Annotated in this window: 44 protein-coding genes (1 of these 44 cut by a window edge); 22 read left to right on the top strand and 22 right to left on the bottom strand. The window is 58.3% G+C overall.

What is annotated here, in order from left to right:
• The 5 genes from aceE to L1A08_RS22210 all read left to right on the top strand — a co-directional run.
• Positions 1-1,427, top strand: partial view of a pyruvate dehydrogenase (acetyl-transferring), homodimeric type gene (gene aceE / locus L1A08_RS22190; protein WP_238758781.1) — the 3' portion only. Its footprint begins 1,258 nt before the window's first position; 1,427 of the gene's 2,685 nt are visible here — the last part of the coding sequence; the start codon falls outside the window, past its left edge; the stop codon is at positions 1,425-1,427.
• Between the two features lie 375 nt (positions 1,428-1,802).
• Positions 1,803-3,134, top strand: a complete 1,332-nt coding sequence (locus L1A08_RS22195) for a 2-oxo acid dehydrogenase subunit E2 (RefSeq protein ID WP_238758782.1) — start codon at positions 1,803-1,805, stop codon at positions 3,132-3,134.
• Positions 3,135-3,316: 182 nt separating this feature from the next.
• Entirely contained in the window at positions 3,317-4,741 is a 1,425-nt protein-coding gene (gene lpdA / locus L1A08_RS22200; protein ID WP_238758783.1) for a dihydrolipoyl dehydrogenase, read from the top strand.
• Positions 4,741-5,607 carry a dihydroorotate dehydrogenase electron transfer subunit gene (locus L1A08_RS22205; protein ID WP_238758784.1) on the top strand — a complete coding sequence of 289 codons (867 nt, stop codon included), beginning with the start codon at positions 4,741-4,743 and terminating at the stop codon, positions 5,605-5,607. The genes lpdA and L1A08_RS22205 overlap by 1 nt, the downstream gene beginning before the upstream one ends.
• 57 nt (positions 5,608-5,664) lie before the next feature.
• A complete protein-coding gene (locus tag L1A08_RS22210) occupies positions 5,665-6,066 on the top strand; it encodes a flotillin-like FloA family protein (RefSeq protein ID WP_238758785.1) in 402 nt (133 codons plus the stop codon).
• A gap of 437 nt (positions 6,067-6,503) precedes the next feature.
• Here L1A08_RS22210 and L1A08_RS22215 read toward each other — a convergent pair whose 3' ends face one another.
• Both L1A08_RS22215 and L1A08_RS22220 read right to left on the bottom strand, forming a co-directional pair.
• Entirely contained in the window at positions 6,504-7,088 is a 585-nt protein-coding gene (locus L1A08_RS22215) for a hypothetical protein (protein WP_238758786.1), read from the bottom strand.
• A gap of 871 nt (positions 7,089-7,959) precedes the next feature.
• A complete protein-coding gene (locus tag L1A08_RS22220) occupies positions 7,960-9,165 on the bottom strand; it encodes a BON domain-containing protein (RefSeq protein WP_238758787.1) in 1,206 nt (401 codons plus the stop codon).
• A 738-nt stretch (positions 9,166-9,903) separates the two neighbouring features.
• Here L1A08_RS22220 and L1A08_RS22225 point away from each other — a divergent pair.
• From L1A08_RS22225 to truA, 8 genes are all read left to right on the top strand, one after another.
• On the top strand, positions 9,904-10,392 hold the full coding sequence (locus tag L1A08_RS22225; RefSeq protein WP_238758788.1) for a hypothetical protein: 489 nt from the start codon (positions 9,904-9,906) through the stop codon (positions 10,390-10,392).
• A gap of 87 nt (positions 10,393-10,479) precedes the next feature.
• Positions 10,480-12,120 (top strand): phosphoglycerate dehydrogenase, encoded by a 1,641-nt coding sequence (gene serA / locus L1A08_RS22230; protein ID WP_238758789.1) that lies wholly within the window; start codon positions 10,480-10,482, stop codon positions 12,118-12,120.
• A 416-nt stretch (positions 12,121-12,536) separates the two neighbouring features.
• A complete protein-coding gene (gene purE, locus L1A08_RS22235) occupies positions 12,537-13,058 on the top strand; it encodes a 5-(carboxyamino)imidazole ribonucleotide mutase (RefSeq protein WP_238758790.1) in 522 nt (173 codons plus the stop codon).
• A 14-nt stretch (positions 13,059-13,072) separates the two neighbouring features.
• Positions 13,073-14,239, top strand: a complete 1,167-nt coding sequence (locus L1A08_RS22240) for a 5-(carboxyamino)imidazole ribonucleotide synthase (protein ID WP_238758791.1) — start codon at positions 13,073-13,075, stop codon at positions 14,237-14,239.
• Positions 14,240-14,241: 2 nt separating this feature from the next.
• Complete coding sequence (locus tag L1A08_RS22245) at positions 14,242-14,664, top strand: VOC family protein (protein ID WP_238758792.1); 423 nt, start codon at positions 14,242-14,244, stop codon at positions 14,662-14,664.
• Positions 14,665-14,666: 2 nt separating this feature from the next.
• Positions 14,667-14,801 (top strand): hypothetical protein, encoded by a 135-nt coding sequence (locus L1A08_RS22800; protein ID WP_261363015.1) that lies wholly within the window; start codon positions 14,667-14,669, stop codon positions 14,799-14,801.
• A gap of 36 nt (positions 14,802-14,837) precedes the next feature.
• Positions 14,838-16,223, top strand: coding sequence for an argininosuccinate lyase (argH, locus tag L1A08_RS22250; RefSeq protein WP_238758793.1), 1,386 nt, complete (start codon positions 14,838-14,840; stop codon positions 16,221-16,223).
• A gap of 109 nt (positions 16,224-16,332) precedes the next feature.
• A complete protein-coding gene (truA, locus tag L1A08_RS22255; protein ID WP_238758794.1) occupies positions 16,333-17,169 on the top strand; it encodes a tRNA pseudouridine(38-40) synthase TruA in 837 nt (278 codons plus the stop codon).
• Positions 17,170-17,322: 153 nt separating this feature from the next.
• Here the strand turns inward: truA and L1A08_RS22260 are convergent, their stop codons facing one another.
• Both L1A08_RS22260 and L1A08_RS22265 read right to left on the bottom strand, forming a co-directional pair.
• Entirely contained in the window at positions 17,323-18,360 is a 1,038-nt protein-coding gene (locus L1A08_RS22260; protein ID WP_238758795.1) for a galactitol-1-phosphate 5-dehydrogenase, read from the bottom strand.
• Between the two features lie 186 nt (positions 18,361-18,546).
• On the bottom strand, positions 18,547-21,984 hold the full coding sequence (locus tag L1A08_RS22265) for an FHA domain-containing protein (protein ID WP_238758796.1): 3,438 nt from the start codon (positions 21,982-21,984) through the stop codon (positions 18,547-18,549).
• Positions 21,985-22,356: 372 nt separating this feature from the next.
• Between L1A08_RS22265 and L1A08_RS22270 the strand changes: the two genes are divergently transcribed.
• Positions 22,357-23,451: a peptidylprolyl isomerase gene (locus tag L1A08_RS22270; protein WP_238758797.1), complete on the top strand. Its 1,095-nt coding sequence runs from the start codon at positions 22,357-22,359 to the stop codon at positions 23,449-23,451.
• 236 nt (positions 23,452-23,687) lie between these two features.
• Here the strand turns inward: L1A08_RS22270 and der are convergent, their stop codons facing one another.
• Positions 23,688-25,040: a ribosome biogenesis GTPase Der gene (gene der / locus L1A08_RS22275; protein WP_238758798.1), complete on the bottom strand. Its 1,353-nt coding sequence runs from the start codon at positions 25,038-25,040 to the stop codon at positions 23,688-23,690.
• 412 nt (positions 25,041-25,452) lie between these two features.
• Entirely contained in the window at positions 25,453-26,535 is a 1,083-nt protein-coding gene (serC, locus tag L1A08_RS22280) for a 3-phosphoserine/phosphohydroxythreonine transaminase (RefSeq protein ID WP_238758799.1), read from the bottom strand.
• A gap of 315 nt (positions 26,536-26,850) precedes the next feature.
• On the opposite strand from serC, the gene L1A08_RS22285 reads away from it, so the two are divergent.
• The 4 genes from L1A08_RS22285 (at position 26,851) to L1A08_RS22300 (ending at position 30,534) form a co-directional block, all read left to right on the top strand.
• Positions 26,851-28,236, top strand: coding sequence for a nucleoside permease (locus L1A08_RS22285; RefSeq protein WP_238758800.1), 1,386 nt, complete (start codon positions 26,851-26,853; stop codon positions 28,234-28,236).
• Positions 28,237-28,543: 307 nt separating this feature from the next.
• Positions 28,544-28,735, top strand: coding sequence for a carbon storage regulator (locus tag L1A08_RS22290; RefSeq protein WP_238758801.1), 192 nt, complete (start codon positions 28,544-28,546; stop codon positions 28,733-28,735).
• Positions 28,736-28,756: 21 nt separating this feature from the next.
• Positions 28,757-29,539, top strand: coding sequence for an isoprenyl transferase (locus tag L1A08_RS22295; protein ID WP_238758802.1), 783 nt, complete (start codon positions 28,757-28,759; stop codon positions 29,537-29,539).
• 59 nt (positions 29,540-29,598) lie between these two features.
• Complete coding sequence (locus L1A08_RS22300; protein WP_238758803.1) at positions 29,599-30,534, top strand: phosphatidate cytidylyltransferase; 936 nt, start codon at positions 29,599-29,601, stop codon at positions 30,532-30,534.
• A gap of 158 nt (positions 30,535-30,692) precedes the next feature.
• Here L1A08_RS22300 and L1A08_RS22305 read toward each other — a convergent pair whose 3' ends face one another.
• The 4 genes from L1A08_RS22305 to L1A08_RS22320 form a co-directional block, all read right to left on the bottom strand.
• Entirely contained in the window at positions 30,693-30,884 is a 192-nt protein-coding gene (locus tag L1A08_RS22305; RefSeq protein ID WP_238758804.1) for a hypothetical protein, read from the bottom strand.
• A 283-nt stretch (positions 30,885-31,167) separates the two neighbouring features.
• Entirely contained in the window at positions 31,168-33,000 is a 1,833-nt protein-coding gene (locus L1A08_RS22310; protein ID WP_238758805.1) for a UbiD family decarboxylase, read from the bottom strand.
• A gap of 203 nt (positions 33,001-33,203) precedes the next feature.
• Positions 33,204-33,881: a hypothetical protein gene (locus L1A08_RS22315; protein ID WP_238758806.1), complete on the bottom strand. Its 678-nt coding sequence runs from the start codon at positions 33,879-33,881 to the stop codon at positions 33,204-33,206.
• A gap of 196 nt (positions 33,882-34,077) precedes the next feature.
• On the bottom strand, positions 34,078-36,171 hold the full coding sequence (locus L1A08_RS22320; protein ID WP_238758807.1) for a type II and III secretion system protein family protein: 2,094 nt from the start codon (positions 36,169-36,171) through the stop codon (positions 34,078-34,080).
• A 423-nt stretch (positions 36,172-36,594) separates the two neighbouring features.
• On the opposite strand from L1A08_RS22320, the gene L1A08_RS22325 reads away from it, so the two are divergent.
• Positions 36,595-38,499 carry a hypothetical protein gene (locus L1A08_RS22325; RefSeq protein ID WP_238758808.1) on the top strand — a complete coding sequence of 635 codons (1,905 nt, stop codon included), beginning with the start codon at positions 36,595-36,597 and terminating at the stop codon, positions 38,497-38,499.
• A gap of 84 nt (positions 38,500-38,583) precedes the next feature.
• Here L1A08_RS22325 and L1A08_RS22330 read toward each other — a convergent pair whose 3' ends face one another.
• The 5 genes from L1A08_RS22330 to ispF form a co-directional block, all read right to left on the bottom strand.
• Positions 38,584-40,248, bottom strand: a complete 1,665-nt coding sequence (locus L1A08_RS22330; RefSeq protein WP_238758809.1) for a hypothetical protein — start codon at positions 40,246-40,248, stop codon at positions 38,584-38,586.
• 120 nt (positions 40,249-40,368) lie between these two features.
• On the bottom strand, positions 40,369-41,364 hold the full coding sequence (locus L1A08_RS22335) for a Gfo/Idh/MocA family protein (RefSeq protein ID WP_238758810.1): 996 nt from the start codon (positions 41,362-41,364) through the stop codon (positions 40,369-40,371).
• A 55-nt stretch (positions 41,365-41,419) separates the two neighbouring features.
• The gene (gene ruvA, locus L1A08_RS22340; protein ID WP_238758811.1) at positions 41,420-42,046 is read right to left on the bottom strand and encodes a Holliday junction branch migration protein RuvA; all 627 of its coding nucleotides are present in this window, start codon (positions 42,044-42,046) and stop codon (positions 41,420-41,422) included.
• Between the two features lie 25 nt (positions 42,047-42,071).
• Positions 42,072-42,566 carry a crossover junction endodeoxyribonuclease RuvC gene (ruvC, locus tag L1A08_RS22345; protein ID WP_238758812.1) on the bottom strand — a complete coding sequence of 165 codons (495 nt, stop codon included), beginning with the start codon at positions 42,564-42,566 and terminating at the stop codon, positions 42,072-42,074.
• 65 nt (positions 42,567-42,631) lie between these two features.
• Positions 42,632-43,150 carry a 2-C-methyl-D-erythritol 2,4-cyclodiphosphate synthase gene (gene ispF, locus L1A08_RS22350; RefSeq protein WP_238758813.1) on the bottom strand — a complete coding sequence of 173 codons (519 nt, stop codon included), beginning with the start codon at positions 43,148-43,150 and terminating at the stop codon, positions 42,632-42,634.
• A 343-nt stretch (positions 43,151-43,493) separates the two neighbouring features.
• Between ispF and L1A08_RS22355 the strand changes: the two genes are divergently transcribed.
• On the top strand, positions 43,494-46,115 hold the full coding sequence (locus L1A08_RS22355) for a protein-disulfide reductase DsbD family protein (RefSeq protein ID WP_238758814.1): 2,622 nt from the start codon (positions 43,494-43,496) through the stop codon (positions 46,113-46,115).
• 182 nt (positions 46,116-46,297) lie between these two features.
• Complete coding sequence (locus L1A08_RS22360) at positions 46,298-46,714, top strand: FHA domain-containing protein (RefSeq protein ID WP_238758815.1); 417 nt, start codon at positions 46,298-46,300, stop codon at positions 46,712-46,714.
• A gap of 127 nt (positions 46,715-46,841) precedes the next feature.
• On the opposite strand, the gene L1A08_RS22365 is transcribed toward L1A08_RS22360, so the two are convergent.
• From L1A08_RS22365 to L1A08_RS22805, 7 genes are all read right to left on the bottom strand, one after another.
• The gene (locus L1A08_RS22365; protein ID WP_238758816.1) at positions 46,842-47,546 is read right to left on the bottom strand and encodes a metallopeptidase; all 705 of its coding nucleotides are present in this window, start codon (positions 47,544-47,546) and stop codon (positions 46,842-46,844) included.
• 84 nt (positions 47,547-47,630) lie between these two features.
• The gene (locus tag L1A08_RS22370; protein ID WP_238758817.1) at positions 47,631-48,545 is read right to left on the bottom strand and encodes an LpxI family protein; all 915 of its coding nucleotides are present in this window, start codon (positions 48,543-48,545) and stop codon (positions 47,631-47,633) included.
• Between the two features lie 56 nt (positions 48,546-48,601).
• Positions 48,602-49,693, bottom strand: a complete 1,092-nt coding sequence (gene lpxD, locus L1A08_RS22375; protein ID WP_238758818.1) for a UDP-3-O-(3-hydroxymyristoyl)glucosamine N-acyltransferase — start codon at positions 49,691-49,693, stop codon at positions 48,602-48,604.
• A 232-nt stretch (positions 49,694-49,925) separates the two neighbouring features.
• A complete protein-coding gene (locus L1A08_RS22380; RefSeq protein ID WP_238758819.1) occupies positions 49,926-52,457 on the bottom strand; it encodes a DUF1559 domain-containing protein in 2,532 nt (843 codons plus the stop codon).
• 369 nt (positions 52,458-52,826) lie between these two features.
• Positions 52,827-53,957: an aminofutalosine synthase MqnE gene (mqnE, locus tag L1A08_RS22385; RefSeq protein ID WP_238758820.1), complete on the bottom strand. Its 1,131-nt coding sequence runs from the start codon at positions 53,955-53,957 to the stop codon at positions 52,827-52,829.
• A 147-nt stretch (positions 53,958-54,104) separates the two neighbouring features.
• Positions 54,105-54,995 (bottom strand): UbiA-like polyprenyltransferase, encoded by an 891-nt coding sequence (locus L1A08_RS22390; RefSeq protein ID WP_238758821.1) that lies wholly within the window; start codon positions 54,993-54,995, stop codon positions 54,105-54,107.
• A gap of 137 nt (positions 54,996-55,132) precedes the next feature.
• Positions 55,133-55,264 carry a hypothetical protein gene (locus L1A08_RS22805; protein ID WP_261363016.1) on the bottom strand — a complete coding sequence of 44 codons (132 nt, stop codon included), beginning with the start codon at positions 55,262-55,264 and terminating at the stop codon, positions 55,133-55,135.
• 163 nt (positions 55,265-55,427) lie between these two features.
• Between L1A08_RS22805 and glmS the strand changes: the two genes are divergently transcribed.
• On the top strand, positions 55,428-57,290 hold the full coding sequence (gene glmS, locus L1A08_RS22395) for a glutamine--fructose-6-phosphate transaminase (isomerizing) (RefSeq protein WP_238758822.1): 1,863 nt from the start codon (positions 55,428-55,430) through the stop codon (positions 57,288-57,290).
• The last annotated feature ends 381 nt before the right edge of the window (positions 57,291-57,671 follow it).

Consider the following 57,671-nt stretch of genomic DNA (forward strand, 5'->3'; position numbering starts at 1 on the left):
AGGAACTTCTCAACTTCCGCACCCGCTTCGGCATCCCGCTGAGCGACGAGGAAGTGAAGAAGACTCCGTTCTTCCGCTTCGAAGAAGACAGTGCCGAGTACAAGTATCTGCAGGAACGTCGCGAGAATCTCGGCTCTTACGTGCCAGCTCGCAAGCCAACTGAAGACGCCCTCGAAGTTCCGTCGGTGGATACTTTCTCGAGGTTCTTCGAAGGAAGCGGCGACAAGGAAGCGTCGAGCACGATGGTCTTCGGACAGATCATCAGCCAGTTGCTCAAAGACAAGAAGATCGGCGAGCGAATTGTCCCCATCATTCCGGACGAAGCCCGGACCTTCGGGATGGAAGGCCTGTTCCGTCAGTGCGGGATCTACTCGAGCAAAGGTCAGCTCTACGAGCCGGTCGATGCCGCTCAGGTCATGTACTACAAGGAAGCGACCGACGGACAGCTGCTCGAAGAAGGGATTAACGAAGCCGGAGCGATGTCGTCCTTCGTGGCGGCGGGAACCTCTTACGCCAATCTCGGCTACACGATGATTCCGTTCTACATCTACTACAGCATGTTCGGCTTCCAGCGAGTCGGCGATCTGATCTGGCTGGCCGGCGATTCCCGCACCAAGGGCTTCCTGGTCGGGGGAACTTCGGGCCGCACCACGCTCAACGGCGAAGGTCTGCAGCACGAAGATGGTCACTCGCAGCTGATCGCAACGACCGTGCCGAATCTGGTCTCCTACGATCCGGCCTACTCGTATGAACTGGCCATGATCGTCCAGGACGGTCTGCGTCGGATGTACGCTGACAACGAAGACATCTTCTATTACATCAGTGTCTACAACGGCAATTACGTGATGCCGAAGATGCCGGCAGACTGCCGCGAAGGCATCCTGAAGGGGATGTACAAGTTCAAGTCTTCGGACGCCGAGGCCAAGGTCGACGTGCGACCGCAGCTGTTCGGTTCCGGCCCCATCATGCAGTGTGTGCTCGAAGCCCAGGAACTTCTGGCTGACAAGTACGGCATCGCCACCGATGTCTGGTCCGTCACCAGTTACAGCGAACTGTGCCGCGATGCCCGAGCCGCTCAGCGATGGAATCGTCTGCATCCGGACCAGGAACAGAAGAAGTCGTATCTGGAAACGATCCTCGGCGACGTGAAGGGTCCGTTCATCGCCTCCAGCGATAACATCCGCCTCGTGCACGATCAGATCCGCGACTGGATTCCGGGGACCTATGTCACCCTGGGCACCGACGGGTTCGGCCGCAGTGATACCCGCGAAGCCCTGCGACATCACTTCGAAGTCGACGCCAGCTTCGTGACCTACGCCACGCTGTATGCCCTGGTGGAAGACGGACATCTTGAAGCGTCTGTGCTGCCTCAGGCTCTGAAAGATCTGAACATCGATCCGGACAAGATCGATCCTCAGTACGCGTAACGCACGCCGTAAGAATCAACAGCCGCCGATGGATTTCGGCGGCTGTTTTCATTTGAGGGAGGGCGAAATCGGCAATCCGGCATCCGATTCGGCCACGTTCGCTCAAGATTCCCTTCTCGCGAAGAGTCGGGGCAGGTTGTTCGGCCGTCGCGAAACCGGTAGAGTTTTCCGAATCCGACGTTTGGAGGAAATTCTGTCGGCGGAATCCTGCGGTGCCGATAACGACTCAGCCGGTCCTCTCCTGAACCGGGAGGAGTTGATTCTCCTGGCTCCCGGCGCTTTGATGCCCCTTCGGAGCACGCTTTTCGTCGCAGATCTTGCGGCTATACTTCACATATTGGAACGACGAACCACTCCCGGAAGAAAGCCACCCGGATGCCTATTGAATTCAAATTGCCACCCGTCTCTGAAGGTGTCGAGTCGGCCGATATCGCCGAGATCCACGTTTCAGAAGGCGATACGATCGAAGCCGGACAAGTCGTCGCGGAAGTTGAAACCGAAAAGGCACTCGCTGAAATTGAGTGTCCGCACGCCGGAACGATCACGAAAGTTCATGTTTCGGCCGGTGACTCCGTGCCCATCGGTTCGGTGCTGCTGACCATCGACGAATCGGGCTCGAGCGCAGGCGATTCCGAAAAGAAGGAAGAGGCTCCGAAGAAGGAAGAGCCCAAGGCTGAGGAAAAGAAAGAAGAGCCGAAGCAGGAACAGCCTAAGAAGCAGGAGTCGAAACCCGCTTCCGCCCCGGCTCAGGCGCCAGCCGCCAAAGCAGGCGATTCGGCATCGTCCAATGGCGATCGCCCTCCCGCTCCAGCTGGTCCGGCGACCCGTCGCCTCGCTCGTGACCTCGGCGTCGACCTGTATCAGGTCCAGGGGAGTGGTCCCGGTGGACGCATCTCGCAGGAAGATGTTCAGAACTACGTGAAGGCTCGCCTCTCCCAGCCGGCAGGTTCCGGCGGCGGTGGCGGCCCCGCGACGGCTCCGCCTCTGCCCGACTTTGGCGAATTCGGCAGCACCCGCCGCGAAGCGCTCAACAAGATCGGCAAGACGGCTGCCCAGCATCTGACGATGTCGTGGAACGTGATTCCTCACGTCACTCAGCACGATCTGGCCGACATTACCGATATCGAAATGGCTCGCAAGCAGTTCCTGCAGGGAACCGGCAAGAACGGCCCGAAGGTGACGATGACCGCCATCGCGGTGAAGGCTGTCGTCACAGCTCTGAAGACCTTCCCGAAGTTCAACTCGAGTCTCGATCCCGAAACCAACGAGATCGTCTACAAGGAGTACTACAACATTGGAATCGCCGTCGACACCGAGAATGGTCTCGTTGTCCCGGTTGTTCGCGACGCCGATAAGAAGTCGCTCCTGCAGATCGCTCTGGAAGTGACCGACCTGGCCATCAAGGCCCGCGATCGCAAACTTTCGATGACCGACATGAAGGGCGGGACGTTCACCATCACCAACCTGGGGGGCATTGGCGGCACGGCATTCACGCCGATCGTCAGCTATCCGGAAGTGGCGATTCTGGGCATGTCCCGCGGACAGAAGGAACTCAAGCTGATCGACGGTGAACTGGAAGAGCGGCTCATCCTGCCTTTGTCCATGTCCTACGATCACCGGGTCATCAACGGAGCAGACGCCGCTCGCTTCATCGTGAAGCTGTCGGCTCTGTTGTCCGATCCGTTCACGCTGCTGTCGGAATGCTGATCGGCGTTTCGCGCACCTGAAGTTACATTACCAGTCCGTCCAACGATCTGTCAGTCGACGTGGTTGTCGTTGCCTGCTGGGCAAGCCTGCAACGGCAACCCTTCGGCTGATTGAAAATGCGGACGCGAGTACAACCGTGTCGATGAGACCGCCGGCTTCGGCTGCTGCGGAGAGGAACCACGATGTCAAAATCTGATTTGCACGCCGAAGTTGTTGTCCTCGGAGCCGGCCCCGGAGGTTATCCCGCGGCCTTCGAAGCCGCCGACAAAGGCAAGAAAGTCATCCTCGTCAACGATGACGTCGCTCCCGGCGGCGTCTGTCTGAATCGTGGCTGCATCCCGTCCAAGGCACTCCTGCACGTCGCCAAACTGCTGAACGAATCGAAAGAAGCCAGCGAGTGGGGCATCACGTTCGGCCAGCCGGAGATTGACCTTGATCGACTTCGCACCTTCAAGAACGGCGTCGTCAAAGGGCTGACGGGCGGGATCGGTTCGCTCTGCAAAGCACGTGGCGTCGAACTCGTCGAAGCACGCGGCTCCTTTCTCGATTCCAGCACGATGGAGCTGAAGTACAAAGATGGCTCCACCGGCAAGCTGACCTTCGATACGGCGATCGTCGCGACCGGGTCCGTGCCGGCGATGCCGCCGATTTTCGATATCGGTGATGACCGCGTGATGGACTCGACGGGTGCACTGGAGCTGAAAGACGTTCCGCCGAAACTGCTCGTCATCGGTGGCGGTTATATCGGCCTTGAGATGGGCTCCGTTTACGCGGCTCTCGGTTCGGAAGTGACTGTGGTCGAAATGACGGACGGCCTGCTGCCAGGAGCCGACCGCGATCTGGTCAAGCCTCTGCAGAAACGACTCGAAGCTCAGCTGCACGCGATTTATCTGTCGACCAAAGTCAACGGCCTCAAAGCGACCTCGAACGGCATTGTCGCCGATCTCGAAGGCGACGGGGCTCCCGCGGAAGCGACCTTTGATCGCGTTTTGATCTCCGTTGGTCGCCGTCCGAATGCCCGCAACATCGGGCTCGAACACACCAAGGTCAAAGTGACCGAACGGGGCTTCATTGAAGTCAACCGTCGTATGCAGACGGCTGATCCGAAAATCTACGCGATTGGCGATGTGGCCGGCGAGCCGATGCTGGCTCACAAGGCGACCCGCGAAGCCAAGGTGGCTGTCGATGTCATTCTGAACGAGCCAGCCGAGTTCGATTCGATCGCCATCCCGGCTGTCGTCTTCACTGATCCGGAACTGGCCTGGTGCGGCCTGACGGAAACCGAAGCCAAGCAGGACAAGCGAGACATCGCCGTCATCCGCTTCCCCTGGGCGGCCTCTGGTCGCGCCCAGACACTGGGACGCACCGAAGGTTTGACGAAGCTGATCTTCGACAAGAAGACCGAGCGGATTCTCGGCATGGGCATCGTCGGTCCCGGTGCAGGGGAGATGATTGCCGAAGGCGTGCTGGCTGTGGAAACGGCAGCCGTCGCTCGTGATCTGGCTGAGAGTATTCACGCTCACCCGACGCTGTCGGAAACGATTATGGAATCGGCTGAAGGACTCTTCGGCCAGGCGACCCACTACTTCCGTCCGAAAAAGTCGTAATGCCCACCTGCGAGAACAACGCCTGCCAGTCGCTCGCGCGAGTGGTTTCTCTCGATTCGCTGTCGGATGAGAATTACCGCGTGCGGCTGGAGTGTCCCGAGATCGCAGCCGCGATTCTGCCGGGGCAGTTCTTCATGCTGCGTTGTCCCGACCGAACCGATCCGCTCCTGGGACGCCCCTTCGCGCTGTACGACACCTACGAAGCCGACGGAAAGCTGGCTGGGATTGATGTCGGGTTCCACGTCGTCGGCAAGATGACCGGCCTGATGGAAGATCTGCAGCCGGGACAGGAGATCGAGATCTGGGGACCGCTGGGAAATGGCTTTCCAGAAGTTGAAACGGGGCATCTGATTCAAGTCGCCGGCGGGATTGGTTATACGCCGTTCGTGGCCGTTTCCCGGGAAGCGTTGCTCGGCAAACAGTACGGCTCGGAATCTCGGCAGGGAATCAAAGCGGACAAGGCGTCGTTGATCTATGGCGTCCGCACGAGCCGCTTTCGGGCCAACATGGACGACTTGTCGGATCTGAAGGATCTCGACATTCAGATCTGCACCGAAGACGGCAGCGAGGGGCATCATGGCCTCGTGACCGATCTGCTCAAGCCGATGCTGGAGAATGGGCCGAAGGAGCGGATCACCGTCCTGACCTGCGGTCCGCTGCGAATGATGCAGGCGGTTTCCGCTCTTTGCGAACAACTGGGCGTCGCCTGCTGGGCCTCGCTGGAAACGCCGATGGCGTGCGGTTTCGGAGCCTGCTTCAGCTGTGTAGTGCCTGTGAAAACCGAAGACGGCTGGGATTACCGCCGCTCGTGCATGGAAGGCCCGGTTTTTCCGGCGGGCGATATTCTCTGGCAGAGCATTTCCTGAGCGAGTTTTGCCTGATAGAGTAATGAGGCCTTTCCCGTCGTTCGAACGGAGCGTCTCATGGATCCCAAGGTCGTCCTCATCCTTGTCTTCGTCATCCTTCTGCTGACGGTGGTCCTGGCAGTACTTACGATCTTCGCATCGCTCTTCCAGCTCTGGCTGCAGGCGTTCCTCTCCGGAGCCCGGGTGAGTCTCATCCAGATCGTTGGTATGAGACTGCGACGTTCTCCCGCGAAGGACATCATCCGCTGGACGTGCATGTCGACGCAGTGCGGTGTGCCTGTCTCTGCGGCCCACATCGAATCGGCCCACATTCAGGGCGTGAATGTGGAAAGAGCAATTCTGACGCTGAAGAAGGCTCGCGAAGAGGGCATCGACGTGAAGTGGGACGAGATCGTCCAGGCTGACTTTGAAGAACGAACGACCGGCGTCTTCGAAATCCCGGGCATTCACCGGAGTTGAGTCGCTCACGCCCCATGAACGTAAGCTGGGATCGCCGCAGGCGTAGCCCGGACGCGCGAAGTTAAGCCATACACAGGTAAAGACATCGTCGTGAAGGGTGGCCGTCCGCCTCGGCGGGCGGGTCGCGAAAGCGACAAGAGGCAGCGCCACCCGCGTTTTGAACTGAAATCGTTGTTAAGTTCATGTCGCCTCAGGAGTATCTCAACGAAACGCGTCGTGCATGCCATCTACACGGGCCTCTTTCAGACTCGCGGATGCCGCTTGAAGCAGGACGAATCCATAACGGCGCAACGTCCGTTTGCTGGGATACGCTGCGGTGTCCCAGCAAAGAACCTACAAACAACGCGAAGCTTTTGACACTGCGCAAACGAAAACAGGCGGACGTCCTGGGACGCCCGCCTGTTTCGAGATGCGACAATGATCGTGTTCAGAGTTGCTTAGTCTGTGAGTGGTCCGGCACAACGGATCAGGTGATCGTGGTCGACGTAGACGACTTCTTCAACCGCTTCGGTGTGAGAGAAGGGGATCGGCCAGGTGCTGATCAGGGTCTCATCGAAGAACACCGTGCATTTGTAGTGGCAGTGGTGGAGTCGAGCCGGTCCAACCATTGGGAAGTAGCGGCACTCGTCCAGGCGGTCCACGATCGGCTCGATCGTGATTCGCACGTTATTGCGGTGCGTTTCCGACAGGAACCAGACGCCGCCGGCGGTATTGTCCGGCAGGGCCCGCATCACTTCGTCCGGAGACGGAGGATCGAGGCAGAAGATCGGGGCGTTCTCGCCTTCGACCGGATCGAGAATCGGCACTTTGTCGTACCGTTCTTCTTCCCAGTATTTGTCTTCAATTTTCTGACTCCAGTACGGGTTGACCGGAATCAGTGGAGTGGTTTCCCAGAAACGGGCGAGGTGAAACGCCGTTCCCATGAAGCCACCGAAAAGAGTACATCCGCTGTTCGAGACAGCCAGCCCGGCCAGCATGATACACATGGCCGACCGCCTGAGGATGTTTCGCCAGTTGATCATGTTCGCATCTCCGAATCCCTGGGGCGATCGACTTACTGAATAGAAATCGACCGACGCGTGTGGTGACGACCAGTCCCTGGTCCAACGAGGTGAAGGGAGGGGGGTTTTTATTTGAAGTCATCCGACCCGTGGCAAATTGCATCACGAGTCTGTGTTAGATATCGAACGTGCAGGACGGCATTCTTGTGAAAATATTCGGATTTTGACGCTGATACCGGAAATTCCCGCTTCTCCGGTTCTGAGGCGCAACGGCAGCTCGGCCACCCCGGCGTCCACACCGCCTAAACTCCAGCCCCGTGAGAGCTTGAGCTCTCCCCGGCGACAGTCTATGCCCCCGCGGCCAGGGGCCCTTTGATCCTGCCGAACCGGTGTTATTCCGACAGGCTCAGCCAGGTTCGACCGTTCACAGCCGCCGCCGTCAAATTCAGCTGATGACACAGACATTTCCTGGTCGTTGCCGATTTCGCCGACGTGCTCGTCTCTCGCCGGCAGGGGTGGCCCCGAAAGATTCTTTCGGGGCGGCGCAGCCGTGGGAGTACGGGATTGCCCGTCCAACCAACAGACGGCGTCGGCACCAGAAGGAGAAATGGAAGGCTGCAACTTAAGGCACGCGGCCGCTGCGTCCTCCCACGGCTTCGCCGCCCTGATAGCACAGCTATCAGGGCCACCCTTGGGATCGTCGTCCCGCAGAATTGCTGAAATTGGCAACGCCCGAGAAACGTCTGTGTCATCTAGAGGAAGTTCGAGCTGCCTGGGCCGTTGGTCCCTCTGCGCACGAAAAAACACTTCCGACCCGAGAGTCGGAAGTGCCGCATCATTCAATTCGGCTGCGTAGAGCCGACACCTGCCTTGGAGTTCTGAAACTGGAGGACTAGTCCCAGTTCTTCGGATTCATGAACCACCACCAGCGGTCGGTCTGTGGGCTGAACTTCAGCTGCCACTCGCCATCGTCCCATTCCAGGGTCGAACTACGCCATCCCATCGGAACCTGCGGGTAAGGGTAGAACGGTCCGATGTAAGGGAAGGCACTCGCGGAGTACTGCTTCGGATAGGTCACTGCACCGTAGTTCGGATAAGCAGCGTAAGTCGGCCAGGCGTGATCCGGCAGGTAAGGCTGGTTGTAGACCGGATTCACGGGTCCCGGACCTGGATGTCCCATCATCGGGGGCGGCTGCACTGGAGCCGGACCGCCAGGTCCCGGAGGTACCATTCCGGGATAACCGGGGTGACCAGGATGACCGGCACCGGGATAACCCGGACCGGGGTAGCCCGGAGGATAGGCGCCGTTGGCCGGAGCTTCATTTGGCCCCGCTTCGCTCGGAACCAGAGACGGCTGGTAGGCTGCGGTCTGCATAACCGGCTGATTCACCTGCAGCTGATTGTCGACGTTCTGGACACCCGGAACGCTCGAAACGACCGAGCCGACATATTCACGCTGTTCGGGAGTTCCGACAACACCAGCCAGTGCGGCAACACCGTTCTTGTAGCTGATTTCGATGTCGTAACCGGAAACACCGCTGTCTCGCAGAGCGTAAGCGATCTGATTCGCGGTGGCCTGATTGCGAGCCTTGTCGTCCTGAGACGGTTTGGCTTTCGGAGCCGTTCCGGCAACCTGCTGGATCGGCGAAACCTGCGGAGCCGACTGCGGAGCTTCGAAAGCAGCCTGATCAACGACCGGACGCTGCGTCGGAGCCTGATGGGCAACCTGCTGAATCGGGCTGGCCGACTCTGCGGTGATCAGTCCCATGCGGTTGTCGACCTTGGAGACGAGAGCCACCGACTTGGCGACTTCCGTGGCCTTTTGTTTCTGCTGGGCATCCTGAATCATGCCCGAGAGTGTTGCCACGCCGTTCTGGTATTCGATATTGATATCGTAACCGGTGAGGCGGGCCTGCGTGAGAGCTGCAGCGATCTGATTGGCGACTTCCTGGTTGTTAGGAGCCGCGGATTTCGTCTGAGTCTCAGGCTGAGCCGGGGATTTGAAGGGGTTTGGCAAGCCGAACGGCCCTCCCTTCGCCATCGTCGGAGACAAGGCGAGGATCCCCAACGTCAGGATCCATTTGCTGTTGATAGGCATTAGGGTGTACCTCCGTGTCCAATTGCTGTTCTCCCGGAGCGGGAGAGGCCAGGCCCCACATCGGTGTGGGATCGGTGAATGAATGATGCTGATTGTTCGGCTCTTGCCGGAAAGGAACCGCCGCCGGGGAAATCGTCCTGATGCCCGACGACGAAACACTCAAACTTCCTGTCTGAGGAGGACTGAGGCGAGTCGGAGATCATGTGGAATGCATGGACCCCAGCCGCGCAGCAGTTCTGTTCTATTGATCGGACGATCTGTACCGTTTAGACAAATTATTCTGATTATTTCGGCGGAAAATCCGGCAACTACTCTGGCGCCGCGGCCATAGCGGACCGAAGCGGCGGGGCGCAGGCCTCTTCCTGTTTGCCCGAACTGCCCGATTTGACCGGGGATTGCCCTAAAGCCTGTTCATTCCGCGACCATTCGGTGGAATATCCTCCGCGAAACAGCTATTCTTCTCAGCGCGTGGCCTCGTGAACGGGGTGATGCGGTCGCGAAAACCGCCATCCGCGGAGCAGGAAATCCGAGGCGAACTCAGCCAGATCGGACCCAGATTCCCTGAATTCGCGCGGGTTCGCCAGCATCTCAGGCCCGGAACGCCAACCAGCAGCCAGTGCTTTCCAACTCACTGCCGGTTCTGGCGGTGTGCGTTCAGGCCGGAATCGGCCCTGTAGTGTATTGATGTGAAGACCGGAACGGCCGCACGGTACCGCGGCCTCGATAGGAACAAAGAAGATGCCTCGCAAGACAGCCAGTCGCCTGGAGCTGAGAAGACAGGCTGAGGCGGCAGAAAAGGTCGCCCCAAAAGAAGCCAAGAAGGCCAAAAAGAAGAAAAAGGCAGCTGCCAAACGGACCAGCCGGCGGACCAAAGACGCCGTTCCGGAACGGAAACGCCTCGTCTGGGTCATTTATACGGCCACTCTGCGCGAAGAAGCCCGCTTCCCGTACGATCAGAGAGCGGAAGCCGAAGAACGCCTGGAGCAGTTGAAGTCCAAAGGCAAGCGGACCTACTTCATGCAGCCGGTGAAAGAACTCCTCTCCGGTTCCACCCCGATCCCCACCGACGCAGCCGCAGCCGATGAGGAAGTCGAAGAGGATCTGGTCGACGAAGAAACCAACGAAGCCGAAAGCGATGAGGCTGAGTTCGACGATTCCGAAGATTCTGACGACGAAGACCTCGGCGACGATGACAGCGGAGATATCGGCGGCGACGATGACGACTAATCGCTCGCTCGCCGTCCCTCGGGACGTGCCGATCCGCGACGATTCACCCTCAGCTTTTGATAGTCCTACCTTTAGGGAGCTTATCCAGTGTTACACCGTGTCCTGGTGACCGATTCTCTGTCCGCTGCCGGTCTGGCTGTTCTCCAGGAGAACCCGGAAATTGAGTTGGTCAACAAAACCGATCCCAAACTGACCGTCGAGCAGCTCCGCGAAGAGCTGCAGGAAGCAGACGGGATCGTGATTCGCAGTGGAACGCGGCTGACCGCTGAAGTCCTTGAAGGACAGCGTCGCCTCAAGGCGATCGTCCGGGCTGGTGTGGGGGTCGATAACATCGACATTCCGTCCGCCACCCGTCAGGGCATCGTGGTCATGAACACGCCGGGCGGCAATACGATCAGCACCGCTGAGCACACCATTGCCATGATGATGGCCCTGTCCCGCAACATCGCTCCCGCCGCCGCCAGCATGAAGGAAGGCAAGTGGGAACGGAAGCTGTTCACGGGAACTCAGCTGGCTGGCAAGACGATCGGCATCATCGGCCTGGGACGCGTCGGACTCGCTGTAGCTCAACGCTGCCGCGGACTCGACATGAAAGTGCTCGGCTACGATCCGTTCATTTCGGCGGAACGCGCCGGGGAATTCGGTGTCGAACTCCATCGTGAAATCGATGCCCTGATCCCTCACTGCGAGTTCCTTACGGTACACACACCGCTGACCGAAGAAACCCGCAACGTCATCAACGCCGAGCGTATCGCCAAGATGCCCAAGGGCGTCCGCATCATCAATTGTGCCCGCGGTGGCATCATCGATGAAGACGCACTGGCCGACGCCGTCGAATCGGGACACGTGGCTGGAGCAGCCATCGACGTCTTCACTGAAGAACCTCCCAAGAACACCCGACTCACCGGCCTGCCCGGCGTGCTGACCACGCCTCACCTGGGCGCTTCGACTGACGAAGCTCAGGAACTGGTCGCTGTTGAAGCCAGTGACATCATTGCCGGTTTCCTGACCCGCAACGAAGTCCGTCACGCCGTAAACATGGCCCCCGTTTCGGCTTCCGAGATGGAAGGCATGAAGCGGTACATCGACCTGGCGTACCGTCTGGGCCTGCTGCTCGCTCAGCAGACTCAGGGCGAAGGCATTCGCAGTGCCGAGATTCATTACCGCGGCGACGCCGCCGGCAAGCACACCCGCCTGCTGACCTCGTCGTTCTCTTCGGGACTCCTCTCGGCTGCTCTGGGCGATCGCATCAACATTGTGAACGCCAACATGCTGACTGAAGAGCGGGGCATCCCCGTCAGCGAAGAAACGTCCAAGAAGGCCGGCGACTTCTCGACCATGATTGTCGCTGAAGTTTCGACCGATCAGGGAACCCTGCGGGCAGCCGGCACGATGTTCGGACACGAATATCTGCGGCTCGTGCTGCTGGATGACTTCCAGCTCGATGCCTACCTCGACGGAACCCTGCTGATTTACCGCCACAAGGACGTCCCAGGCCTGATCGGGCTGATCGGGACCGTTCTCGGCAAGCACAACGTGAACATCGCCCATATGGCCCTGGGTCGCGAGAACACGCAGCCCGGCGGCGATTCGGTCGCTGTGATCAACCTCGATTCGAAGCCCGAACAGGCTGTGATCGACGAGATCCTGCAGCATCCGGACGTCACCGCTGTCGAGATCGTGCAGCTGCCGCCTGGTGGAGCTCCGCTCCCATGGCTGGGCCTGTAGGCAACTCTGGACCACTGTGGACCGACATCACAAAAGCCGTCGTCATCCTGCGGGATGGCGCGGCTTTTCTGATGAACGGCCCGCCGAGACCGTTTCGCACGCTTCCGGTCTGGTGTAGGATGCGGGGATTCCATCGGGGATTTCGCAATGCAGTTGCCTGTCCAAAGTGAATGGGCGGCCTCGAGAGTTTCTTTCGGGGCGGCGCAGCCGTGGGCGAAATGGAATTTGACGTCTCATCAAGTGAAGATGTAGGCGTCTGAAGCCAGTCGAAGGCTGCAAGTTGAGGGATGCGACCGGGGCCATACTCTTACGGCTTCGCCGCCCTGAGAGCACAGCTTTCCGGGCACTCCTAAAGGTCTCAACAACCCGGAATTACGCGACGGAAAGTGGCATCGAGTTACTGAAACGACATCATCATGAGCGACGACAATTCGGCACCATTGGTTGGCATCATCATGGGCAGCACGTCGGACTGGCCCACGATGGAGCATGCCTCGAAACTGCTCGGTCAACTCGGTGTCGCCCATGAATGCCGTGTGGTTTCCGCTCACCGCACACCCGACGCCATGTTCGAGTACGCCAAGACAGCCCGTTCCCGGGGAATTCAGGTGATTATCGCCGGAGCGGGCGGAGCGGCTCACCTGCCGGGGATGGTGGCTTCCCAAACCACGTTGCCGGTGCTCGGCGTCCCGGTGAAAAGCAGGGCACTCTCCGGGCTCGACTCGCTTCTGTCGATCGTCCAAATGCCTGGCGGAATTCCTGTCGGCACGCTGGCCATTGGCGATTCGGGAGCGAAGAATGCGGCTCTGCTGGCCTGCCGAATTCTGAGCCTGAACGACGTCGGTCTTTCGAAGCGGCTCGACGAGTTCCAGCAGTCCCAGACCGAGACCGTTGCCGCCAACTCCCATCTCGACAACGCTCAGCCCGACCAGACCTGAATTAAGTACTGCTCATGATACGTCAGTCACGCACAATCGATCCGGGGGCGACCCTCGGAGTTCTCGGCGGAGGGCAACTCGGCCGGATGTTCGCGCAGTCGGCTCACCGGCTCGGCTATCACGTCCACACCTTTTCCGACGAAGAAAACTCTCCCTGTGGCCAGGTGGCCGATCGCGAGTTTGTCGGCGCCTACGATGACATCGATGCCATCGAACAATTCGCCAAGGGTGTTGATGTCATTACCTTTGAGTTCGAGAACATCAGCTCCGAAGCCGCCCAGGCCATCGAACGGATTGTTCCGGTCCGCCCCGGGGGCGAAGTCCTGCACATCTCCCAGAATCGTATCCGGGAAAAGTCAACGCTCGCCGAAGCCGGATTGCCGGTCACGCCTTTCCGGCCGATCCGCACCGAGGACGAGCTTCAGAACGCCCTCAACGAGCTTGGCACTCCTTCGATTTTGAAGACCGCATTTGGCGGTTACGACGGCAAGGGACAGATCGCTCTGTCGAAGCCCGAAGAGGCTCTACCTGCCTGGAAGGAACTGGGACAGGTCGAAGCCGTTCTCGAAAAGAAGATCGACTTTCGCTGTGAAGTTTCCGTGGTCGGCGTTCGCGATCAATGGGGGAACTTCACCGGCTGCGGTCCGATTCTGAATGAGCATCGGAATCATATTCTTGATCTCTCGGTCTTTCCCGAGCCGAGTGTTAGCGATCTCGAAGCCGACGCCGTCGCCATTTGTCGGGGCGTGCTTGAGAAGTTAAACGTCGTTGGTGTGATGTGTGTCGAGATGTTCGTCACGACTGACAACCGAATCCTTATCAACGAAGTGGCACCCCGGCCTCATAATTCGGGTCACCTCACAATCAATGCCTGCCTCAGCAGTCAGTTCGAACAGCAGGTGCGAGCGATCTGCGGCTTGCCGCTTGGCGACATGATACCGCTGAAGCCCTCGGCGATGATCAATCTCCTGGGCGACGTCTGGACGGGTGGCGTTCCGAACTGGGCAGAAGCCTTGAAGCATCCGGAAGCGACGCTGCATCTCTATGGCAAACGAGAGCCGCGAGTCGGACGCAAGATGGGACATCTCACCGTTCTCAGCGACACGGCTGAGGAGGCGATTGATATCGCCCGCCAGGCACGGGCGGCCCTGCAGAATCATTCGAACGAACCGAGGTCGTAATCATGTCGGTCGTCCAGGTGGAAGCCATTGATCATGTGACGCTCGTCTCCTCAAGCCTGGAAGCGAGCCGCCGGTTCTATGTTGAATTGCTGGGAATGGAAGAAGTTCCGCGCCCAAACTTCAACTTCAAAGGGGCCTGGTATCGGGCAGGCAACACGCTCGTCCATCTGATTCTGGCTCATGATCAGTCGGGTCCGGCCGGCATGTTCTCGCCGGAACAGAAGCGATCGACGCGAACGCATCACCTGGCCTTTCGCGTTCCTGATGCCAACGCCGCGTGGGAGGCGATTCAGTCGAGCGATATTCCTTACGAAGTCGTCTCGCCGCCAAAGTTTCGACCGGATGGAGCCGTGCAGGTCTTTCTGGCCGATCCGGATGGACACGTGATCGAATTGGCCTCCGAACCGAAACAACAGGGAACCTGATCATGTGGCAACAGGCGCTTTACGTATTGGCCTGCATCAGCCTTCCCATTCTTTGGGGCGTCTTCGTCAACTGGCTGTTCGATCGGCTCGAAGGTCGCGGCCGCCGCGAGTCGTCGGTCAATGACTATCAGATCTAATCAGAATCCATCGCTCAATAGACAGAAAGTCAAGTTGTGGCAGATAAAGCTTGGGGTGGACGCTTCTCGGAAGCGACCGACAAACGCGTGGAACGCTTTACGGAATCGATCAGCTTCGATGCCCGATTGGCTCCCTTTGACATTCAGGGATCGAAAGCTCATGCGACGATGTTGTCTGAAGTCGGTCTCCTGACCGAAGAAGAGCGAAAGACAATCTGCAGCACACTGGATGACATCGGCAAGTCGATCGCTGCCGGCGAGTTCGAGTATCACATCGAACTCGAAGATATCCATATGCACATTGAACGGGAGTTGACCAACCGCACCGGCGACATCGGTCGCAAGTTGCACACGGGTCGCAGCCGGAACGATCAGGTCTCGACCGACGTCAAACTCTTCATCCGCCACGCCATCGACCACCTTGTTGATCTCATCGAAGATCTTCAGGAGGCTTTTGTCGGCCGTTGCGATCGTGATCAGGACGTGATCCTTCCGGCCTATACGCACCTGCAGCGGGCACAACCGGTCATGGCTCCGCACTACTGGCTGGCCTGGTGCGAAAAGCTGGAACGGGATCGCAACCGACTGTTTGATGCCCGCCGTCGGACGAATGTCTCGCCACTCGGCGCCGCCGCCGTGGCCGGAACGTCGCTGCCGATCAACCGTAACCGCACCGCCGAACTGCTCGGGTTCGATACGATCGCGACGAACAGCCTCGACATTTCCAGCGACCGCGATTTCCTCATCGAGTTCGTGTCCGACCTCGCCATCATCTCGGTCCACTTGAGTAGCTGGGCTGAAGAGTGGATTCTGTGGTGCACGACGGAATTCAATTTCCTTTCACTCCGCGATGCCTTCACGACCGGCTCCTCGATCATGCCGCAGAAGCGGAACCCGGATGTGCTCGAACTGATCCGCGGCAAGTCGGCTCGTGTCATCGCGGCCAATCAACATCTGCTCGGTCTCACGAAGAACCTGCCACTGGCCTACAATCGCGATCTGCAGGAAGACAAGATCCCCGTCTTCGACGCCTACGACACCGTTACTGCCTGTCTGGAACTGGCTGCGGCAATCGTCGAAACAGCCGAACTGAACCGTGAGCGGATCGAAGCTCGACTCGAAGAAGGCTTCCTCGACGCAACCACGCTAATGGAATACCTCATCAAGAAGGGCGTCCCGATGCGGACCGGTCACGAAACCGTCGGCACTCTGGTCTCCACCTGCGAGAAGCAGAAGAAGCGACTGGCCGAACTGTCTCTGGAAGAATTTCAGCAGGCCTGTCCGCAGATCGAGAACGATGTCTACGACATCCTGGGTGTCAAGAACGCCATTCAGGCGTTCGTCAGTGAAGGCTCAGGAGGTCCCAAACCTGTCGCCCAGCAACTCAAAGCATGGAAGGAACGCATCGAAGCCCGCAGCTGAGATTCAGGCAGTTCGCGTGTCGCCCCCGTTGATTTGATCGGGGCTTCCCTTCTGCTGGATGAAGAATTCCGACAGAACTTCCTGCCCCCAGATCAACTCCTGCTGACTCATGACTGACCGGAACCTGAGACTGCTGATCGCCTATGACGGGCAACCGTTTTCGGGCTGGCAGATTCAGCCCGACAAGCCGACCGTCCAGGAGCATATCGAGGATGCCATCTTCGCGATTACGCGAGAGCGATCGCGCCTGGCCGGAGCAGGACGCACTGACACCGGAGTTCATGCCTTCGGTCAGGTCGCCAGCTTTCGCACCTCGACCCGCATTCCCTGCGAACGGATGAGACCGGCTCTGCAGTCGAAGCTGCCGGAGTCGATCACGATTCGCGATGTCGATGAAGTCCCCTACGACTTCCACGCCGGCCATCACGCGAAGTGGAAGCACTACCGCTATCTGATTCTCAACAGCCGCGTCGGCTGGCCGCATTTGCGACACTACACCACACGCGTGCAGGATCAGCTCGATGTCGAAGCGATGGACGCAGCCGCTCATTCGCTGATCGGCCGCCATGACTTCCGATCGTTCGAGTCGAACTACCCGAACAAAGCGACGAGCGTTCGCACGGTTCTTCACTGCCGCGTTTCCGCGGGAACAGTCCGGCCCCTCTGGTCCACTCCCGCAACTTCAGAGAGCGCGCCACCATTCCTCTACCTCGACATCGTCGCCGACGGCTTCCTCTACAACATGGTTCGGGCCATCATGGGAACGCTGCTGAAAGTCGGCGATGGCTCCTGGCCCATCGAACAGGCGGCCGTAGCCAGAGATGCCCTCGACCGTCGGGTCGCCGGTCCGACGGCTCCGCCGCAGGGTCTGTATCTGATGCATGTGGAATACGACCGGGATTTTGATCCGGCGCTAATCAACAGAAATCATTCTTCGGAAGGGTAGCCCCGGTGGATTCCGGAACTTCAAAGCACGGCGGCATGAGCAAGTCGTGCGGCTTGAGAAGCGATCTTCGATGATGGTGCAGCCTTGTCGCTGGCGCGACCCGGCCGTTTAGCGGTCGGGCCACCCGTCGAAAAGGAGTTCTGCAGGCTGGGATTATGCGTTGGGCTGGAGGATGACCTTCATCAGCCCCGAGTCGCCGGCGTAGAGTTTCTGGAACAGGCTGGGGCCTTCATTCAGCGGAGCCTTCAGGGAGATCAGCGGTTCGACCTGAATGAGTCCGCGGTTCATCAGATCGATGCACTCGGGGTACTCGCCGCGCGAGGCGCAGGAGCCGTGCAGAGTCAACTCGCGAGACACGACCGCCTGCAGCGGGATCTCGACTTTCGGCGAGATATTGCCCACGAGAGTGACATGTCCCCCCTTGCGGACGGAATCGATGGCGGTCTGAATCGTCGGTGTGGCCCCCACGACTTCGACAGCCACGCTGGCGCCTCGACCGCCGGTCAGCGCCTTCACTTCTTCCGGCACGTTGACTTTGTCGGCTTTCAGGGAATGAGTCGCACCGAGTTCGCGGGCCAGTTCCAGTTTCGACTCATCAAGATCAACGGCAATGATCGTGCCGCAACCAGCCACGCGGAGTGCCTGCACAACAAGCAGACCGATCATCCCGGAACCGACGACGACGGCCGAATCGCCCAGGCTGAGCGGGGTCCGATTGGCGGCGTGCACTGCAATGGAAACCGCTTCGATCATCGCAGCATGCTCAAAGGGAAACGTTTCCGGCAGTTCGTAGCAGATGTTTTCCGGGACCACCACAAACTGCGCGAACGCGCCGTGCTGGCGATACTCGCCGCAGGAGACGCCGAGGACGCGGCGATTGTCGCAAAGGTTAATTTCGCCGCGACGGCAGAAAAAGCAGTCGCCACAGGACACAGTCGAATCGAATGTGAGCCGATCGCCGACTTTGTATTGCGTCACGCCGGAGCCGACTTCTTCGACGATGCCGGAGGCTTCGTGTCCCATCACCAGAGGTGGAATGCGGCGGCCCGTCGAGCCGTCGTAGCCGTGAATATCGCTGCCGCAGATGCCGCAGGCCTGCACGGAGATGAGGACATCCTTCGGTCCGATATCGGGCCGCGGCATGTCGACGATTTCGAGGTTCTTGTATTCCGAGAGCAGCATGGCCTTCATGACGAGTCTCCTGCAGCAGGGCTGGATGCGGTTATCGAGCAGCTTTCCGCAGCTGGAACATCATCAGGCAGCGGCAGCATTGATTTTCGAAGCCCCGATTGTACTGCTGAGTCCGTCAACGCGAAAGACCCCGCCGGGTGAAGCCGACGGGGTCCTGGGTGTCGTTCGCGTCTCAGTCAGGTTGCACTACTCTTCTGTCGAATCACCGTCGACAAGAGTCTCAGAATTTTCGATTTCCGCAGACTTCCGCGACTTCGGCTGCTGTCCGGACGATGCGGGCTGCCTCATCCGAACCAGGGTGACGTAGTGATTGAACAGCGAGAATCCTGAGAACAGTCCCAGAACTGCCATGGTCGCAGCGTAGATCAGGAATTGCTCCCCGTACCATAACGGTGCAGTGAATAGAACGACGGCACCGACCAGTGCAATGGTAGTGAGTGCGATATTCATCAGCACGCCAACCCGCAGTTGCTTCCACTTGTGGGCAATGAGTGATTCGCGGGCATTCTGATTGGCCACGTCCCGCAACGAGGCGATTTCTTTCATGACCAGCTCACGATCAACCCGGCCGAGAGGACCGCGTTCCGGCGGAGTCTCCTGAGGTTCGTCGAGGTCCTCACTCTCCGCCTGTTCCTGAGTCGCCAGGGACGTGGCTGCTTTCAAAACCGGTTGAGGAGCCGAGACCCGTTCTGGAGCTCGAGGTGCTTTTCGAACCCCGGGTGCCGGCGCGGGTTCGGAAGTCTGGCGATTATTCGTGCGGGCAAAAAGTCGCTCCATGTATGCGGCAACCGAATCGGCATCTTCGATGTCGTCGACAATCACTTCGCCATTCGGTCCTCGGGTGGGAGCCTCCTCGGTCGAACTCTCTTCGACAACTTCCTCGTCCTGTTCCGATACCACCTCGATGTCGTCTCCGGCAGAATCGCCGTCGAACTCATCATAAGACGACTGGTCCTCTTCCGAATTCGGATCACTGTCTTCTGCAGCTTCGGAATGTGTCTCTTCGTCGTCGATCCCAAACATCTCCGCCAGACGGCGACGGATGTCCTGTGACTCTCCAGACTTCTGTATCGGCTCGACGTGATCTTCGTCCTCGTTGACTTCCTCTGTTTCTTCATCATTGTCCCGCGTATTCAACGCCGCCCGCAGTCCCTGGAGATCCAGCCCGAAATCCTCGTCGTCCTCGACAGGTTGGTCTGTTTCAAAAACTTCGTCAGCGGAATCCGCAAGAACAGGATCCTCGTCCGCTTCTTCGGAGGTCGCGTCTCTCCAGAGCAGCGAGTCCATCAGCGAACCAGCTTCTGCCGTCTCGGCTGGGGCTGTGGATTCCTCTTCAAAGGTCTCCACAACGGTGGACTCCTCCTCAGATTCCGACGCCGGAGCGGATTGTCCCGCAGATTGCTGAAGCTCGTTCCGCAGTTGTTTGACTTCTTCGAGCTTCTGGTCGTATTCGGTCTGCTGCTGAGCGACCTCCTGCTGCATTTGCTGCAGATCGAGTCGAACCTGATGAAATGCGTCCCGCTCTTCTTCAACAGCCTGACGGAGTTCCAACAGACGATCGCGTTCGTCAGAGATTCGTTCCCATTCGGAATCGAGCTCCGTCCGATCCATGTCAGTCGGATCAGAGTAGGCTGCGTCACTCGCCGAGCCAGACTCAAGCGTCGCGACGAGTTCCCGCAGTGATTCAATCTCTTCGAGCAGTCCCTCTTCAAATGCCGTGGACTTCTCTTCGACTTCGGCCGGTTCAGCAGGGACGGACAACTGGCTCTGCAGGGCATCCCGCTCGTCCGAGATTTCCTGCAACGTTTTGCGGCTCTCGATCAGTTCGGACTGGAGCTGCTCGTTCTCGGCTGCCAGTGACTCATAGGCCTCTTTGAGCTCATGCAGTGCCTCCTGCAGACTCTGCATCTCTGACTGCAACTGTTCCTGATCGACGGCATCGTCGTCCGCAACGTTCGACTGCTTAGCGACTTCTTCGAGTCGTTGAGCCAGAGAATCGCGTTCGCTAGTAAGCTGCTGGTAGTCGTTCTGCAGCCGTTCATGATCCGCAGCGACCTGCTCCCGTTCCTGAAGGAGTTCGTCCCGTTCGTTCAGGAGCTGTTTATGGTTCTGTTCGGCGGCTTCGAACTCGGCAAGTTGCGATTCGAGGTTCTGCAGTCGCTCAGTCGATTCGACGAGGGCGGATTGCTGCTCCTGAAGTGCCTCGCGAGCCGCTTCCAACTCAGCCGCATTCGATTTCGCCTCTGCCTCAGCGTTGGAGGCGCGTTCCTGGAGTTCGCTCAGTTCTTCCTGATGCCGTCCGAGAGCCTCGTCGTAAGCCTCCTGCAGTTTCTCACGGTCTGTCTGGACATCGTCCAGCTGAGCTTCAAGAGCAGACAGGGCGTCCAGCTGTTGGATCTGCTCTTCATATTCTGCCTTCAGCTGCTTCAATGTTTCATTCAGATCGGCCTGCTGCTCCGAGTACTGCGAACAGCGGATCTCCGCTTCACTCAGTTGATGCTCCGCGAAGGTGCACCGATCCCGTTCAACGCTCAGCACCGACTCCAGCTCAGCTCGAGCTGAGACTTCCCGGTACAGTTCGGTGCGAAGCTGATCGTTCTCCTGTCGGTTTGTTTCGAGATCCCGCGAGGTCTCGTCGAGTCGCTGTTCGAGTGTCTGACGCTCGTCCTGCTCTCTGTCCAGCCGGGCGACGAGCTCCTGAATCTCTTCGCGTGTCGACTGAAGTTGACCCTCAAGTTCCTCGAGTTGAGCCTTCTGCATCTCCTGCCGGGCCGTTGCCGAACCTTCCAGCGATTCTTCCCGGGCCATGAGCTCTTCAAGTCGCTGAGCGAGCGTCTGCTGAGCCGATTCAATCTGCTGGCGCTGTAGTTCGATCGACCGGACATGCAGGTTCTTACGCTGCAACAGACGATTCTTCAATCGGTGGATCTGTTCGGTCTTCTCGCGAAGCCGTTTCTCCCAGTCTGGGGCCGCAGGCGTTTCTTCACTCTTCGACCGAGTCTGGCTTCCAGTCAATTCCGACATCGGAGTGTGGAGCGGACTGTGAACAGGCTCCGGCTGCTCACGCATGGCAGCCTTGTGCGCATCGAGCTGCTGTTGAGTTCGAGCGAGCGACTTTCGCAGTTCTTCGAGTTCCTGCTCAGCCGACGATGGTGCAGATTCCGCATCTGTTCTCGGAATCATTTCCTTTGCAGAAGCCGAGAGGCGGTGCTTTCGAATGGCCTGCGCAATGCCGGCCGCCAGCTGCACCGGTTCTTCGTCCGGTTCGCTTTCGGAATCGACCTGCCGGCGATCGATGCGAACAATAAAGTTCGCCGGACCAATCGAGAGCCGGTCGCCGGAACGGACGTTCGCCTTCCGGATGGGGCCGTCGTTCAGCCACGTGCGGGTGTCCTCAGCCTGAAGCACCATCCGCTCACGCTCACAGGTGAGGCGGCAATGCCGTGGAGCGATGCCCGGGACATCGACCCGAATGTCGGCGTCGTTCCCTGAACCGATGATATAGACTCCGTCATTCATCTCGATCGTGTCGAGACCGGTTCCGGACCGTGCCGGTTCGAGGCAGTAGCAGACTTCCGTCTGCGATCGATGACGAGATTTCAGTTGATCTTGCAGCGAACTCATTCTCTGCTCCATTTTGAGGCTTCCCGGCATCTCGCTGTGCAGATGTCCGGCGCAATCCTGGCGCAATCTCAATGTTGTTACTCAGGAGTAGGTCGGAAACTGCATCCGGTCAAAACGTGACCCCTCGGAATCGTCGCCAATTCGAAACGGAGAACCGGTATCGGCTGCCGGATGGGAAAAACCGACAAAATCGCTGTTGACCTTAATTTTGATTCAAGCGTATAACCCCGACCTCATGCAGCCGGGGGGCCGCTGTTGGACAGAAAAAATCCGCTGTAACTCTCCGCGACCAAACCGTCATCAAGGACGCAGACGGACCGCCGATTCGATCGGCCACTATGAACGGCTTTCCAACGAAGGAGAACGATAGCCATGAGTGAAGGGACTCACTCCGAAACGCCACAGAAGAAAAGTTTTCCCTGGGCCACAATTCTCGGGGGAACCGTTGTCGCAATCGCAGCTGCTGTGATTGTCTTTCAGATTTTCAACGCCGAACCAGCCGCCGCACCGACTGAACAAGCCGGGAAGGCTTCGCTCAACGCCGCCAACTCACCTGCGCTGGCTCGCGTCAACACCGAAGTCATTCCTTACGATATGGTCGCTCGCGAGTGTTTCGACCGCGTCGGCAAGGAAGTGCTCGAAAATCTGATCAACCGCACGATCATCTATCAGGAAGTGCAGCGTCGCGGACTCGCGGTGACCGATGCCGAGATCGATGCGGAAATCGAAACGATTGCCAAACGCTTCAACCTGCCCATGGATACCTGGTATCAGATGCTGCAGACCGAACGTGGCCTCACGCCGCAGCAGTATCGCCGCGATGTGATCTGGCCGATGATTGCTCTCCGCAAGCTGGCCGGCGAAGAGATCCAGATCAGCGAAGCTGACATGCAGCGGGCCTTCCAGCGTGACTACGGCCCGCGGGTTCGCTGCCGCATGATCATGATGGAGAACGTTCGCCGGGCCAACGAAGTCTGGGAGAAAGCGAACCGGACTCCGGAAGAATTCGACAAGCTGGCTCGCGAGCATTCGGTGGAACCAGGCTCTCGCGCTCTGGGGGGCTCGATTCCGCCAATCGCCCGTTACTCGGGAAACGAAGCACTCGAAGAAGCGGCTTTCCGCCTGCAGAAGGACGAAATCTCCGGTCTGATTCAGGTCGGCAGCAAGTACGTCATTCTCAAGTGTGAGGGGCACACCGATCAGGTTGTGACCGACATCAAGGATGTCTGGAACGAACTGTATCAGCAGTTGCAGGAAGAAAAGACCCAGGAACGGGTCGCCAAAGTCTTCGAACAGCTCAAGAAGGAAACCCGTGTCGACAACTACCTGACGAACATCAGCTCAGGTGGCGGCAACGGAACAGCTCAGGCTGGTAACTACACCAACGAAATTCAGCAGACCGGAACGACTGTTCCGACTCAGTCCGCCAATACGGTTCAGCCGGCTGGCGGCACGCTGACGAAATAATTCCGGCTCCGACCGGAACGGCCCTGTTCATTCAGGGTCCGCTGCGTCTCTCGTCTCCTTTCGAAAAAGAACCTGTCCCTCGTCGGGGCAGGTTCTTTTTTGTTGGGCAGATCGAAAAGCCGATCAAGGATTGGCGAGAGCGAATCGCTCTACCGTACGTCCGCATAGAATCGAGTCTTGCCTGAAACGACGGCAACTTATGCGGACGGAACGGCTACACCAGTCAACGAACTGCTCTAGCCAGCATCTTCTTCGTCATGGCGCGGACGGAAGTAGAGCTTCATGGGCACTTCGTTGAAGGGGAGCTCTTCGCGAAGGAAGCCGAGGAAGTAGCGTTTCCAGGCCGGGTCGAACAGAATCGGCTGATTGCATTTCACCACGATCGTTGGCGGCTCGGTCGCAACCTGGGTCGCGTAATAGATCTTCGGCCGTTTGTTACGCCGCATCGGCGGCGGGTTGCGGTCGATCGCCTGCTCGACGACGCGGTTGAGCAGCCCGGTCGAAACCCGTTCGCGGGACTGCTTGAAAATCGACTGAGCCAGGTTGATCAGCTTGCGGATATTCTTGCTGTCTTTGGCCGTGATGAAAGCGATCGGCACGTGCCGCATCGAGGCGAAGGTCTTGATCAGATACTCGGCCCATTTCTCCGAAGTCATCTTCTCTTCGAGACCGCGATCCCATTTATTAACGACAAAGATGCAGGGCTTGTAGCTCTTTTCAATCTCTTCGACCAGCTGCTTGTCGACCTTGGAGATCGTCTTGGTCGCATCAAAGAACATCAGCGAAACATCAGCGCGGCGAATGCTCTTCTGAGCGCGAACGAGCCCGTAGAACTCGACATCGTTGGCCAGCGACTTCTTCTTCCGAACCCCCGGCGTATCGATCGCGATAAACGCCTTGTCATCGAGTTCGAAACGGACGTCGACACTGTCGCGCGTCGTTCCGGCAATCTCGCTGACGATCATCCGCTCCGTCTCGGCCAGAGCGTTGATGAAGGTGCTCTTGCCGACGTTCCGCCGTCCGACGATGGCGAGCTTCATTTCCGGCTCAGCCGAAAGCTCCGTTCCTTCCTCGTATTCGAACTCGCTGGCGGGTGGCAGCAGATTGACGATCGATTCCAGCAGTTCGTTTCGGTTTCTGTTCGCCTTCACGCTGGTCTGCAGCACTTCGGCATCCGCCAGTCCGAAGTAATTCGGCAACTCCAGATCGGTCCGGGTCGACTCGCACTTATTGACGACCAGCAGTTTCGGGCGATCGATTTTGCGAAGCTGTTCGCTCACTTCCTGATCGAGCGGCGTGACTCCCATCTGACCATCGGCGACGAAGACAATCGCATCGGCTTCGCGGAGGGCGATGGCGATCTGATTCTCGACGTCATCGGAAAGATCATCGCTGTCGACGATTCCGATTCCGCCCGTGTCGATCAGCTCGAAGTACCGGTCCTCATGGAACAGCAACTGCGTAACGCGATCGCGGGTGACACCAGCGGTCGGATCGACGACCGAAATCATCTTCCCCGAGAGCCAGTTGAAAATGGAACTCTTGCCGACATTCGGTCGGCCCACAATTGCTACTTTGGGAACTGCCATGATCTGAAACTACCGTTGACTCATGCCACGCTCAGTTCCCAGTCCAAAGGATCCTGTCGACGGTGCAGCGGTTGAAGAGAAATAAATCGAGATTACTGATCCATTACAGACTGGGATCGGCGACGCCATCTGCCAGAACGATCCGTTCGATCTGGCCTGAATATGTTCTGTTTTACCACAGAGAGACGGAGAACACAGAGGTTTCCCGTGAGAGATCGAAGATTGAAATGCTCGTCAAACTCTTCCTCCCGAAAAGACTTAATCCCTGCGAAGGTCATCGACGTCGGAAGAATCCGTGACTCAACGCTCCTTGACTCTCTGTGACCTCTGCGTCTCTTCGGTGCAAAAAAGCCATCGGGCCGGGACACGTCTGAAGGCGATCCCAGCCTGCGGACTCTGCAGTCGAAGAGCATCAGCCCTGTTTGGACTCGAAGTCTTTCATGAAGGCGACGAGGTCCACGACGCCCTGCTTCGGAAACGCGTTGTAAATACTGGCTCGCATGCCACCGACGCTGCGGTGTCCCTTCAGACCGTCGAAGCCTTCGGCTTTGGCGGCGGCGATGAACTTCGCGTCGGTCTCTTCGTTGCCGGTCACGAAGCAGACATTCATCTTCGAGCGACTGTCCTTATCGGCGGTCGGCTTAAACAGCGAGCTTCCGTCGAGGTAATCGTACAGAATCTGTGCCTTCTCGGCGTTCTTTTCAGCAATGCCGGAGAGTCCACCGTTCTTTTCGATCCACTTGAAGACAAGGCCCATCGCGAAGATACCGAACGTGGGCGGCGTGTTGTACATCGAGTCGTTCGCGGCGTGAATTCGATACTGCATCATTGAAGGCAGGCTTTCAGGCCCCTTCTCGACCAGATCCTTCCGGACGATGACGAGCGTCAGGCCACTCGGTCCGAGGTTCTTCTGAGCCCCGGCGTAGATCATGCCGTATTTGTTGAGATCGAGCGGTCGGGAGAAGATGTCGCTGCTGGCATCGCAGATCAGCGGAGCACCGGCCGGCCCTTCCGGTTCTGTGGCGAACTGGGTTCCGAAGATGGTGTTGTTCGATGTGAAGTGCACGTATGCAGGATTGTCGCTGTACTTCGCTTCTTTGGGGATGTAGCAGAAGTTGCGATCTTCGCTGCTGCAGACAACGTTGGTCTTACCGAACAGCCTGGCTTCCTTCAGAGCTTTCTTCGACCAGGAACCGGTCACCAGATAGTCGGCAGTCTGGTCCTTGCCGAGAAAGTTCATCGGCACCTGAAAGAACTGCGTCGAAGCTCCGCCCTGCAGGAACAGCACGTGAAAATCGTCAGAAATTCCGGCCAGTTTGCGACAGTTGGCTTCGGCTTCTTCAGCCACGGCCACGAACGGCTTGCCGCGATGGGAATGTTCCATGACGCCGATGCCGGTCTCACCCAGAGACAGCATATTGGCTTTGGCTTCTTCGAGAACTTCAACCGGCATCACAGCCGGGCCGGCGGAAAAGTTATAGATACGTTGAGTCATGTCCAGTGCCTTAAAGTCCGTACTGCGAGAGTCGGGAAGAGTTGTCTCTCGGACCGTGCCAGCGTCTCAAGCGTTCGCGGCGACCGGTCGGTTTCGCAGAAGATACTCGATTTCCAGTCCGCATGCGAGTATGCGTTGCTCCTGGAAGGAGAGGGGGTCAGCCGCCTCAATGTTCTCCGGGTGGCACTGGACAGTGCCTGTCGGTGCGAATAAAGTGGCCGATCACGGTCCGCCTGCGTGCATGCCTCGCATCCCGCTCCGACCGGTGTTGTTTTGGGTCGAAACGACCACCACAGATTTAAGGAAACCCCCTCCATGTCGACTGGTTCCGCCGCGAAGAACACGATCGTGACACGTCTTTCCGTGATGATGTTCATTCAATTCTTCGTCTGGGGAGCCTGGTTCACCTCGCTGGCCGCCTGCCTCGTGAACAACAACATTGGAGATGCAGCCGCCGGTGCTTACGGCAGTGCTCCGATCGCCGCCATCATCGCCCCACTCTTTCTGGGACTGATCGCCGACCGATTCTTCGCTTCCGAAGCCGTGATGGGTGTCCTGATGATCCTGGGCGGTCTGTTTATGTGTGCGGTGCCGCATTACGCTCTCGCGGGAGACACCTCGACGGTCGTCTGGCTTTTCACGTTTCATATGCTGTGTTACATGCCTACGTTGGGGCTGAGTAACACGATTGCCTTCAGCCATATTCCGAGTCAGAACGACTTCCCGAAAATTCGCGTCTGGGGAACGATCGGCTGGATTATCGCCGGGCTCGTCGTCGGCTTCATGGGCTGGTCGCTGAGCGTGAACATGTTCTGGGTCGCCGGCATCTCTTCACTGGTCTTCGGTGTCTACAGTTTCACGCTGCCACATACACCGCCGCCGTCCAAAGGTGAAAAGGCCAACCTCCGCAATCTGTTGATGGTCGATGCCCTCAAGCTGCTTTCCAAACCGAACTTCTTCGTGTTTATTCTCTGCTCCACGCTGATCTGCATTCCGCTGGCCTATTACTACGGCATCACGTCGAACTATCTGACCACAGTCGGTTTCGAGCAACCCGCTTCCACGATGACGCTGGGGCAGATGTCCGAGATCGTCTTCATGATTCTAATTCCGTTCTTCCTGCGGCACCTTGGCGTGAAATGGATGATTCTGGTCGGGATGCTGGCCTGGGTTGCCCGTTACGCTCTGTTCGCCATGGCTGCTCCACAGCAGGTGATCTGGATGATTTATCTGGCCATCATCCTGCACGGGATCTGCTACGACTTCTTCTTCGTCACCGGCTTTATCTACACCGACAAGAAAGCTCCCCGCGAAATCCGTGGACAGGCGCAGTCGATGCTCGTCTTCTTCACGCAGGGTGTCGGGATGTACTTCGGATACTGGATCGCATTTGCTCGACAGGGTACAACGGTCCCGAGCCTGCCGGAGCTGCAGTCCGCGATCGCAGCCGCTCGACCGGAAGAGACACTGACGTTTGCTGAAAAGCTGACGAAGATGTTTGCTGTGAACCTGCCGGAAATCGACCCGACTCTGCTCGCGCAGACAATGGATCAATGGCAGACATTCTGGTGGGTTCCCACGGGGATGGCCGGCATCATTGCCGCGATCTTCTTCGTCTCCTTCTGGGATCGTGTGGACGTTGAGCCAACGCCCGAGAAGGATCCGGCTCAGGCGGTTCCCGACGTCGAGAGCGTTCAATAAGTTGTTTGACGTGATGGCTTGAAATCGAAACGTGATGTCTCAAAATCGACATCGTGATTGATGGTCAAAGCAGATGTCACAAGGTATGATCGCCGAACAGCTCTGTCTGCACAGACAGCTCCGCATCGACGCGATTCTTAGCGTCGCCTCGGAGGAGATGTTCTCCGAGATTGCGGGATTCAATTCCAGGTCATGGGTTGATGTCTTCCTGAATATGCGTGTCACTCGCGTTCGTCATTGATGGGCCGGCCTTCCGGTCTGATTGGTGATGACGAGTCGTATCTGAAAAATCGATCGAGGATAGATCATGAAGGTTATTGCTCGAGGGGTGGCTGAGAGTCTGGTTATAGACGGTCACATTTTGATTACGGTCAAGTCCGTCGAGAAAGACGCCGTCCTGCTGTCGATCGAATCGACTCGGGGCGAGTTTCCCTATCGGGAAGAAACTGTTACTCTGGATCGTCTGGCTCATCTGGTACCACAGTCTTCCAGCCGATGAAACGATAAGGGATTCGTGTCGATGGCGCTTGAAACTCATTCATCGACCGCGACCACAGACTCGCCTGATCCCGTGCCCGCACCTGCCGAATTGGATCGTCAGAAGCTTCCCCGTCACGTCGCGATCATCATGGACGGAAACGGTCGCTGGGCTCAGCGACAGGGAATGCCCCGGATCGAAGGACACCGCCGGGGAGCGAATACGGTTCGCGAGATCGTGACTGCCGCCGCGGAACTTGGCATCGAACAGCTGACGCTGTACTGCCTGAGCAGTGAGAACTGGAAACGCCCCGCAGCCGAACTCTCCTTCCTCATGTTTCTCCTCGAGAAGTATCTGATTGAGGAACGCAAAGAGATCGTTCGGCAGAAGCTGCGATTCAGCACGATCGGCCTGACGAATCAGTTGCCCGAAGCGATCCGCGACGAGATTCAGGAAACGAAAACCCAAACCGAACAATTCGAGGGCATGCGACTCTGCCTGGCGCTGAACTACGGCGGACGGCAGGAGATCGTCAACGCGGTCCAGAAACTGGCGCACGACGTTCAGGACGGTCGACTGGATCCCGACGCCATCGACGAGACGATGATCAGCAGTTCGCTCGATACGTCAGGCATGCCGGATCCCGATCTCGTCATCCGCACGGCTGGAGAAATGCGGTTCAGCAATTTTCTGCTCTGGCAGATCAGTTACTCCGAACTGTGGGTCACCGAGAAACACTGGCCGGAGTTCTCCCGAGGTGATTTCCATCAGGCACTCGGCGACTTCAGCCGCCGCAACCGCCGCTTCGGGGGTTTGAACAAGTAAGCTGCATCCCGAGACACCACATCCTTGTCCCCTTTGTCGAAGTGTTAGTCTGACGTTGTATGGTCGAGTCGCCCGAACAGTTACCGCCGAAGTCTCGGAATCTACGCTGGCGCCTGCTGATTTCCGCCATTCTGATTTCGACGCTCGGAGGATTGTTCTACCTGGATCACTGGATCGGTCGCAGCGCTCCGATCCTGCTGCTCGTCTGCCTGTTCCTGGCTGTTCGCGGCACCTACGAGATGTCGGGACTGCTTAAGACTCGCTCGTTCCAGCCGCGATTTGGGCTGGTCGCCTCCGGGACCATTGCCATTATTCTGGCGACATGGCTCAAGCCGCTCGGCATCGGCGAGACGCATATGGTCGATTTGTCTTACCTCGGCCCCACAATGCTCGCCTTCAGCCTGGTGGTGATGGGCCTGTTCATGGTCTCGGCGTTGAAGTTTCGCGAGCCAGGCAAGACTATGGAATCGCTGAGCGCCGAGATCCTGATTCTCGTCTACGTCGGCGTGTTCCTCAGTATGACCGCTCAACTGCGGTGGGTCGCAGGCCCCGATGCCGGCTATCTCGTACTTGGTTCGCTGATTGTCGCCACGAAAGGCGGCGATGTGGGCGCCTACACACTGGGCAAACTTCTGGGCCGCAAGAAACTCAATCCGTTTCTCAGTCCCGGCAAAACGTGGTGGGGAGCGCGGGGCGCTCTGATCACCTCGGCTCTGTTTTCGTGGCTCTGGCTGACGTACATGCCGCCCGTTTTCGATCCAAGCTGGGAACCGGTGCCGTGGCCGCTCGCCCTCCTCTACGGAATTGCCGTGGGGATTGTCGGCATGGTGGGCGATCTCTGCGAATCGCTGATCAAGCGGGACGTCGGCAAGAAAGATTCCGCAGCCCTGATGCCCGGCTTCGGCGGCATTCTCGACATCCTCGACAGTGTGCTCTACACAGGGCCAGCGGCATATCTGTTCTGGAGCCTGTTCCCCATGGCCAGCTGGCGATGAACAGGCAAGCTGGAAGAGGCGCAGCCGTATCCCGGCAAATGCGTGTTGAACCGCTCTGGCACATGCCTTCGCGAATGCACAGTCTCAACAGGCATGCTCGATAGCTCGAACGCCCATTTGGTGGGACACGTTTGCTATCCCGGCCTGCGAAAACGTCTCTACCGGAGTTCCTGGAAGCACTGGCGGACCATGTAGAGAATGAGAGCGGCGCTGACGAGGAACATGATGTCCATCACCATGCTGTAACCGGCGAAGGGAACCCCGACAATCAGATCGAGCACGGACAGCAGCGCGACGACTCCCGCAGCAATTGCCGAGGCGATCAGTAAGCGACGGATTCCAGCAGACATGACGGTTCCTTGAAGTCTCTCTACGGTGCGTGTTCCCAGAACAATCACTCTGGCGTTCAACTCGTGGGGTCGACACGGACGGCGGCGAGTGCCGCACAACCGACCGGGAGCCGCTGCGAAGGGCGAACCGAAGTCGTTCCCGGCTTACTCAGCGAGCCAGCGTCTCTGACGTGATCTGCCAAGTATAGCTTTGAACGCTCTACGAATGCCAGCGGTTTTCGCGACTCCGAACGGTCGAATTGAACGAACCTGCAGGTTGCAACGGACATAGCGGCGATGTCGTTTACAAAATCCCGTGCAACGGGCCCCCGCGAGCCGCCAGTTCGTCCACACTTCGGGTGACTTCCGGGTCCTCGACCAGAGGCGGCGCGTGATGCGGCTTCACCCGGGCATCGATGACCAGGGCGCCCCGACAGCCCCAGTGCTTCTGCTCCGTGAACTCTCCGATCCCGAACAGATCCGCGGCCGGATCGCTGCGGGTGAACGTCGTCCAGAGAAAGTTGTTCAGCGTCGCCGCGGAGAACGTCGCATCGTCGGCGACAACAATAATCCGGAAACGATTCACGGGATGATCCGTCGGAAGTCCCAACAACTCTTCCAGTCCACGTTGAGGCCGGTCGGCTTCATAGCGGAGGCCGGAAATCACCAGAACTCCTGGAATCGCGATCTGGGCGGCGGAAACCCGGGACGGGAGTCCCAAGGTCGCCGGAATTTCGACGGCAAGTTTGAATCGTTCCGGACCGGCAGCGGCGATGACGAGCTTCGAGCCTTCGTTGAATCCAGTCCCGGTGTAGTCGAGCGTGTCGATCGTCGTCCGTGTCTGAAAGTGAAGGTCGCGCGTCCAGTCGGCTCGTTTCAGCACGTGCTGTAAGAACGTGGAGATATCGTGGCAGCGCAGTTCGGGATCGTCCTCGTGAGCCGCGATGATCAAGTACTTCGCGAGAGACAACTGGCCCTGCCCCAGGATGGAGTTGGCACAGGTCAGCAGTTCCTGCGGTTTCCGTTCGGCTGCGTAAGGCACGTAGCGTTCACTGCCAATGGCAAGCAGCAGCGGATGCACGCCGGCCGCGTCGACGGCATGAACTTCATGCACTCCGGCAATCACGGTGGGAATAATCGGTCCGGTAATCTCATGGATGATCTCACCAAACGCCGTATCCTCCTGGGGCGGACGCCCCACGACCGTGAAGGGCCAGACCGCACCGGGACGGTGATAGACCGCTTCCACGTTGAGGACCGGAAATTCGTGCTGCAGGCTGTAGTAGCCCAGATGATCGCCAAAGGGCCCCTCGGGCAGCTGGCGCTCGGGGTCCACCGTGCCGACAATGCAGAAGTCCGCCTCCGCATACATGGCTGAATGGTCTTTGGACGTCACCATTGGAATTCGGTGGCCGGCCAGGGCTCCTCCGAACATCAATTCCGACATTCCTTCAGGCAGAGGCATCACCGCTGCAAGGGTCATCGCCGGATGTCCGCCAACGAAAATCGACACCCGAAACGGCTTACCGGCCGAGAGTGCTTTGGAATGATGCACACCGATACTGCGGTGAATCTGATAGTGCAGGCCGATCTCGCGATTCTGTGCGTATTGATTCCCGGAAAGCTGGACGCGGTACATTCCCAGATTCGACTTCATCAACCCTGGTTGAGTCACGTCTTCTGAGTAGACCTGCGGCAGCGTAACGAACGCTCCACCATCGTTGGGCCACGAGACGAGTTGCGGAAGATCTTCGATCTGGATGCGATGCTTGAGAATCGGTCCCGAACGGACACGCCGGGGCAGCATATGGTAAGCAGCCGGCATCGCCGTTAACGACTTCCACGGTTGCCTGAGACCGCCTGGCGGATCGACCTTGAGAGCGACCAGCTGCCGGACGGCATCGAGCGTGTGGCGAAACATGTACCGAGTCCGCTCCATCGTCCCGAACAGGTTGCTCACCATGGGGAATCGGCAGCCGACCACGTTGCGAAACAGAAGTGCCGGTCCGCCGACCTGATAGACACGTCGTTGGATCTCGGCCGCCTGCAATCGCGGATCGATCGGAACGTCGATCTCAACCAGATGATTGCCTCGCTTCAAATCGGCCAGGCACGCTGCAAGACTTCGAGGGGGCATATCAACAACCGTGGCAGGCAAAACGATGCGAAAAGCAGGTGGAGTTCACACGGGTTATTCTAGTCCCTGCTTCCGAGGATCCCAACGCTGGTTGAATCCGTTCGATGCAGTTCCCGACGTCCGGCACAAAAAAAAGCGACTCTCCTGAAAGAGAGTCGCTTTGAGTTCTGTTCGATCCGCTTGATGAATCGGGTTCGGACTTCTTAGAAGCCGCCGCCGAATCCACCACCGCCACCGAATCCACCTCCGAAACCGTTGTTTCCGAAGTTGTTGAAGTTGTTATTTCCACCACCGCCACCAATGTGCTGGTACCAGTCGCGTTCAGATTCGATCGAGTTGTAACCCGGTCCGTACGGCGTGGCGACAATCGTCCGCTGATCGCCGTCTGGATTGCCGAGATCGGTCAGAATCTGAGCGATCAGATTGCGGCGATAGGCATCGAGCTCCGGATTGGAGTTGTTCTCAGATCGTTCGACGAGCACAGGGAACGGAGCACTTCGCATCCGAGCCGAGATCTCGAGCACTTTGTCTTTTCCATCCGGAGTCAGCTCGGCGGTTTCCAGAATGAAATCGTGCTGATACAGGATGAAGTCGACAGCTTCGCCGTTCGTTTCCATGGCCTGGTAGTGCGCCCGGTTGGTCACTCCCAGTGGGAGCACTTCCGGGATGGCGTGACTGCGGAAGCGGCTCCAGAAGCGGGCCCGATATTCGGCCCACGACCATCCGCCACCCCAGCCCCAACTGCTGCCGCCGGTGTCACAGGACTCGTACCCCGTCGGGCAGGTTTCGCACTGGCTCGTCTGAAAGTGAGAACAGCCTGCCAGCAGGCTGGATCCCACCACCAGCGTCGCGAAAAGTATGGTTTTCGTTGAGCGGGTCATCTTCTCCCCCCGAGAATCCCTGTTTTTGACTTCATGTCTGGGTCGAATCGGCTGATCCGGCGAGAATGCACTTCTCGTCGAAAAAGCGGTCTGTGACTTAATATTTCCTATCGTCGCTGGCTCGCATCGAAATCAGCGAATCCGGCGAAGTCATTACCGCGACGGGATTTTTCTCGTCGCGGCTCCCTACAGTTTCTTACTGACGCGGTGTCTGGTATCCGGACTGCGGAGTCTGATACCCGGTCTGCATGGTCTGACCGGCTCCCCGCTGTTGACCGTAGGCCGGTGTTACCTGGCGACCATAGGCAGCCGTCGGCTGTCCACCGCGATACGACTGGGCTCCCGGATCCGGAGAGGGCATCATCTGTCCCGGCCCCTGCATCATCGGAGCATTCTGATATCCGGGAATCGGCTGACCGTTCGGATACATCGGGCTCTGCATGGATGGCGGAGCCATCGAAGGATTCTGCATCGGCTGGCCATAGTACATGTCCTGCCCATTGCTCGGATAAGACCCCTGCGGTGCCATCATGTTCTGATTCATCGACATCGGCGGCTGCATCCCCTGCTGGTACATCGTCGGGTCGCCACCCTGGTATTCCATGCCACCGTTCATCCCCTGCAGATCTCCCGGGAAGGCATTGGGATCACCCTGATATCGTGAGTTCTGATTCATCCAGGGAGCAGGAGCAGGTACGCCGCTCGGCTGATTGGCCTGAGGAATCGGTCCGTACTGCGGCGTGGCCGGAGACGGGTTGTAGATGTTGAGGCCAACCGGAGTTGGTTCGCCAACGTGGTTGCCCAGAGGAGCGAGCTGATACACTTCGGTATCCGGAGCCCCTTCGGTCATCGCATAGCGATACAGTTCAGCATCGTTGGGGTGTGTGACATAGTAGCCAGGAACCGGCGGCACTTCGTCTGGATCCATCGGGCGGACCAGTTCGGGTGTCACGAGAACAAGCAGTTCCAGCTCGTCTTCGTTGGCTCGCTTGGTGTTGAACAACAGCGGTCCGATGACCGGAATTTCACCAACGAGCGGGATCCGCGTTACTTCCGTGCTCTGCTGACGAGACAGCAAACCACCCAGAACAATCGACTGACCTTCACGCAGTTCGACCGTCGTATTCACGCGGCGAGACGAAAGACCGGGCACACCGTTGACGGAGTTGTTGGGATCGATTCGCGAGAACTCCGGAGAGATTCGCAGGCGAATCAGGTCGCCATCCACAACCGTGGGAACCACGACCATCGACGTACCGAAGCCTCGGAACTGAGTTGTCTGAGCCTGGGCTCCACCGACACCGACGATGGTCGGGACAGCAAATTCACCCCCGGCAAGAAACGTTGCCGGATGACCACTCAGCGTCGTCAGTGACGGACGGGACAAGATCTTGGCCGTTCCGTTGGAAGCCAGTGCGCTAATCAGCACGCTGATGTCGCCGTTCTCGAAGACACCCGACAGTGTCGGCACGCCCCCCGAGATGGCGGAGCTGATGACATGGCGTCCGTCGGCGATGAGATAGGTCATGTCGACCCCCATCCGACGCAGTTCAGAACGGTTCAGTTCAGCAATCGTCACGTGCAACATCACCTGGAACTCGCCAGGGACCTGCAGCATGTTGACGAGGAATCCGGAGAACAGATCGTCTTCGTTGGGAAGCCGGTCGTCGCCGCCGAAGTCGTTGCCTCGGCCACCGAATCCGCCCGGGCCACCCAGTCCACCGTAGTCATCGAGGTACTCGCCACGGATGATCTGAAGGATTCGGGCGGCTTCAGCGGCGTCTCGAGCCTGACCTTTGACCACGAGCTTCTCGTGCAGAGGAATCAGGTAGACTTTGCTGTTCGGAAACAGGACGGCGATTTTCCGTTCGAGCTTGCCGTAATCGATGCGGATCTGCTCTTCGATATTGGGATCACGAACGGTCGTGATCTCATAGATGAGCGGATCGTTGTCATCTTCAAACCAGAGCGTCAGCGTTGTGGTGCCGAGTGCCGCCCCAATGATCGCGAACTCGTTCTCTTCGAACGGGGCGATATCGATCACAGTCGGATCGGCAATCGCCATCCGCGTGACTCGCTTGGCCGTTTTGACGAGCTGGCTGCGATTCTGAATCACCTCCAGCTTTCGTTCGACCTTGGGCATGCTCACGATCCGGGCATCCAAGCCCGGCCGCGGCGAATCCTGCCCGTAAGCCTGCATGGCCATCGTGAGGCAGAACCCACTGAAAGCCAGTTGCAGAATTCGCTGACCGGCAAAAAGTTGCCACAAGTACCTCGATGAATCCGCCATCCGAGGTCGCTCCTTCCCTGGAGTGAATATACGAAAGGTCGATGCAGACAGCCGGGCCTCTTGCCCTCACGCCGTCACGCCCTCAAGAACAGTCTTAGATTTGCGTCGTTAACGTTCTTGCCTCTGCCGCATCGAATCAATCTGGTTTGAAGCCATGACGGAATCAGTCCGTTTCACGCAGATTCGAACGCGCTGAGCCTTGGAATCTTCGGACCTGCCGGAAGACTCCCTGCCTTAGGTATCGGTTGTACCGGTTGGTGAATTAATCGGATTTCTATGAATTCCCCTGACGGCTCTGCTTTTGACGCATCTTCCGTCAAGGAATCGCCGTATAATTCGAGCTGAACTACGGTCATTTACCTGACGTTTTCCCACCCTCGCTGCCAGTTATTCCGCCCGCAAGCCCCCAGTTACCAAAAGTTTATGGAATCGACACACAATCTACTCAAGTTGAGTGAGCGAATCTCGCTCCTCCCTGTCGTGCACGGCAGCGGAGATTTTGCGGTTGAAGTGCGACGAATCCTGCTGAATCACCGATTCGACTGCCTGGCCGTTCCCCTGCCGACCGAGTTTCAACCTGCTGTTGAAGCAGCGATTGAAAAATTGCCGGTCGTCAGTGTTATCTGGCAGCTGGAAGACAACGAGTTCGAACAGCGAGACTGGGAACCGGGGCACGATGAGGATGATGACGACGACGATGACTGGGACGAGGATGCCATCGCCACGTACATCCCGGTTGATCCCTGCCAGCCGGTCATCGCCGCACTGAGAATCGCTGCCCAGGAACGGATGCCACGGTTCTTCATCGATGCCGAGGTCGAGCAATTTGAAGTCGTCCATTCCGCCCTGCCCGATCCCTATGCCGTGAAGCAGCTTCAGGCCGAGGCGTTCTCCTCCGCTATTCTGCCCGTTTTGCCCACTTCCGTTCCCGATCAGGTGAAACTGCGGGCCACGCATATGGCGGGACGCTTGCGGGAGCTGGAAACTCAGTATTCATCGATCCTCTGCCTTTGCTCCTACAACGAATGGCTCTCGATCAAATCGGCGTACGACTGGTCCGATCCGCTTCCCGAATCCGAACGTGCCCCGGAACAACCGGTTCGTTCCGCCATCGTCGCCGAACGGACGCTGATGTTCCTGACCGGAGAACTCCCCTATATTACCGCGCAGTATGAAAAGGCACGGGCCGAACTCGATTCCGACGAGAACCTGAGCATCGACGGCATCAAGGCTCTTTTACTGCGAACGCGTGAAGTCTATCTCGAAGAGTATGGCCAGCGGGCTCGCGCCATCACTCCCAAGCTGCTCGGCACCTACTTCCGCTATATTCGCAATCTGTCGCTGATCGAACGGCGGCTCACCCCCGATCTCTACACGCTGATTGTCGCCGCACAGCAGATCTTCGGGGATCAATTCGCAATTCTTCTGGCCGAAGTCGCCCGCAGTTACGAACACCAGCCCCCTGAGACGGACAACTTTCTGGCGATGGGGATTGATCAGGCCCGTCTGCCGGACGGGGATGTCGTTGATATGAAATCGCGACTGCCGGGTCACCCGGTGTCCTGGCGATCCTGCCGACTGCAGTCGCGACCGGAGCACCGCAAGCAGCAGACGTGGCTCACGTCCTGGAATCCGTACTCCCAATGTAGCTGGCCGCCGGAAGATCAGGCTATCGAACGGTTTCGGACGCACGTGAAGGACCATGCCCTGGCCCTGCTCGGCAACGATCTGGCTCGCACGGAGAAGTTTTCGACCAGCCTCAAGGACGGCCTCGATATTCGGGAAACGCTCCGCAACTGGCACACCGGCGACTTGTACGTGAAAGAGATCCCCCCCACGCGCGGCGGGCTCGACTGCGTCGTGATGCTATTTGATTCCCCAGCCGATCCGCGCGAGTACCCGCACCGGATCACATGGCACGCTGAACACCAGGATGAATCGACGCTCGCGTTCTTCGCCACCGACTTTCTGAGTGAACTGGTCGGTCCTCAGATCGCCCTCGGCCGATATGGCGGTGCCCTCTTCCTGTTCCCGCCCCGCCCGATTCGCGACATCTGGACGGATCGTCGGTTCGACTATGTCGACACGCTTGAAGAACGGCTGATTGTGGCTGGCTGTCATTACAGTCGAGAAAAACACATCGCCCTGCTCAGCGAACGCCCGCCGGGCATCGCCTGGAAAAAACTGGCTCAGCGAGCCGGCAAGAAGATCATTCATGTGCCGATGAATAAATTCAGCCAGCAGACGATCCAGCAGCTGAGGATGTTCCACATTCTCAACGGCCAGCACGTCCGCAGCTACGCCGCCCATTACATCCGCAAAGCGTAATTCAACGCGGGTGTGGTTCTGAGCTGACCGGGCGGCCTGTGAAGCCATCCCAGCGGAGGACGCCGCGTCCAGTCGCTGTGGACTTTACCCCTCCGCAATGACTTTCAGCGATTCGGTGCGTTCCCGCAGCACTTCGCTCTGAGAGAGCAGCGACTTACGCATGGTCGCGATTTTCTTGAGGATCTTCTCGCTGTTGCTGGCGATGGTGCGGACCCAGGTTTCGACATCGTCCATGGCGGAGATCTGCTTCTCGACTTCGAGAATCGCTTTATCGATTTCGAGGAAGTCAGCCGAATGCGACTCGTTGTGCTGCCGGGCCCGAACACAGAGTGCTTTCGCCAGTGTGATCGCGGTCTTGAGATAAAGGTCCGTCATCGTGTCTTCCGGATCCCAAACCACGAACACATCGTTGCCGATTCGTGTCAGCGATTCGAGGTTCTCCGGAGCGTTGGAGCGAGCGAATACGAACAGGCCGACCTGGGCGTCGCGGTTGTCGCGAGCCATGGTGATTTCTTCCCGCGCCTGAGCAAGCTGATACTTCTGCTTGTCCTTGGCTTCGATGGTAATGCGAGCCCCGGGGGCGGCTGATTCCGGGCCGAGTTCCAGGGTGATATCGCCGACTTTGCAGTTCTTAATGCGGCCGGTCGTGTTCCCGGTCGCCGTCACCATGTCGTCGGTCGCTTTGAATTCGTGATCGATAAACGACATCAGCGATTGTTCAAACTCGATTCCATGCAGCGTTCCCCGGGCCGCCTGCTCCTTGCGAATCTGCATCGCCTGCAGAGCCGTGGTCACTTCCTGCTGAAACTCGCGGCTGCTCTTCTGCTGTTCCTGCAGAATCTCGGTCAGTTCTTTCCGCAATCGGGCGAGAGCCGACTGATCATCATCGAGGGTGAGCTGGCTGTTGATCGATTCCTGCGTCGCTTCGAGAATCCGCTTGAGCCGCGACAGCGCCGACTGCTCTTCGTCGAGCGAAAACTGATCCTGAATCGTCTTCTGGGCGGTGTGGACATTTTTCACCAGCCGACTCAACGCGGACTCTTCGTTATCGAGCGAAAACTCGCCGACGGCGACATCTATCTTCTTCGCCAGATCGCCGGCCATCTCACCGTGACGATCGGTCAGTTCCCGGATGAACCGCGACAGAGCTCCGTCTTTGTGATCGAGCGAGAACTCGACCAGAATCCGTTCCCGCTGCCGGTTCAGCTGATCGTCGACCGTTTGACGGAGCAGGCAGAGCAGCCCCTTCGAGTCTTCCGGGTCGAGATGTCGCAACAGTGGACTCTCTTCGCCGAGATGAGCACTCAGGGTGCGGACGAGTTCGGAGTCCTGCTCGCCGAGATGCTTCTTGAGCACCTGTTCGAGTTCGCCGTCCTGCTTCAGCAATCGCTGCAGACGTTCGTGCAGTCGGCCGGAGTCGGGATCGAAATAGTGCCGTAACTGAGCATCGACCGCTTCCTTGAGCACCTGCGAATGAGCATCGAGCCGCCCCTGCAGGGTCGTGACAAGCTGCCTGCCTTCGTTCCGCACCGTCTCGGCGTCGATCTGACCGCGAGCCTGCTTCAAGGCGAGCACGCCGATCTTCAGAGCCCGGAGCGCAAAGTCCTCCCGCTCCTGGTCGTCGAGTTGCCGAAGTTCAGCCACGACTTCGGGATCCTGAACCAGCAGTTCAAGGGGAACCCCGAGTCCATATCCATCATTCGAGGCAGCGTCGTAGTTTTCCGGGCGAGTGGTGCGAGACACCGACATGATTCGTTCCTTCTCTCTCAGGAGCAGCGATTTTCCTGATCATACGCTCATCGGGCAAGATCCGCAAATCTCGGTCCCCTTTCCGTACCGGCGGCATCCTGCCGCTACGGGGACGCTAGTTTACCGGAGTTTCACCCAGTCGTTCTTCTCGGCGCTCTCGAAGATCGCTTCGATGACTCGCATGTTGCCGATGGCATCGCTGAGTGGCGTCGGCACGGGTGTGTCGTTGAGGATTGCCTCCGAGAACAGCCGGCCCTGGATCGCGTATTGATTGCAGATCGGAAACTCAAGCTGCTCCACCTCTTTCCCCTGCTGCAGCCAGGCGATGCAGGGGCGATCGATCGGAGCATTGAAGGGGATTTCGATCTCGTAGCGGCCTTCCGAGCCGAAGACATTCACGCGCTGATAAGGCACCATCTGGGTGGAGCAGGAGAAGGTCGAAGTGCCAGTGCCGAAGTCGAGAATCACGGAGGCCAGACGGTCGGTCTGGAATTCGGGATCGAAATCGATTGTTCCCATCACCCGTTCAGGCTCGGAATCGAACAGAAACCGCGAAAGCGAGATCGGATAGCAGCCGATGTCCATCAGCGCTCCGCCGCCCATCGCCTTCTGATTGCGAATGTCGCCCGCGTTGCGATTGAAGTACGAGAACGAACAGTCGATCGTCTTCAGTTCGCCCAGCACTCCACTGGAGAGGACTTCCTTCGCCTTCTGCCATTGCGGATGATGCCGATACATGAAGGCTTCCATCACCTTCAACTGCGGATGAGCCCTGGCGGCATCAACGAGTCGCTGTGCATCGGTTACACTCAACCCGAGTGGTTTCTCGCAAAGCACATGCTTTCCGGCTTTCAGGGCCGCGATCGACCAGTCGACATGCATGTGATTCGGCAGGGGATTGTAGACGGCATCGATGTCCGGATCGGCCAGCAGCTCTTCGTACGAGCCATAAGCTTTGACGATACCCAGAGACTCGGCTGCGGACTTCGCGTTATCCAGATTCCGCGAGCAGATCGCGGCGATCTCAAGATTCTCGGCCTGCTGCATGGCGGGGATCACCTGGACCGTTCCAATTTTCGCCGTGCTGAGAATACCCCAGCGAACACGATTCGACATGTCGACTTTCCGGGAAGGGAATCAAAGAAGTGAGGGAAGACAGCCTGCCAGAGGCTTATTGATATTCCTGCTGATAGATGGCATTCAGAACATCTTCGACCGACTTGAATTTCTTGCCCGATGCGAGCACTCGGTCGATCTTGTCCCGGGCATCCTCGCTGGTGTGGCCGAGCACGAGCAATGCCTCATACGATTCCGAAATCAGATCGTGCTGAGGCTCTCCGCCCTCGCCGTCGGCCCGATCGACCATCAGAGCGAAGCGGGTCATTCTGCGACGCAGTTTGGCGACGATCCGCTCCGCGACTGCGGGGCCAATGCCCGGCAGGGTGCTCAGGGTTTTCGTGTCCTGCTGTTCGATGGCCGCGGCGACTTCGCGAACCGGTCGGACAATCGCCTGCAACGCTTTCTTGATGCCCAGCCCGTCGACCGAACAGATCAACTCAAAGAAGGCCAGTTCGGCGCTGCTGGTGAAGCCGACGAGGCGAGGCGTCATCCGGCCCCCCTTTTGCGGGTTGCCTTCCAGGTAGGCCATTGTCTGCAATTCGATCTCTTCGCCGATGCGGTTCTGCAGTTGGCGGCGGACAAAATCGGGGATGAAGACTTCAATGGTGAAGGGTCCGGCCTGCAGGTAAGCCGAGGTGGCTTCGACTGCTTTGAGCGAACCGCGAATCGATGAGATCAAAGGTGACTCCGTTCCAGGTTGCCGCTCAGGCGGCGTTCTGATCAATCTGAATGAGATGGAGATGACACAGAGCGATAGCCAGCGCGTCTGCCACATCGTGAGGCCGGGGAACGCAGTTGAGCCCCAGTTCGGTCTTCACGACAAGCTGCATCTGTTCCTTGGACGCTCGCCCGCTGCCGGTCAGAAGTTTCTTGATTTGTGTTGGCTTGTAATGGCAGACCTTGAGTCGGGCATCGGAAGCGACCGCGAGCATTGCTCCTCGAACGTGAGCCAGGAGAATGGCACTCTTCGGGTTCTTGCCGAGTGAGAAGACCTGCTCAATGGCCAGAGCGACCGGCTGCCACTGCTCAATGACGTCACGGATTTCCCCGGCGATTTCTCCGACCCGTTCCGCCAGTGTCTGATCGGTCGACGTTGCAATGACGCCTCCTTCATCGAGCACGACCCCTTTCGGGCCGCGATGAATCACCCCGTAACCCGTCCGGGTCAAGCCGGGATCGATCCCCAGAATCCGTTCCATCTGAAATCTCCCGTCCGCAGGAAATGTATGTCCCGCCGTGGCTCCAAGCCGTGATGGCGGGTGCGTCAAGATGCACCCTGCCTGAGGTATAATAACGCGCTGACCGCCGCACCGATGGCTTCTTCCCGGCCAATCGGGCCGACTTTTTCGCCGGTTTTCGCCTTCACGTTCACGCGGTCGAGCGGCAGTTCCAGCAAATCGGCGATCCGTTGTCGGATTGCTGTTTTGTAGGGGGAAAGTTTAGGGGACTGGGCGAAGATCGTGCAATCGACGTTCGCGATCGCATATCCCTGCTCCCGGACACGTTTCACGGCTTCTCTCACGAAGATCGAAGAGTCCGCATCGCGGTGGGCCTCGTCGGTATCGGGAAACAGTTCGCCAATATCGCCGGCTGCGATCGCTCCCAGCAGCGCGTCGGTCAGGGCGTGCAGCACGACATCGGCGTCGCTGTGCCCGACCGCTCCCACCGTATGCGGAATCTCGATCCCGCCGAGAATCAACTTGCGGCCCGGAGCCAGGCGATGGGTATCGTGCCCTTCTCCGATTCGCCAGGGGGGTTGAGAAGACCGAGAGTTATCCGTCACGAGGGACCTGCCGCTGAAAAAGAAGAGTCACAAACAGTTTGCGTCTAATTTAATGGTCCAGCAGCTCCCCGGCAATCGGGCCTCTGTCCCCGGTCAGCCCTGTCGCACGCTGAGGATGATGGACGAACATTCTCGAAGAATCGCACCGATTTGTGCTCCATCTCACGGATCGGAATCGGCTGCCGGGCGATACAATGACTGGGATTTGGGCAAAGGCCGCCTCGGCGACTCCCCGGATCTCCGCTTTTCAGTCTGAATCGCACGAGATAAACTGAATGGCCACCCATTGGACACGACTCTCCCAGATCAACTGCACAGAAACTCTGTTTAGCAGGCTATTTCGATGATGAATATCGGACGTTACTCGGGCCTTCTGGTTTTGACAGCGGTGCTCGCTGTCTTCGCCGTGGGAAGCACTTCGACTTCCGCTCAGTTTGAAGGACTCAACAACAACCTGGCTCTGCCGGGGCTGGGATCGCCTACGGCCCAGGAGCCGAAGGTGGTTGTACGGTTCTCGCCTCAGAAAGCCGTCGCCGGCGAACAGATCAAGGTTGAGATTGAAGTCAAAACCGACAAAGAGTCGTACGTCTACTCGCAGAATCCGAATATCGGAGCCGAGACAAAGATCAAGCTGGACGAAATTGTCGGCCTCGAACCGCTCGACGCGGGGTTCAAACCGAACAAGGAGCCGAAGGTCGTCGTTGAGCCTCTGTTCGATGACGCCAAACTGGAGAAGTTCTTTGGCGGCGTCGTCTGGTCCCGCACGTTCCGCGTGAAGGGCGACGTGGCTCCGCAGGTCAAAGGGGAAGTCCGCTTCCAGGTTTGCGACGATGCAACCTGCAATCAGTTCGTCGAGGCAATTTCGCTGCAGGCAGAGCTTGCCAGCGGAACGGCCCCCGAGAAGCCCGCCACGCCGATGGTGAAGACCGATCCCCCGCAGGTTCCCAAAGTTCCTGAGAGCATTTTCAAGCCCCGGAAACCGGAAACTCTGGGAACGATTACCGGCATTCTACTCGACTCCCAGAAGGTCACTCCCGACCTGAAGACCGACGGAGTCACTCCGGTCACGTTCGACGTCAAACTCCTGAACACCTCGGCTCCGGAAGATTCTGTGCGCACGGTCGTGCTGGCCATCACCGCGAACATGGAAGGCCACTGGCACATCTACGCCCAGACGCAGGACCCGGAGATGTTCGGTATCCCGACCGAGTTCACGGTTCCGACTACGCCCGGCCTTACTCCGATCGACTCCCGGTTTCTGCCGACATCAAAGCCAACGATCACACGGCCTGAACCCGACATCGAACAGCAGTACTTCGAAAAGACAGTCACCTGGCAGCGTCGCTATCAGCTCGATCCCGCTACATTCAAAGGTCCACTGAACGGCTCAATCAAATTCCAGCTGTGCGATGACCAGGGCTGCCTGCCACCACGCACCGTGGAATTCTCGCTGGGGAATCGAACGAAAAGTGGCGACATCGCAGCGGCGTCCCCCGTTCAGACTCCGGACAAAACCGCCTCGAATGCGGGTCCCATTGAAGAAGATGTTCCCGCTCAAAAGAAGGGACTGATCCCCTTCCTCATTACCGGAGTCATCTTCGGTTATCTGGCCCTGCTGACGCCGTGTGTCTTCCCGATGATCCCCATCACGGTCAGCTTCTTCCTGAAGCAGGCGGAGAAAGAGCATCATCGTCCAATCGGCATGGCTCTGCTGTATTGCCTGGGCATCATTGGAACATTTACGTTTATCGGGGTTCTTGTCTCTGCTCTGTACGGCGGTTCGGCCATGACAGGGCTTGCGAACAACGCCTGGTTCAACATCTTCCTGTCAGCCGTGCTGATCTTCTTCGGGTTGAGCATGCTCGGTCTCTTTGAAATTCGCATGCCCTCCTGGCTGCTGACCTGGTCCTCGAAGAAGGAGAGTCAGGGCGGGGTCATTGGCGTGCTGTTCATGGCCTTCACGTTCACGCTGGTCTCGTTCACCTGTACGTTCGCCTTCGTCGGTGGCCTGCTGCCGATGGCCGCCCAGGGAGAATACTACTGGCCAATTCTGGGAATGATCGCCTTCTCGGCGGCCTTCTCGTCTCCGTTCTTCTTCCTGGCACTGTTTCCCAGCTATCTGAAAAAACTGCCGAAAAGCGGCGGCTGGATGAACAACGTCAAGGTGACATTCGGCCTGCTGGAAATCGGAGCGGCGTTCAAATTCCTGAGCGTCGCCGACACGAGCATCTTCTCGGCTCCGTATATCTTCGACTATTCACTGGTCATGACGGCTTGGATGGTGTTAAGCATTGTGACAGGCCTTTACCTGCTCGGTATGTTCCGCCTGCCGCACGACACGGCTACCGATTCAATCGGCGTCCTTCGGCTTAGTTTCGCTCTAATCTTCCTGTCGTTTGCTGGTTATCTGTCGGCAGGCATTTACGGAGCTCAGAAACCGGAAGGGGCTCTCTGGGAACAGATCGCCGCCTTTGCTCCACCGACACTTGATTCTGTCAATGATGTGGATCTTGGTCCGGCTCTCGAGCACGACGAGTTGCTGTACGCTCTGGATGTCGATCAGGCGATTCAGTTCGCCAAGTCGAAGGGGCAGCCGTTGTTCTTCGATTTTACGGGTGTGAACTGCGTGAACTGCCGTTTCATGGAAGCCAATGTCTTCCCGAAGGAGGAAAATCGCGAACTGCTCGAAAAGTTTGTACGGGTCCAGCTGTTTGTCGATGTCATCCCGAACATGGCCGGTCTGGAACAGGGCGACGAGATTCTGGACAAAAACCAGCGATTGCAGTCAGACTGGTTCAACGACACCTCGATGCCCGCCTACGCCATTGTCACACCGGACGGAGAAACGATCTTGAGCACTTATAAAGGCAAAGAACGGGCTCCCGGTCAGTTTACCCGCTTCCTGAAAACGGGTCTGGAAGCCTGGCAGCAGATCGCCAGTTCGGGAACGCCGGTGCGTCGTTAGTCGGACAAACCGTCAGATCCGGCGCAACGGAATCAGTCGGGACAGCGCGTTCAGACGTTCTATTCGGTCCCCGCAATACGTCGGATCGGAGCGAAACTGGCAAGTGGCAGCTTGACGCCCTGTGTATCGGGATTCAAACTGATGCAGAGTGTCCCCTGACTTTTTGAGACAGCTGCACGTCCATGCAAGCCAAGCTGATTCCTGTTGATAAAGGGCGTGAGATCGTCATTACCCGTGATGTGACCGTAGTTGGTCGCAAGCACGGGGCCTGCGATGTGGTGATCGACCATCCCAGCATCTCCAAGATGCACTGCATCGTCGCCCGCACCGACGGCCTGCTCTTCATCCGCGATCTCGGCAGCACCAACGGAACCAAGGTCAACGGACAGCGTGTCCTTCGCGGCGCCATTCTTCCCGGCGACGAGCTCGCCTTCGCCAAAGTGAAATTCAAGGTCTTCATGGGTCCCGATGACGAAGAAGACGTCAACGGCCGCGAAAGAACCGAAGTCATCGAACAGGACGCCGCCACGGCCGATTCGTCTGAATTCGAACTGCTCCCCGAGGACGAAATGATCTCGTTCCTCGACGACGAAGACTGAGCCACGCTTCGCCGGCGACCTCTGCAGGGTGCCGTCTCGCTTTTTGTCAGCCGAGGGGTGCCACTGCTGGCTTGCCCAGCAGTGCGATCTCAAATTCGACCACTGACAGTTACCAGTGGCCAAACCCCTACTGCGGTTGACCCCAGATTTTCTCCAGCAGCGCGTACATCCTGGGATCATGCGCTTTCAGTTCGGTGGCGTTGAACGGGAAGAAATCATTCTGGCCGAAATAGGCTTCCGTGTTTTCAGCGAAGTATTCTTTCGCATTCGTGATCGCGTACGCGCGTTCAATCTTTCCGTTGCCGCGCCGCACCTGATCGTAAAGTCCGGTCGACTTTGCGGCGTCATAGGCGGCTTTGATATCGACATGATCAAAACCGAGGACCTGATCGTGATAGGCATGGGCCAGTTCGTGCAGCACGAAGACCGGCATGCGTTTCACTTCCTTCTCGAAGATCGCGATGTTGGTGAACTCGACACAGCGGGCCATCTCCGGATTGCGATCGTTCTTCTTCAGCCAGTCGACTGACGGATGATACACGGCCTTCGGACCAATCCCCGGATACAGCGGCGAGAACCAGAGTGTCACCTGTTGCAGTTGCGGGATGTGTCGCTCCGGCACGACGTCTATGATGAAGCAGAGTTGTTCTTCCAGCAGCTTGAGAGCCCGTGCCGTTTCGTCGGGGCTGTCGCGTTCGAGTCGCGTATCGAGGTGCAGGGTCCACCCCTGGATCTCGACCTGTCGGAAGGTCGGCTCCGCAGCCTGACTGTGGACCGTCAAAGAAGCCAGCAGGAGGGGTAGAACAAGAAGCACTCTGCGGAACGCAAGCATGGCGGATCTCCTGCAAAGAACAGCGGACGGAAGATCCAATGGTACCCGGCGACTGTGCCTGTGAAAACCAGCTCACCCTGCTCTTCAGCAGGCGACGCGGAGCTGAGCTTCTTCGGCATTCAGCGAAACAATGGCGATGCCGAGTTTGTCCGCCAGATCGATGACTTCAGGTTCATCAATGATGATCGTCTGACCGGCTTCGACAGCCAGCACGCGACCGCCGGCTTCGTGCATCGAACGCAGAGTCTGCACGCCGATAGTCGGAACATCGAAGCGGCTGTCCTGTTGCGGCTTGGCCACTTTCACGACGGTAAACCCGCCGCGTTTGCAGAGTTCACCGGCACGCAGAATGGCTCTGTCGGTTCCCTCGATCGCTTCAACGGCAATCACAGCCGTATCGTTGACGACAATCGTCTGACCGATATCCAGACGGCCGATTTCCTTGGCCATCTCCCAGCCGAAGGCGATATCTTTCCACTGAGCAGCAGTCGGTTTTCGTCGAGTGAGGAAGCCGTGTTGCACGAGTAACTCCGGACAGAATTCGAGTGCGGATGCAAAGTGAATGCGGTCGCGTTCAAACTCGCGAATGACCGCCAGCAGCAGCGTGTCGTCTTTTTTGTTGTCGCAGGCGTAACGCAGCCACAGATGAACGGTTCGCAGATCGGGCATGAGTCGCCAGATGCGGTTCGACTGAAACAGAACCGTCTTCTCGATCTTCCCGGCCATCACGACCTGATCGACTTTATTCCGTTTGAACCAGCGGATCGCCTGACCGATGCGGGCCAGAGGAACCGGAGAGTAATGGTGACACATCCCGGCCAGCGATTCATCGGCCATTCCGATGACGCCCATCCCGAACAGTTCGTAGTTCTGAGCGCGTGCCGCTTCCGCGAAGATGAGCGGAAACCGCCCCGCTCCGGCCAGCAGACCCACCCGCATTCCCGCGGGATGCCGCCGCTCGGCAGGCTCGAATTGTCGAAGTGGAAGGATATCTGCCATGACTCAGGAAACGTAAACCATTTGAACGATTGAAATTGACTTCAGTAACGACTCACTCAGGCCGCGCGACGGTGCTCCTGAGGATTCTCGGTCGAGCCAAGCTCGTCCAGACGGGCTTCCAGTTTCTCGACCTGCTTCTGCAGCCGACGAACCGTCTGCCGTGTTTCCGGCAGCTTGGTCTGAGCGGTCATGATCTTGGACTGCTGTTCCAGCGGCAACGCAGGCGCTCCAAGCAGAGTGGCACCGGCTTCGACGTTGCGGAAGACGCCGCATTGCGCCATCAGATTCGCGCCTTCGCCAATATGCAGGTGATCAGCGATGCCGACTTGACCGCCGAAGCGGCAGTAGTTGCCGGTGGTCACCGATCCCGCCAGTCCGACCTGAGACACGATCACGTTGTGTTCCCCGATCTGACAGTTGTGAGCAATCATCACCAGGTTATCGATCTTGGTGCCCCGACCGATCACGGTCGGCTCGAACATGCCCCGATCGATCGTTGTACACGATCCGACTTCGACGTCCTCTTCGAGAATCACGGAACCAAAATGCTCGATCTTATGAAAGGCGCCGCCGTGAAAGCGGTAGCCGAATCCGTCTGCTCCGATCACCGAGCCCGAATGGACCTGCACCCGATCTCTCAATTCACAGTTGCCATATACGACAACACGCGGATGTAGAATGACATTGGTGCCCAGAGTCACATTATGTTGCAGGACAACGCCAGCGTGCAGATGGCAGCCCTCACCGATCTGACAATTGGGGCCAACGGAAACATGCGGTCCGATGGTCACGCTCGCGTCAATCGTGGCGGTTCGGTCCACGACGGCTGTCGGGTGAATGCCCGGGCGGCGTTCGGGAGCCGACTGGCGAAACAGCGGCAGCAGCTCAATGAAGGAGTTGAACGGATCCGCGACAACAATGAGGGCTTCCCCATTGAACGGGATCTGACCCGGGTCACATTTTTCAGGGATCAGAACAACCGAGGCTGACGCCTTGGCCAGCTGTTTGACCTCCTGGGCGTTGCTGAGAAACGACAGCGTTCCTTCGCGAGATCGCGAGATCGAGGAGACGTCATCGACTAACGCATCCGGGTTTCCATGCAGGATTCCGGAGACAAGTTCGGCGATTTTTGCAGCGTTGAGACTCATCAGCCCATCCTTGAGCGGTCTGCGGCAACTCGGGTCACCGGGTGTGTTAACGGACCAATCCCTGGCCCTAACCGAGTGTGTATAGCAAGACGTTCCGGCTCGACGCAAGAGGAGTTCCAAACCGGACCACACGTGTGCGGATTTGGCAGTTTTTACAATTGCAGACGCGAACAGGGAGTGACCGTCGACACAGTCGCTCCCTGTTCATTCGTTTCAAACTGCGATTCGACTTCTAGAATTCGCCTACAACCTCGCCATCGGCCATCTGGGCGAGGCGTTCGAGCACCACAGGGTCAACATGTTTGCTGACGGTGCGGACCGATCCATCCGCCATCAGCACCTGCATCGTTTCCCCATCGGATCCCCCCAGACCATCCGGACCATAAACATACGGTTTATGGGAGAGTCCACGAACGGTGCTTTCTCCCCCCTGAGCCCAGGGGCCGTGATCGTCAGATGCTGACGTGATCATCATCGTGTTGCTCATCCCGTCGGTGATGTCCCTCATCCGTGTCTCACGATCGTAGCCGAAGATGCCACAACCTTGCTGTCCGATTTTGAGTTCCGGGGCATTCTTCCCCACGCCGGCAATGGCGACATAATGCGTGATGCCGTATTCACTATCCCCTTCATTCATGCCGGGATCGAGCAGATTGGGGATCTGGATCTGGGCCATTTCATCGTTGATCTCTTTGTTCCAGGCCAGCTTGCGATCGATTTTCTCGTAGAGCGGAGCCTGTTCGATGAACGGAAGGATCGATACGACCCAGCTCAACCGGTCTTCAGGCTGTTCCAGGTCCTCGTTGGGAATCGTTGCGGACGGGAAATGCTTGTAAACGTCGTGATAGTTGTGCATCGCCAGTCCAAGTTGCTTCAGGTTGTTTGAAGACTGCGTCCTGCGAGCCGCCTGGCGGGCCGCCTGAACAGCTGGCAACAGCAACGCGACCCCCACGCCGGCCACGGCGGCTGTGCTCATTCCGGCGTTGCCGCCGAACATCGGAAACCCTGCCGTCGAGCTGCGTGAGTACATCGTGCAACCGTTCTCATCGCAGACCGACACGGCCAGGTTCGGAAACAGCGGAGCGGTGATTCGCTCGGGCGGCGGGAAGTCCTCGATGTAAACCGGGAGTTCCTCGTCTCCTTCAAGACCCTCGCTCAACGCGGCGGACTGGAGCATCGGAAGGAACGGCATGCCCAGATTCAGCAGCAGCTGATAGGTATCGCGCGTGTTCATCGCACTGATCGAACTGAACTCCGCCGGCAATGCTCCGAGCGCCGTTTTGTATTCTTCGTCCGGTTTCCAGCTGGGAAGCTTGCCTTCAACTCGCAAACGAAAGGCTTCCACGGCCTGGGGCATCAGTGCCACGACAAGCCAGTTGTCGACCACCTGAACCGCACCGTACTGCACCGCCTGATCGCCATCCCCCGTAATATCAAAGACGATCAGATCGTGACCGTCCTTCTCGATCCGGAAGGGATAAACCGGCCAGTCGTAGTACTCGCCGTCTTCTTCAGCCTCTTCGAGACGTGTCATCTGCCCGTCGATAAAGGCCTTGACCTGATCGGGGTTCTTGAGCTCGACGCACAACGCGGCTCCCATACCGAACATCCCGCCATTGGCATCGTCATACTGGCAAACGACATCACCGAAGTGAGCGAGCAAATCCGCTTTCGGATCAAAGCCCAGCATCTTGGGCAGCGAATCGATCATCGCTTCCGCCTGATCCTGCTGCGGTCCCCCCACGACTTTCGCGGCGTTCCGGGCCAGCGCGATCAACGCGTCGTAAGTCGCTTCGGCATCGTATTGCGAGGCCATGAACCAGTTCATCTTCGAGGGCATGGGCGGCAGATCGTCCATGGTCATCATCGGGCCGTCCGATCGCCCCAATCCGACGATCTGAGTTTCAGTCCAGTTCGCTTCGCCCTTATAGCCCGTGCGGGCGACGACGGTTTCGAGCCTGTCCATGCCAACGAGCTTGAGGACATCGGCTACCGTCAACTGCTGTTCGGTCGGAACCGGCAACGGAATTGAGCCGTACTTCTTCTGCAACGCGGTCCAGTCGAGCCAGAAGAGCCCGGTTTGTGCGAAGTCGACGTCTTTGGCTTTCACGGCTGCAAAACTCTCATTGTCCGCCAGCGTCGGCTCGTCGCCGGAAATACAGGCCATTGTCTGCTGAACGACATTTGCGCCCACGGCGACAACGAGGCTCTCCCCTTCTTTCCAGAGGCCGACCTGAATGCCGGGGGACTGAGGGATAATGAAATGAGCGACCGACCGTCCGTTGATGCGTTCAACTTCGAGTTGAATCCCTTCGCGTTCGAGCGACTGCCCCAACAGATTCGTCGCCGCTTCGGCCCATCGCCCCCCCGCATTGAAGATAATCCGCGAAGAGGGTATGGGATCCTGAGGATCGGACGACAGCGAAGCCGCCACGATGTAGCCCTGACCAATCAGGTCTGCGGCCACTTCGCGGGCTTGCCGGGCGTTCCCGCTTTCATCACGGGCGATCATGAATTCGATGATGCGATCGAAGACATCCGCGAGACCCGACTCGACGAAGGCCTGATACTCGGCCGTTTCGGAGTACGCCTCTTTGTGATCGGTGAGACCATCAAACGACGTATAAAGGAAGGTGTTCTGTGGAATGAGATCCTCAGGAGCAGCCGCCTGCCACATGAAGCCTTTCGCGACATTCCAGCTGATCACCACCGTTGCCAGAAGTGCCGCCAGAATCGTGTACCGGGATTTCCCCCATCTCGCCATCGCTCGTCTCCTTCTGCTCAAAGGTAGCTACTCGATCAGTGGTCCCGATTCCTGAAGGCCGTCCAGCCATCAGTGAACCAATGTCAAACATAACGAGTCAAACAGAGACTGGCGAGGATTTCCCGGGAGTTCCGACGAACTTCCCCCATTCAGACAGAGCAAAAGCCTGGAATCACAAGACGCGGGCACCACGAGCAACCAAGTCCACTCCCGAGGGTCCTCTGTGCGGCCCGGAAGGGCGTGACTCGAAAGGGGGAGGCGTTGCTTCAAGCAGAAGGCAACTCGAGCACGTGAAGCAGAAAGAATCAAACTTGGGGAGAACGCGGTTTACGCGCGATCTCCCTTGTGAGATCAACCGATCGATGACTGCTATGCGAGGACCGGTTCGCCGACGGTCCAGCGGTGGCCGTCGCGGATCACTTTGCGGTAGAGCGTATCGCGTTCGACTGGGATGCAGCCGGCTTCGCGGATCATGTTGTGCAGCTGCTCGACGGTCAGCGCCTGCGGGGTCTTGGCACCGGCGTCGTGGTAAATCGTTTCGTGAACCACGGTGCCATCGAGGTCATCTGCTCCGAAGCCGAGGGCAACCTGAGCCGTCGATTCACCCAGCATAATCCAGTAGGCCTTGATGTGGTCGAAGTTATCGAGCATCAGGCGGCCGATCGCGATTGTCCGCAGGTCCATCTGGCCGGTCGGCTTGGGAATGTGATCGAGCCCCGTGTTCTCCGGATGGAAGGCCAGCGGAATGAAGGTCTGGAATCCGCCGGTTCGATCCTGCAGGGTTCGCAGTCGGAGCAGATGGTCCATGCGATGCTCGGCCTGTTCCACATGACCGTAAAGCATCGTCGCATTCGAGCGGATGCCGAGGTCGTGAGCCGTGCCGTGAATGTCGATCCAGCGTTCCGAATCGGCTTTGTGCTCGCACAGCTGCTTGCGAATGTCCTCGTCGAAGATCTCCGCGCCGCCACCCGGCATGCTGCCGAGACCGGCGTCTTTCAGTTCCTGCAGCACCCAGTCGTACGGCTTCTTCGTGATGTGACTGAACCAGTTGATCTCGACCGCGGTCCAGGCTTTGATATGGATCTCGGGATCGGTTTCATGAATGATCCGCACGACATCGACGTACCAGTCGAACTTCTTCTGGTGATGCAGTCCGCCGACAACATGGATCTCGGTCGCCCCCTTCTCCTGGGCTTCGTGGACACGCTCGCGGATCATGTCGTCGCTGAAGATGTAGGCCTTGTCGGCCTTGAGATCGGAGCGGAACGCGCAGAATCGGCAGCGGTACACGCAGACGTTGGTCGGGTTCAGATGAATGTTGGTGTTGTAGTAGGCGTAGCGGCCGTTTTTCTGTTCGCGAACGTAATTCGCCAGCCGCCCGAGCGTCATCAGATCGACTTCGCGATCCAGAAACATCCCGTCGTCCATCGTCAGACGGGTGCCGGAATAAACCTTCTCTTCGATCTCTGCGATACGTTTCTGGACGTCTGCCTGCGACATGGAACTATACTCTCGTCGAGTTACTCGAACTAAGCGGGCCGGCGATGCGGGTTTTCAGGCCGGATTCTGCATGCGGATTATACGCAATCGGGCGTGCTGCCGCGCCGGGCAGTGTGAAAAATGCGACCAGTTGTCGCGGGGCGCACTCTACACGTCGAGCCACAGGTCTGCAATTCCGAACAACAGCAGCCCGAAACTGATCACGGCATTCACATTGAAGAACGCGACGCCGGCTCGGGACAGGTCCGACGGCTTCACGAGCAGATGTTCGTACACCAGCAGGCAGGCCATGAGAACGACTCCGACCAGAAAGATCGTCGACAGCGGACTGGTGACCGCGAAGGCGATCAACGCTGCCGCACACAGGAAATGGCTCGTCGCGGCCACCTTCAGAGCCTTCGGGACCCCCAGGCGAGCGGGGATGCTGTGCAGACCGGCGGAGCGATCGTACTCCGCGTCCTGACACGCATAAATAATGTCGAAACCGCCAACCCAGAAGAAAATCGCCGCGGCCAGCCACCACAAACTCGGCTCCAGAGAACCGGTCAGGGCGACCCACGTGGCCAGCGGGGAAAGCATCAACGCCGCAGCCAGCCAGTAATGAGCCAGCATGCTGAACCGTTTGATCAGCGAATAAGCGAGCAGAAACAGCAGGACGGGGACCGAAAGCATCAGCGGAAGCTGATTCGGCAAGAACAGCAGCGTTGAGGCGATGAATCCCAGGCTGCTGAGGATCGTCAGAGCGAGAACGCTTCCCGCACTCAGCAATCCCGCCGGGATGTGCCGGCCGGCCGTCCGGGGATTCTCGGCGTCGAACTTCCGATCCGCGTACCGGTTGAAGGCCATCGCCGCCGTGCGGGCAAAAACCATGCACAGCAGCACCCCCAGCAGATCCTGCCAGCGGAACGGAGCGACGGTTGACCAGGCCAGAATCGCACTCAACAGAGCGAACGGCAGCGCAAAGATCGTATGACTGAACCGGATCAGGCCCAGATACAGCGAAAGTTGCGACGGTCGTGGTTGTTCGGCTGCAGTCATCGAGTCATTTCTCATCAGTGGAAGAGCGCGATTCTAGTCGCCGGCAGAACCGAACTCAAACTGGCCGTGCTGAAACGTCACCTTCGATCCCGGGTTCGAAACGCGGTTGGCCCAGACGAGCATGTCCAGGGGACGAGTCACAGGAAGAGGCCGTCCTTCGCCGAGAAAAAGGCCAGCGATTCTTCGGCGAGCGGCAGACGGCTGACCAAGAGAGCGTCGGTCAGCTTCCACTTGCGGCTCCGCCACTCAGACGCACGCGTCTGAGCCATCCCTGATCTCAACGAGGGTATCGGACTATCCGACGCATCGGAATCGGCAAATAATTCCCCTCGACTGCCTGTCCCTGCTTTTCCCAAGACAGAAGTTGACCTGTCTTTCCTGATTCTGGTAGCTTCCCGCAAGGAGTCCACTTTTTCAGTCAGGGTAGATGCTATGTGTGGAATCATCGGTTACGTCGGACATCAGCAGGTCCAGAATCTTTTGCTGGACGGATTACACCGGCTCGAGTACCGCGGGTACGACAGTGCTGGAATCGCTGTGCTGGAAGGCGGGCAGATCTCGCTGACGAAGAAAGCCGGCCGCGTCCAGGAACTCGGACATGCCGTCGCCGAGGCTCCGCTTCAGGGTCACATTGGCATCGGCCATACCCGCTGGGCAACGCACGGCGAGGTCAACGACACCAACTCTCACCCTCATTTCGGCGGCGACGGTGAAATTTGCCTCGTGCACAACGGAGTGATCGAGAACTACTCGACGCTGCGGAAGAAGCTCAGAGAACGCGGTTTCGAGTTCGTCACCACGACCGACTCGGAAGTTGTCGCCCACCTGCTGGCATATGAATATCGTCAGGGACTCGAACAGGGTGGACGGGTCGGTTCCCAACAACTTTGCGTGGACGCTCTTCAGGCCACGCTGATTCAGCTCAAAGGGACGTACGGTCTGGCTGTTCTGTATCGCGACTGCCCGGACACGATGTATGTGGCCCGCGTCGGCAGCCCGCTCGTCATTGGCATTGGTGACCACGAGAACTTTGTCGCCAGCGATGCCAGCCCTCTGGCCGTGCATACCGAAGAAGTCGTCTATCTGTCGGACAACGAGATCGCCATCCTCACCCCCGATGATGTCCAGATCATTCACCGCGACAGCGGAGCGGTCGACCTGAAGATCCAGGTGCTCGATCAGTCCGCAGGCGATTCCGAACTGGGCGATTTCCCGCACTACATGCTCAAGGAAATCTACGAGCAGCCGCAGTCGATCGAAAACGCCATGCGAGGCCGCTTCGACGAAGATGAAGCCACCGCCGTATTCGGCGGGCTCAACATGACGGCCAAGGAACTGCGGAAAGTCGACCGCATCGTCCTCACCGCCTGCGGCACCTCCTGGCACGCCGGTCTGGTGGGCGAATATCTGCTCGAAGAGTTCGCCCGCATCCCGACCGAAGTCGAATACGCCAGCGAACTCCGGTACCGCAATCCGCCGATGTCCGAGAACACGATGATCTTCTCGATCACCCAGTCGGGCGAAACGGCTGATACGCTCGCAGCAATGCGGGAATGCAAACGCAAAGGTCATCCGACGCTCGCGATCTGCAACGTGGTCGGTTCAACGATCGCCCGCGAAGCGGACGGTGGAATTTATCTGCACGCCGGCCCGGAAATCGGAGTCGCTTCGACCAAAGCCTTCACCTCTCAGGTCACAGTGCTCACGTTGCTTTCGCTCTTCTTCGGTCGCATGCGGCACCTGTCGTACCCCGCCGGGAAGCGAATCATCCGCCATCTTCGGGACATCCCCGCTCAGGTCGAAGAGACACTGAAATGTCACGAAATGGTCAAGTACGTCTGCGAGAAGTACGCCCGATACAACAACTTCCTGTACCTGGGTCGCCTCTACAACTTCCCGGTCGCTCTGGAAGGAGCGTTGAAGCTCAAGGAAATCAGCTACATTCACGCCGAGGGTTACCCGGCTGCCGAGATGAAGCACGGCCCGATCGCTCTGGTCGACGAAGTCACTCCGTCGGTCTTCGTCGTTCCCAAGTGCGGCATCTACCCCAAGGTCATCAGCAACCTGGAAGAAGTCAAAGCCCGCAAAGGTCCAGTCATCGCCATCGCCTGTAAGGGAGATGAAAAGATCGCCGAACTGGCCGACGACGTGATCTACGTGCCGGACGTCGAAGAATACCTGCAGCCGCTCGTCACTTCGATTCCGCTGCAGTTGCTCTCGTACCACATCGCCCTGCACCGGGGTTGCAACGTCGACCGCCCGCGAAACCTGGCCAAGAGCGTGACGGTGGAATAGTCCACTCCCGCTGCCTCGCAAAGTATGCCACTGGCTGAGCCAGTGCGGCCCGGATGGTTTCACCCAATAAGGCGCGAATGGCGCTGCCTCTTGTCGCGGGCGCGACCCGCCCGCTGAGGCGGACGGGCCACCCGTTGAATCTCAATTCTGTGCGGCCGGGTCTCGAAGAAATCTCGTCCATGGTGCGGCCTCTTGTGACTTCGTCACCCGCCCGTGACGGACGGGCCACCCACTCCATTACCGTTTCCTGAGACCTGCTAAACTTCACGCCAATGGGATCCGCCAGCGGCTATTCCAGCCTGCGTTCTTGCGAACGCTTTCTGCGCAAAAAACAAGCCGGCCTCTTCCCGAGACCGGCTTGTCCTACCTGATTCGAATTGT

The organism is Rubinisphaera margarita (assembly GCF_022267515.1).
Taxonomy (GTDB): Bacteria; Planctomycetota; Planctomycetia; order Planctomycetales; family Planctomycetaceae; genus Rubinisphaera; species Rubinisphaera margarita.

What these genes read in the sequence shown, in the direction of transcription:
- L1A08_RS22305 (WP_238758804.1), bottom strand. Translation starts at nt 30,884, where the DNA reads ATGTCTGCTGGAATCCGTCGCTTACTGATCGCCTCGGCAATTGCTGCG.
- L1A08_RS22265 (WP_238758796.1), bottom strand. Translation starts at nt 21,984, where the DNA reads ATGAGTTCGCTGCAAGATCAACTGAAATCTCGTCATCGATCGCAGACG.
- L1A08_RS22220 (WP_238758787.1), bottom strand. Translation starts at nt 9,165, where the DNA reads ATGCCTATCAACAGCAAATGGATCCTGACGTTGGGGATCCTCGCCTTG.
- L1A08_RS22360 (WP_238758815.1), top strand. Translation starts at nt 46,298, where the DNA reads ATGCAAGCCAAGCTGATTCCTGTTGATAAAGGGCGTGAGATCGTCATT.
- der (WP_238758798.1), bottom strand. Translation starts at nt 25,040, where the DNA reads ATGGCAGTTCCCAAAGTAGCAATTGTGGGCCGACCGAATGTCGGCAAG.
- serC (WP_238758799.1), bottom strand. Translation starts at nt 26,535, where the DNA reads ATGACTCAACGTATCTATAACTTTTCCGCCGGCCCGGCTGTGATGCCG.
- glmS (WP_238758822.1), top strand. Translation starts at nt 55,428, where the DNA reads ATGTGTGGAATCATCGGTTACGTCGGACATCAGCAGGTCCAGAATCTT.
- L1A08_RS22380 (WP_238758819.1), bottom strand. Translation starts at nt 52,457, where the DNA reads ATGGCGAGATGGGGGAAATCCCGGTACACGATTCTGGCGGCACTTCTG.
- truA (WP_238758794.1), top strand. Translation starts at nt 16,333, where the DNA reads ATGACTGACCGGAACCTGAGACTGCTGATCGCCTATGACGGGCAACCG.
- lpdA (WP_238758783.1), top strand. Translation starts at nt 3,317, where the DNA reads ATGTCAAAATCTGATTTGCACGCCGAAGTTGTTGTCCTCGGAGCCGGC.
- L1A08_RS22300 (WP_238758803.1), top strand. Translation starts at nt 29,599, where the DNA reads ATGGTCGAGTCGCCCGAACAGTTACCGCCGAAGTCTCGGAATCTACGC.
- lpxD (WP_238758818.1), bottom strand. Translation starts at nt 49,693, where the DNA reads ATGAGTCTCAACGCTGCAAAAATCGCCGAACTTGTCTCCGGAATCCTG.
- L1A08_RS22195 (WP_238758782.1), top strand. Translation starts at nt 1,803, where the DNA reads ATGCCTATTGAATTCAAATTGCCACCCGTCTCTGAAGGTGTCGAGTCG.
- L1A08_RS22800 (WP_261363015.1), top strand. Translation starts at nt 14,667, where the DNA reads ATGTGGCAACAGGCGCTTTACGTATTGGCCTGCATCAGCCTTCCCATT.
- L1A08_RS22370 (WP_238758817.1), bottom strand. Translation starts at nt 48,545, where the DNA reads ATGGCAGATATCCTTCCACTTCGACAATTCGAGCCTGCCGAGCGGCGG.
- L1A08_RS22365 (WP_238758816.1), bottom strand. Translation starts at nt 47,546, where the DNA reads ATGCTTGCGTTCCGCAGAGTGCTTCTTGTTCTACCCCTCCTGCTGGCT.
- L1A08_RS22290 (WP_238758801.1), top strand. Translation starts at nt 28,544, where the DNA reads ATGAAGGTTATTGCTCGAGGGGTGGCTGAGAGTCTGGTTATAGACGGT.
- ruvC (WP_238758812.1), bottom strand. Translation starts at nt 42,566, where the DNA reads ATGGAACGGATTCTGGGGATCGATCCCGGCTTGACCCGGACGGGTTAC.
- purE (WP_238758790.1), top strand. Translation starts at nt 12,537, where the DNA reads ATGAGCGACGACAATTCGGCACCATTGGTTGGCATCATCATGGGCAGC.
- L1A08_RS22205 (WP_238758784.1), top strand. Translation starts at nt 4,741, where the DNA reads ATGCCCACCTGCGAGAACAACGCCTGCCAGTCGCTCGCGCGAGTGGTT.
- L1A08_RS22390 (WP_238758821.1), bottom strand. Translation starts at nt 54,995, where the DNA reads ATGACTGCAGCCGAACAACCACGACCGTCGCAACTTTCGCTGTATCTG.
- L1A08_RS22260 (WP_238758795.1), bottom strand. Translation starts at nt 18,360, where the DNA reads ATGAAGGCCATGCTGCTCTCGGAATACAAGAACCTCGAAATCGTCGAC.
- L1A08_RS22295 (WP_238758802.1), top strand. Translation starts at nt 28,757, where the DNA reads ATGGCGCTTGAAACTCATTCATCGACCGCGACCACAGACTCGCCTGAT.
- mqnE (WP_238758820.1), bottom strand. Translation starts at nt 53,957, where the DNA reads ATGTCGCAGGCAGACGTCCAGAAACGTATCGCAGAGATCGAAGAGAAG.
- L1A08_RS22225 (WP_238758788.1), top strand. Translation starts at nt 9,904, where the DNA reads ATGCCTCGCAAGACAGCCAGTCGCCTGGAGCTGAGAAGACAGGCTGAG.
- L1A08_RS22335 (WP_238758810.1), bottom strand. Translation starts at nt 41,364, where the DNA reads ATGTCGAATCGTGTTCGCTGGGGTATTCTCAGCACGGCGAAAATTGGA.
- L1A08_RS22330 (WP_238758809.1), bottom strand. Translation starts at nt 40,248, where the DNA reads ATGTCGGTGTCTCGCACCACTCGCCCGGAAAACTACGACGCTGCCTCG.
- L1A08_RS22325 (WP_238758808.1), top strand. Translation starts at nt 36,595, where the DNA reads ATGGAATCGACACACAATCTACTCAAGTTGAGTGAGCGAATCTCGCTC.
- L1A08_RS22310 (WP_238758805.1), bottom strand. Translation starts at nt 33,000, where the DNA reads ATGCCCCCTCGAAGTCTTGCAGCGTGCCTGGCCGATTTGAAGCGAGGC.
- L1A08_RS22210 (WP_238758785.1), top strand. Translation starts at nt 5,665, where the DNA reads ATGGATCCCAAGGTCGTCCTCATCCTTGTCTTCGTCATCCTTCTGCTG.
- L1A08_RS22285 (WP_238758800.1), top strand. Translation starts at nt 26,851, where the DNA reads ATGTCGACTGGTTCCGCCGCGAAGAACACGATCGTGACACGTCTTTCC.
- L1A08_RS22215 (WP_238758786.1), bottom strand. Translation starts at nt 7,088, where the DNA reads ATGATCAACTGGCGAAACATCCTCAGGCGGTCGGCCATGTGTATCATG.
- L1A08_RS22315 (WP_238758806.1), bottom strand. Translation starts at nt 33,881, where the DNA reads ATGACCCGCTCAACGAAAACCATACTTTTCGCGACGCTGGTGGTGGGA.
- L1A08_RS22240 (WP_238758791.1), top strand. Translation starts at nt 13,073, where the DNA reads ATGATACGTCAGTCACGCACAATCGATCCGGGGGCGACCCTCGGAGTT.
- L1A08_RS22320 (WP_238758807.1), bottom strand. Translation starts at nt 36,171, where the DNA reads ATGGCGGATTCATCGAGGTACTTGTGGCAACTTTTTGCCGGTCAGCGA.
- L1A08_RS22355 (WP_238758814.1), top strand. Translation starts at nt 43,494, where the DNA reads ATGATGAATATCGGACGTTACTCGGGCCTTCTGGTTTTGACAGCGGTG.
- L1A08_RS22270 (WP_238758797.1), top strand. Translation starts at nt 22,357, where the DNA reads ATGAGTGAAGGGACTCACTCCGAAACGCCACAGAAGAAAAGTTTTCCC.
- L1A08_RS22805 (WP_261363016.1), bottom strand. Translation starts at nt 55,264, where the DNA reads ATGGCTCAGACGCGTGCGTCTGAGTGGCGGAGCCGCAAGTGGAAGCTG.
- L1A08_RS22245 (WP_238758792.1), top strand. Translation starts at nt 14,242, where the DNA reads ATGTCGGTCGTCCAGGTGGAAGCCATTGATCATGTGACGCTCGTCTCC.